Annotated in this window: 50 protein-coding genes (2 of these 50 running past the window's edge); 25 read left to right on the top strand and 25 right to left on the bottom strand. The window is 54.5% G+C overall.

What is annotated here, in order from left to right:
- The 7 genes from cysW to WB237_RS00730 all read right to left on the bottom strand — a co-directional run.
- Positions 1-525 carry the 5' portion of a sulfate/thiosulfate ABC transporter permease CysW gene (gene cysW / locus WB237_RS00760; RefSeq protein WP_028016163.1) on the bottom strand. 351 nt of this gene lie to the left of the window's left edge, so the window shows 525 of its 876 coding nt (coding positions 1-525); the start codon lies at positions 523-525; its stop codon lies beyond the left edge, outside the window.
- Positions 525-1,358 carry a sulfate/thiosulfate ABC transporter permease CysT gene (gene cysT / locus WB237_RS00755; protein WP_336209456.1) on the bottom strand — a complete coding sequence of 278 codons (834 nt, stop codon included), beginning with the start codon at positions 1,356-1,358 and terminating at the stop codon, positions 525-527. Before cysT ends, cysW begins: the two co-directional genes overlap by 1 nt.
- Complete coding sequence (locus WB237_RS00750) at positions 1,358-2,371, bottom strand: sulfate ABC transporter substrate-binding protein (protein WP_028016161.1); 1,014 nt, start codon at positions 2,369-2,371, stop codon at positions 1,358-1,360. Before WB237_RS00750 ends, cysT begins: the two co-directional genes overlap by 1 nt.
- 155 nt (positions 2,372-2,526) lie before the next feature.
- Positions 2,527-3,426: a Dyp-type peroxidase gene (locus WB237_RS00745; RefSeq protein WP_336209454.1), complete on the bottom strand. Its 900-nt coding sequence runs from the start codon at positions 3,424-3,426 to the stop codon at positions 2,527-2,529.
- Positions 3,427-3,518: 92 nt separating this feature from the next.
- On the bottom strand, positions 3,519-4,094 hold the full coding sequence (locus WB237_RS00740; protein ID WP_336209452.1) for an RpoE-regulated lipoprotein: 576 nt from the start codon (positions 4,092-4,094) through the stop codon (positions 3,519-3,521).
- 63 nt (positions 4,095-4,157) lie between these two features.
- Positions 4,158-4,607, bottom strand: coding sequence for a DUF2919 domain-containing protein (locus tag WB237_RS00735; RefSeq protein WP_336209450.1), 450 nt, complete (start codon positions 4,605-4,607; stop codon positions 4,158-4,160).
- Positions 4,594-5,019 (bottom strand): GNAT family acetyltransferase, encoded by a 426-nt coding sequence (locus WB237_RS00730; RefSeq protein WP_023308738.1) that lies wholly within the window; start codon positions 5,017-5,019, stop codon positions 4,594-4,596. Before WB237_RS00730 ends, WB237_RS00735 begins: the two co-directional genes overlap by 14 nt.
- A 212-nt stretch (positions 5,020-5,231) precedes the next feature.
- Between WB237_RS00730 and amiA the strand changes: the two genes are divergently transcribed.
- Positions 5,232-6,107, top strand: a complete 876-nt coding sequence (gene amiA, locus WB237_RS00725) for an N-acetylmuramoyl-L-alanine amidase AmiA (protein ID WP_336209447.1) — start codon at positions 5,232-5,234, stop codon at positions 6,105-6,107.
- Positions 6,107-7,006, top strand: a complete 900-nt coding sequence (gene hemF, locus WB237_RS00720) for an oxygen-dependent coproporphyrinogen oxidase (protein WP_336209445.1) — start codon at positions 6,107-6,109, stop codon at positions 7,004-7,006. Before amiA ends, hemF begins: the two co-directional genes overlap by 1 nt.
- Before the next feature lie 47 nt (positions 7,007-7,053).
- Here the strand turns inward: hemF and maeB are convergent, their stop codons facing one another.
- Complete coding sequence (maeB, locus tag WB237_RS00715) at positions 7,054-9,333, bottom strand: NADP-dependent oxaloacetate-decarboxylating malate dehydrogenase (protein ID WP_336209442.1); 2,280 nt, start codon at positions 9,331-9,333, stop codon at positions 7,054-7,056.
- A 289-nt stretch (positions 9,334-9,622) separates the two neighbouring features.
- On the opposite strand from maeB, the gene tal reads away from it, so the two are divergent.
- Together tal and tkt are read left to right on the top strand one after the other, a co-directional pair.
- Positions 9,623-10,573: a transaldolase gene (gene tal / locus WB237_RS00710; protein WP_336209440.1), complete on the top strand. Its 951-nt coding sequence runs from the start codon at positions 9,623-9,625 to the stop codon at positions 10,571-10,573.
- Positions 10,574-10,592: 19 nt separating this feature from the next.
- A complete protein-coding gene (tkt, locus tag WB237_RS00705) occupies positions 10,593-12,581 on the top strand; it encodes a transketolase (RefSeq protein ID WP_336209439.1) in 1,989 nt (662 codons plus the stop codon).
- Between the two features lie 90 nt (positions 12,582-12,671).
- Here the strand turns inward: tkt and WB237_RS00700 are convergent, their stop codons facing one another.
- Complete coding sequence (locus tag WB237_RS00700; RefSeq protein ID WP_336209437.1) at positions 12,672-13,004, bottom strand: tRNA-binding protein; 333 nt, start codon at positions 13,002-13,004, stop codon at positions 12,672-12,674.
- A gap of 137 nt (positions 13,005-13,141) precedes the next feature.
- On the opposite strand from WB237_RS00700, the gene ebgR reads away from it, so the two are divergent.
- The 6 genes from ebgR (at position 13,142) to ygjK (ending at position 22,749) form a co-directional block, all read left to right on the top strand.
- Positions 13,142-14,125: a transcriptional regulator EbgR gene (gene ebgR / locus WB237_RS00695; RefSeq protein WP_336209435.1), complete on the top strand. Its 984-nt coding sequence runs from the start codon at positions 13,142-13,144 to the stop codon at positions 14,123-14,125.
- A 146-nt stretch (positions 14,126-14,271) separates the two neighbouring features.
- Entirely contained in the window at positions 14,272-17,355 is a 3,084-nt protein-coding gene (ebgA, locus tag WB237_RS00690; RefSeq protein ID WP_336209433.1) for a beta-galactosidase subunit alpha, read from the top strand.
- Positions 17,352-17,801 carry a beta-galactosidase subunit beta gene (locus WB237_RS00685; protein ID WP_336209431.1) on the top strand — a complete coding sequence of 150 codons (450 nt, stop codon included), beginning with the start codon at positions 17,352-17,354 and terminating at the stop codon, positions 17,799-17,801. The genes ebgA and WB237_RS00685 overlap by 4 nt, the downstream gene beginning before the upstream one ends.
- Before the next feature lie 55 nt (positions 17,802-17,856).
- Complete coding sequence (locus tag WB237_RS00680) at positions 17,857-19,293, top strand: amino acid permease (protein ID WP_028016149.1); 1,437 nt, start codon at positions 17,857-17,859, stop codon at positions 19,291-19,293.
- A 38-nt stretch (positions 19,294-19,331) separates the two neighbouring features.
- Positions 19,332-20,390, top strand: a complete 1,059-nt coding sequence (gene ygjJ / locus WB237_RS00675) for a protein YgjJ (RefSeq protein ID WP_336209428.1) — start codon at positions 19,332-19,334, stop codon at positions 20,388-20,390.
- Between the two features lie 13 nt (positions 20,391-20,403).
- Positions 20,404-22,749, top strand: coding sequence for an alpha-glucosidase (gene ygjK, locus WB237_RS00670; protein ID WP_336209425.1), 2,346 nt, complete (start codon positions 20,404-20,406; stop codon positions 22,747-22,749).
- Here the strand turns inward: ygjK and WB237_RS00665 are convergent.
- From WB237_RS00665 to aegA, 3 genes are all read right to left on the bottom strand, one after another.
- A complete protein-coding gene (locus tag WB237_RS00665; protein WP_114977557.1) occupies positions 22,746-23,789 on the bottom strand; it encodes a DUF1176 domain-containing protein in 1,044 nt (347 codons plus the stop codon). The genes ygjK and WB237_RS00665 overlap by 4 nt on opposite strands.
- Positions 23,790-23,890: 101 nt before the next feature.
- Positions 23,891-24,484, bottom strand: coding sequence for a GDP-mannose pyrophosphatase NudK (nudK, locus tag WB237_RS00660; RefSeq protein ID WP_336209423.1), 594 nt, complete (start codon positions 24,482-24,484; stop codon positions 23,891-23,893).
- A 65-nt stretch (positions 24,485-24,549) separates the two neighbouring features.
- Complete coding sequence (gene aegA / locus WB237_RS00655) at positions 24,550-26,526, bottom strand: formate-dependent uric acid utilization protein AegA (protein ID WP_336209421.1); 1,977 nt, start codon at positions 26,524-26,526, stop codon at positions 24,550-24,552.
- Between the two features lie 152 nt (positions 26,527-26,678).
- Between aegA and narQ the strand changes: the two genes are divergently transcribed.
- Together narQ and acrD are read left to right on the top strand one after the other, a co-directional pair.
- A complete protein-coding gene (gene narQ, locus WB237_RS00650) occupies positions 26,679-28,373 on the top strand; it encodes a nitrate/nitrite two-component system sensor histidine kinase NarQ (protein WP_336209419.1) in 1,695 nt (564 codons plus the stop codon).
- Positions 28,374-28,515: 142 nt separating this feature from the next.
- Positions 28,516-31,629, top strand: a complete 3,114-nt coding sequence (gene acrD, locus WB237_RS00645) for a multidrug efflux RND transporter permease AcrD (RefSeq protein WP_336209418.1) — start codon at positions 28,516-28,518, stop codon at positions 31,627-31,629.
- A gap of 109 nt (positions 31,630-31,738) precedes the next feature.
- Here the strand turns inward: acrD and ypfM are convergent, their stop codons facing one another.
- On the bottom strand, positions 31,739-31,798 hold the full coding sequence (gene ypfM / locus WB237_RS00640) for a protein YpfM (RefSeq protein WP_015572204.1): 60 nt from the start codon (positions 31,796-31,798) through the stop codon (positions 31,739-31,741).
- Positions 31,799-32,185: 387 nt separating this feature from the next.
- Here ypfM and WB237_RS00635 point away from each other — a divergent pair, with 387 nt between their 5' ends.
- Genes WB237_RS00635 through WB237_RS00625 form a run of 3 tightly spaced genes read left to right on the top strand, consistent with a single transcriptional unit; the run spans position 32,186 to position 33,896 of the window.
- Complete coding sequence (locus WB237_RS00635) at positions 32,186-32,536, top strand: ArsC family reductase (protein ID WP_336209415.1); 351 nt, start codon at positions 32,186-32,188, stop codon at positions 32,534-32,536.
- Between the two features lie 10 nt (positions 32,537-32,546).
- Complete coding sequence (gene dapE, locus WB237_RS00630; RefSeq protein ID WP_336209414.1) at positions 32,547-33,674, top strand: succinyl-diaminopimelate desuccinylase; 1,128 nt, start codon at positions 32,547-32,549, stop codon at positions 33,672-33,674.
- A gap of 24 nt (positions 33,675-33,698) precedes the next feature.
- Complete coding sequence (locus tag WB237_RS00625; protein WP_014171111.1) at positions 33,699-33,896, top strand: YpfN family protein; 198 nt, start codon at positions 33,699-33,701, stop codon at positions 33,894-33,896.
- 38 nt (positions 33,897-33,934) lie between these two features.
- Here WB237_RS00625 and ypfH read toward each other — a convergent pair whose 3' ends face one another.
- The 6 genes from ypfH to dapA all read right to left on the bottom strand — a co-directional run bounded on the left by ypfH (position 33,935) and on the right by dapA (position 40,392).
- The gene (ypfH, locus tag WB237_RS00620) at positions 33,935-34,630 is read right to left on the bottom strand and encodes an esterase (protein ID WP_237993720.1); all 696 of its coding nucleotides are present in this window, start codon (positions 34,628-34,630) and stop codon (positions 33,935-33,937) included.
- A gap of 73 nt (positions 34,631-34,703) precedes the next feature.
- Positions 34,704-36,650: a tRNA(Met) cytidine acetyltransferase TmcA gene (locus WB237_RS00615; protein ID WP_336209410.1), complete on the bottom strand. Its 1,947-nt coding sequence runs from the start codon at positions 36,648-36,650 to the stop codon at positions 34,704-34,706.
- Positions 36,650-37,519, bottom strand: coding sequence for a KPN_02809 family neutral zinc metallopeptidase (ypfJ, locus tag WB237_RS00610; protein WP_114977810.1), 870 nt, complete (start codon positions 37,517-37,519; stop codon positions 36,650-36,652). Before ypfJ ends, WB237_RS00615 begins: the two co-directional genes overlap by 1 nt.
- 120 nt (positions 37,520-37,639) lie before the next feature.
- Positions 37,640-38,353 (bottom strand): phosphoribosylaminoimidazolesuccinocarboxamide synthase, encoded by a 714-nt coding sequence (gene purC / locus WB237_RS00605; RefSeq protein ID WP_008501631.1) that lies wholly within the window; start codon positions 38,351-38,353, stop codon positions 37,640-37,642.
- Positions 38,354-38,462: 109 nt separating this feature from the next.
- Positions 38,463-39,497 carry an outer membrane protein assembly factor BamC gene (bamC, locus tag WB237_RS00600; protein WP_028016136.1) on the bottom strand — a complete coding sequence of 345 codons (1,035 nt, stop codon included), beginning with the start codon at positions 39,495-39,497 and terminating at the stop codon, positions 38,463-38,465.
- 16 nt (positions 39,498-39,513) lie between these two features.
- Positions 39,514-40,392 carry a 4-hydroxy-tetrahydrodipicolinate synthase gene (gene dapA / locus WB237_RS00595; RefSeq protein WP_049007810.1) on the bottom strand — a complete coding sequence of 293 codons (879 nt, stop codon included), beginning with the start codon at positions 40,390-40,392 and terminating at the stop codon, positions 39,514-39,516.
- 145 nt (positions 40,393-40,537) lie between these two features.
- Here dapA and WB237_RS00590 point away from each other — a divergent pair, with 145 nt between their 5' ends.
- Both WB237_RS00590 and bcp read left to right on the top strand, forming a co-directional pair.
- A complete protein-coding gene (locus WB237_RS00590; RefSeq protein WP_028016134.1) occupies positions 40,538-41,107 on the top strand; it encodes a glycine cleavage system transcriptional repressor in 570 nt (189 codons plus the stop codon).
- A complete protein-coding gene (bcp, locus tag WB237_RS00585) occupies positions 41,107-41,577 on the top strand; it encodes a thioredoxin-dependent thiol peroxidase (RefSeq protein WP_014171119.1) in 471 nt (156 codons plus the stop codon). Before WB237_RS00590 ends, bcp begins: the two co-directional genes overlap by 1 nt.
- 137 nt (positions 41,578-41,714) lie before the next feature.
- Here the strand turns inward: bcp and WB237_RS00580 are convergent, their stop codons facing one another.
- A complete protein-coding gene (locus WB237_RS00580) occupies positions 41,715-42,779 on the bottom strand; it encodes an AI-2E family transporter (protein WP_114977550.1) in 1,065 nt (354 codons plus the stop codon).
- A gap of 222 nt (positions 42,780-43,001) precedes the next feature.
- On the opposite strand from WB237_RS00580, the gene bepA reads away from it, so the two are divergent.
- Positions 43,002-44,465: a beta-barrel assembly-enhancing protease gene (gene bepA, locus WB237_RS00575; protein WP_336209402.1), complete on the top strand. Its 1,464-nt coding sequence runs from the start codon at positions 43,002-43,004 to the stop codon at positions 44,463-44,465.
- Between the two features lie 18 nt (positions 44,466-44,483).
- On the top strand, positions 44,484-44,840 hold the full coding sequence (gene arsC, locus WB237_RS00570) for an arsenate reductase (glutaredoxin) (protein ID WP_129995225.1): 357 nt from the start codon (positions 44,484-44,486) through the stop codon (positions 44,838-44,840).
- Here the strand turns inward: arsC and WB237_RS00565 are convergent.
- Positions 44,837-45,661, bottom strand: a complete 825-nt coding sequence (locus tag WB237_RS00565; RefSeq protein WP_336209399.1) for an XRE family transcriptional regulator — start codon at positions 45,659-45,661, stop codon at positions 44,837-44,839. The genes arsC and WB237_RS00565 overlap by 4 nt on opposite strands.
- A 147-nt stretch (positions 45,662-45,808) precedes the next feature.
- Between WB237_RS00565 and celB the strand changes: the two genes are divergently transcribed.
- Genes celB through WB237_RS00550 form a run of 3 tightly spaced genes read left to right on the top strand, consistent with a single transcriptional unit; the run spans position 45,809 to position 49,509 of the window.
- Positions 45,809-47,128: a PTS cellobiose transporter subunit IIC gene (gene celB, locus WB237_RS00560; RefSeq protein WP_208594490.1), complete on the top strand. Its 1,320-nt coding sequence runs from the start codon at positions 45,809-45,811 to the stop codon at positions 47,126-47,128.
- Between the two features lie 3 nt (positions 47,129-47,131).
- Positions 47,132-48,088 carry a N(4)-(beta-N-acetylglucosaminyl)-L-asparaginase gene (locus WB237_RS00555; protein ID WP_028016128.1) on the top strand — a complete coding sequence of 319 codons (957 nt, stop codon included), beginning with the start codon at positions 47,132-47,134 and terminating at the stop codon, positions 48,086-48,088.
- A complete protein-coding gene (locus WB237_RS00550) occupies positions 48,088-49,509 on the top strand; it encodes a leucyl aminopeptidase family protein (RefSeq protein ID WP_336213430.1) in 1,422 nt (473 codons plus the stop codon). Before WB237_RS00555 ends, WB237_RS00550 begins: the two co-directional genes overlap by 1 nt.
- A gap of 19 nt (positions 49,510-49,528) precedes the next feature.
- Here the strand turns inward: WB237_RS00550 and WB237_RS00545 are convergent, their stop codons facing one another.
- The 4 genes from WB237_RS00545 to WB237_RS00530 form a co-directional block, all read right to left on the bottom strand.
- The gene (locus WB237_RS00545) at positions 49,529-50,230 is read right to left on the bottom strand and encodes a DnaA inactivator Hda (protein ID WP_218064865.1); all 702 of its coding nucleotides are present in this window, start codon (positions 50,228-50,230) and stop codon (positions 49,529-49,531) included.
- 95 nt (positions 50,231-50,325) lie between these two features.
- Positions 50,326-51,615: a uracil permease gene (gene uraA, locus WB237_RS00540; protein ID WP_049007806.1), complete on the bottom strand. Its 1,290-nt coding sequence runs from the start codon at positions 51,613-51,615 to the stop codon at positions 50,326-50,328.
- 83 nt (positions 51,616-51,698) lie between these two features.
- Positions 51,699-52,325, bottom strand: a complete 627-nt coding sequence (gene upp / locus WB237_RS00535) for a uracil phosphoribosyltransferase (RefSeq protein ID WP_088204565.1) — start codon at positions 52,323-52,325, stop codon at positions 51,699-51,701.
- Positions 52,326-52,542: 217 nt separating this feature from the next.
- Complete coding sequence (locus WB237_RS00530; protein ID WP_336209392.1) at positions 52,543-53,973, bottom strand: 6-phospho-beta-glucosidase; 1,431 nt, start codon at positions 53,971-53,973, stop codon at positions 52,543-52,545.
- A 266-nt stretch (positions 53,974-54,239) separates the two neighbouring features.
- Between WB237_RS00530 and purM the strand changes: the two genes are divergently transcribed.
- The 3 genes from purM to ppk1 all read left to right on the top strand — a co-directional run.
- Positions 54,240-55,277, top strand: a complete 1,038-nt coding sequence (gene purM / locus WB237_RS00525; RefSeq protein ID WP_237993693.1) for a phosphoribosylformylglycinamidine cyclo-ligase — start codon at positions 54,240-54,242, stop codon at positions 55,275-55,277.
- Positions 55,274-55,915, top strand: a complete 642-nt coding sequence (purN, locus tag WB237_RS00520; RefSeq protein ID WP_336209387.1) for a phosphoribosylglycinamide formyltransferase — start codon at positions 55,274-55,276, stop codon at positions 55,913-55,915. The genes purM and purN overlap by 4 nt, the downstream gene beginning before the upstream one ends.
- A gap of 204 nt (positions 55,916-56,119) precedes the next feature.
- Positions 56,120-57,671, top strand: partial view of a polyphosphate kinase 1 gene (gene ppk1 / locus WB237_RS00515; protein WP_336209385.1) — the 5' portion only. The gene runs 509 nt beyond the window's last position; 1,552 of the gene's 2,061 nt are visible here — the first part of the coding sequence; the start codon lies at positions 56,120-56,122; the stop codon falls past the right edge of the window.

Genomic DNA, 57,671 nt, shown 5'->3' with positions numbered 1-57,671 from the left:
GTTGCTCCCCTGGCTCAACATCACCGGCACCAGTTCACGCACCACAAACGGACAGGTCACGAAGATAGTGACCAGCACCATGCCCGGCCAGGCGAACATGATCTGCAGGTTATGCTCATCCAGCCAGCCGCCCAATGGGCCGTTGGAGCCGTAAAAGAGCAGGTACACCAGACCCGCCACCACCGGCGACACAGCGAAAGGAATGTCCAGCAGGGTCAGCAACAGCTGACGTCCCGGGAAGTTAAAGCGCGTCACCAGCCACGCCAGCAGGGTACCGAACACGAGGTTCACCGGCACGGTGATCAAGGCAATCAGCACGGTCAGCCAGATGGCATGCAGCATATCCGGGTTCGCCAGGTTTTCTAGCGCAGGCATCAGGCCCTTGCTGAACGCCTGAACGAAAATATAAATCGTCGGCACGACGAGAATGAGGGCGGAAACCAGCACCCCCGCCCCAATCAGAAACCATTTACCCCAGTTGATGCGGGGTGCATCGTATCGCTTCAATTGCGTAACTTCCGCCATCAGTGACCTACCACACGTCGACCAAAGCGACTTTGCAGAGTGTTAATCGAGTACAGCAGCAGCAGCGAGGCCGCCAGGATCACCGAGGCAATAGCGCTCGCCGCCGGATAATCAAACTCCTGCAAACGGATGAAAATCATCAGCGAGGTGACTTCTGTTTTCCAGGCGATGTTTCCGGCGATAAAAATCACCGCGCCGAACTCACCGAGGCTGCGGGTAAAGGACAGCGCGACACCCGCCATCAGCGCCGGAGACAGCTCCGGCAGAACCACCTTGCGGAAGCTCTGCCAGCGCGTGGCGCCCAGCGTTTCCGCCGCTTCTTCATATTCAGGGCCTAACTCTTCCAGTACCGGCTGCACGGTACGCACCACAAACGGGATGCTGGTAAAGGCCATCGCCACCGCGATACCGAGCCAGGTGTAGGTCACTTTGATGTCAAATTTCGCCAGCCACTCGCCGTACAGCCCGTTCACGGAGAAGAGCGACGCGAGGGTTAAGCCCGCCACCGCCGTCGGCAGCGCAAACGGTAAATCCATTAACGCGTCGAGCAACGTACGGCCCGGAAAACGGTAGCGGGTTAAGATCCACGCCATCAGCAGGCCAAACACGCCGTTAAAAATGGAGGCGACAAATGCCGACAGCAACGTCACTTTATAGGCCGCTACCACTTGCGGGTTGGTGACCACGTCCCAGTACTGCGCCCAGCTCATCTGAGCAAGCTGCATTACCAGCGCGCTGAGCGGTAACAGCAAAATCAGACAGACGAACAGCAGGCTGGTCCCGAGGCTTAAGGTAAAGCCAGGCAGCACACGTCTGGAGAAAACTGCAAACATTACTTACGCCCCGCCGCCAGCAATTTATCTAACTCACCGCCGCTGGCAAAATGCGTTTTCATCACATCAGGCCAGGAGCCGAAATGGTCCTCCACGCGGAACAATTCGGTCTGCGGGAATTTATCTTTCAGTTTGTTCATCACATCCGGGTTATTCACGCGGTAGTAATAATCGGTAATGACAGTCTGTGCCTGAGGGCTGTACAGGTAGTTGAGATAGGCTTTTGCCGCTTTCTCGGTACCATTCGCCTGCACGTTTTTATCCACCCACGCCACCGGGAACTCAGCCAGAATGTTGGTTTTCGGGATAACAACTTCAAAACCCTGCGCTTCATATTGCTTACGGATATTGTTCACTTCCGATTCAAAGCTGATCAGCACATCGCCGAGACCGCGTTCTGCGAAGGTCGTGGTCGCCCCGCGACCGCCGGTATCAAACACTTCGACGTTTTTCAGGAACTGGGTCATGAACTGCTCGGTTTTGGCTTTATCGTTACCGTCAGCCTTGTCCGCCGCGCCCCACGCAGCTAAATAGGTATAGCGAGCGTTACCGGAGGTTTTCGGGTTCGGGAAGATCAGCTTCACGTCAGAACGCACCAGGTCGCTCCAGTCGTGAATATTTTTCGGGTTGCCCTTGCGCACCAGGAAGCCCATGGTGGAGTAGAACGGCGAGCTGTTGTTCGGCAAACGGCTCTGCCAGTCCGCCGGGATCAGCTTGCCCTTGTCGTGCAGGATCTGCACGTCAGTGACCTGGTTGTAGGTCACCACATCCGCTTTCAGCCCCTGGAGGATCGCCAGCGCCTGCTTGGACGAACCGGCGTGAGACTGCTTGATGGTCAGCTTATCGCCATTGTTTTCTTTCGCCCACTGCTGTTCAAACGGTGGATTAAGGGCGGCAAACAGCTCGCGTGAGACATCGTATGAGCTGTTAAGCAACTCAGTCGCCTGCGCCTGTGCTACCAGCAGTAAACCTGCCAGCGCCAGAGTTCCTTTTTTCAGTACAGTAACGGCCATTGCGCACCCTTATAAATGTGATGACTATCTTATAGTCATAATATTTATAACGAGGACGAAAGGAGTAACGGTTTTATATACCGTTTGGTGATTTACAAGCAGAAAAGAGAATAAGGGTAAATCCCCTCTCCCTTGGGGGAGAGGGGGAAAGGGAATTACAGCGCCAGCAAACGCTCAACGGACGGCGCGAAGTAATAACCACCAGTCACCGGTTTGGTAAATCGCAGCATGGCGTCGCGCTTACCGTCGGTATCACCAAACATGCTCAGCAGTTGCTGTTCAATGTTGTACAGACGCGCACAGTACGCGCAGAAGTAAAGGCCGTGTGTGCCGCTTGCCGTGCCATACGGCAGGCTCTGGCGAACAATTTTCAGGCCTTTGCCATCTTCTTTGAGGTCAACGCGAGTCAGGTGAGAGGTCGCAGGACGCTCGTCGCCGTCAATCTCTTCGTTGGCTTCTTTGGTACGGCCGATCATCATCTCCTGGTCGTGTACGCTCATGCGGCTAAGCTGCTTGAGGTTGTGCTCCCAACGCTGGACGAACACATAGCTGCCACCCGCGTCCACGCCGTCTTTGATCACCGCGACTTCACGACGCGTCTCTTCACCTGCCGGGTTTTCGGTACCGTCGACAAAGCCACTCAGATCGCGTTCTTCCACCCAGCGGAAGCCGTGAACTTCTTCCTGCACCTCAATGCTGTCGCCAAACGCCGCGACCGCCGCCTGGGCAACCGAGAAATTCACATCGTGACGTAAAGAGAGAATGTGGATCAGCACGTCGTATTGTGTCGCTGGCGCAAGACCTTTACCGTAAGGGATAAAGTCCTTCAGCTCTTCAGCCCCTTCGCCACCGCTCAACTGACGCCAGACGTTGTTGCCAAAGGCGACAACGGCACCGAGGTGAGCATCCGGGAATTTGGCCTGGAAGGTAGTCAGTTTATCGACGAATACTTTACTGGCCGCACGCAGGGCATCCACGTCCCCTTTAACATTGGCTTCAATCCAAATCGCCGCGCGGCAGTGTTCTGGCAAAATGCCACTCTGAACCTGAGACATCGCTCCTCCTGAAATAAAGATGCCACGTCAGCGTGGCATTGATGGCAGCTATTATACCCTGAATTCAGCGAGGCGGTTTGTTCCGGCGCAAATTACTGCTTCCAGAGTATTTTGCTCACTTTCCAGCTCTTCAGCGTGTCGTCAGACGGCATCAATCCTTCCGGACCGCTCCAGGTTCCAGTGAAGACGTAACTGATGTGCTGGCTACCCTCAGCTTTACATTCCACAGCCACGCCATCGTCAGATGAGGCGTTTGCACAGTTGCCGAAGGCCTTTTTATAGAGATCGCTAAACGGTGTACCGACCTTCACCCCACTTGCCGTGGGAATAGCGTCATCCAGCACCGCAATGCGGTTCACCGTGCCTTTATCACCGTTAATTACCAGCGCCAGCTTGTCGCCCTTCAGCGCTTCGTAATAGCGAACAATATTGCCATTCTCCGTTTTCATGCCGCTGCGCAGGCGGTAATCGCTGCTGAGCGCATCCTGAATAGCATTCTGATCCAGCGCCGTTGCGGCGGTAATTTTTCCTACGCCCTGCTCGGTCACTTCCGTTGATGAGCCAAACCAGTTCCACGGATACGCAGCGGACCAGTTAATGGATGAGAGCGTTGAACACCCGGTTAACGCCAGCGGGAGAGCGCATAAAAGTAAACGCTGCGATTTCATTGAAACGTCCTTACTTGTTAAATCAACGCTTGTTGGAGTGCGACATCGGCAAAAAGTGCCGTATTAATCATCCTGATGCGTAAAACAGGCGCGAAGACGCGGGTTGGTCAGCAGCCACAGCAGCGCCACAATATCGGCAACTACCAGCGCAACGCCGATACCCGTAAGCGGTTCACCGTACCACCAGAGTACCGGTTGCCAGCAGAGCAGCACGATCTGGGCAAAGATCAATAGCCAGCGAAGCGCGCGCCACAAACGAGGGAGCGTATGCCGTCGTCCGCTGCACAAAAAAGCCACCACAGCAGGAACACCCGGCAATAAGCCAAGCCAGAACGCATCGTGATCGGGGTAAAACAGGTTTAGCAGCGTGTCGCCCTGCCCGCGCGACGCGCCGGCCATCACAAACAGCACCCAGGTGCGGGCCTGGAGCAGCAGAATGCACCAGAATAAAAAGGGCAGCCTGACGCGACCCTGCGCGTCATAATCTGCCGGATGGATCTCAGTACTCTTCATCTTCGATCAGACGTTTTCCTAAACTCAACACGTCAGAATGCTCATAGCCCAGACGCTCATACATGCCCAGTACGACGTCGTTATCTTCCCGCACCATGATCTGAATTTTCGGGCAACCGCGGGCAATGAGCTTTTTCTCAAGACGATTAAGCAATGCATTGGCAATGCCACGACCACGATATTCCGGGTGAACGCCCAGATAATAGGCCGACCCGCGATGACCGTCGTAACCGCCCATTACCGTCCCCACCACCTCGCCGTTCACTTCCGCGACCAGAAACAGACTGACATCGTGATTCACCTTCCGCTCGATATCCATTTCCGGATCGTTCCACGGACGCAGCAGATCGCAGCGCTCCCAAAGGGTGATCACCTCTTCGAAATCTTCCTGGCGAAAAACGCGTATCTCCATGGTATTAACCGCCTTTTCGGGTTTAAAAACAGTGATTATGGCGTGAACCTCTCGTTTAGCCAATAACCGGGGAAAATCTCACCAAAATTTGGCATAATGTCACTTTGTCACGTATTGAAATGAAAAGTAAAACAATTGCCAATAAGGACTGTCGTAACGCTAATCACGATACGATATAACACCAGGACTCCAATTTTTACAATTCAGGCCGCATGAGCACATTCAAACCATTAAAAGCACTCACATCGCGTCGTCAGGTTCTCAAAGCGGGGCTGGCGGCCTTAACGTTAACGGGCATCGCAAAGCAGGCTCAGGCAAAAGACGAGAACACGCTCAAAACCAGTAACGGACACAGTAAACCGAAGACCAAAAAGCCGGGCGCAAAACGTCTGGTGATGCTTGACCCGGGCCATGGCGGGATTGATACCGGCGCCATCGGCAAAAACGGTTCGAAAGAAAAACACGTCGTGCTCGCGATTGCAAAAAATGTGCGCGCGATTTTACGCAGTAACGGCATTGACGCCCGCCTGACGCGTACCGGTGACACCTTCATTCCGCTGTACGACCGCGTGGAGATCGCCCATCAGCACGGTGCGGATCTGTTTATGTCGATTCACGCCGACGGTTTTACCAACCCGTCAGCGGCAGGTGCCTCGGTGTTTGCGCTTTCTAACCGTGGCGCCAGTAGCGCCATGGCGAAATATCTCTCCGATCGCGAAAACCGGGCAGATGAGGTTGCCGGAAAGAAAGCCACCGATAAAGACCACCTGCTACAGCAGGTGCTGTTCGACCTGGTACAGACCGATACGATCAAAAACAGCCTGACGCTCGGCTCGCATATTCTGAAGAAGATTAAGCCGGTGCATCGTCTGCACAGTAAAGGCACCGAGCAGGCGGCGTTCGTGGTGCTGAAATCACCGTCCATCCCGTCCGTGCTGGTGGAAACCTCCTTCATTACCAACCCGGAAGAAGAGCGACTCCTCGGTACCACGGCGTTTCGTCAGAAGATCGCCAACGCCATCGCCTCCGGAATTATCAGTTACTTCAACTGGTTCGATAACCAAAAAGCGCACTCCAGGAAACGTTGATGAAACCCGATGCTCAACTGGTCAAAACCTTCCTGCTACAGCTGCAGGATGAGATTTGCCAGAAACTGGCCGCCGCAGACGGCGGTGAATTTCAGGAAGATAACTGGCAGCGCGAGGCCGGTGGCGGTGGGCGCAGTCGGGTGCTGCGTAACGGCGGCATCTTTGAACAGGCGGGCGTCAATTTCTCCCACGTTCACGGCGACGCGATGCCCGCGTCTGCGACCGCGCACCGTCCTGAACTGGCAGGCCGCAGTTTTGAAGCGATGGGCGTCTCGCTGGTGGTGCATCCACACAATCCGTTTGTGCCCACCAGCCACGCCAATGTGCGCTTTTTCATTGCGGAAAAACCAGGGGCCGATCCGGTCTGGTGGTTTGGCGGCGGTTTTGACCTCACGCCCTACTACGGCTTCGAAGAGGATGCCGTGCACTGGCACACCACCGCGCGGGACCTTTGTCTGCCGTTTGGTGAAGACGTCTACCCGAAATTCAAAAAGTGGTGCGACGACTACTTTTACCTGAAGCACCGCGACGAGCAGCGCGGCATCGGCGGGCTGTTCTTTGACGATCTCAACACCCCTGATTTTGATACCGCATTCAGCTTTATGCGAGCGGTGGGCGAAGGGTATACCGACGCCTATCTGCCGATTGTCGAGTGTCGTAAAAATACCGACTACGGCGTGCGCGAGCGCGAGTTCCAGCTCTACCGCCGCGGGCGCTACGTGGAGTTCAACCTGGTGTGGGATCGCGGGACGCTGTTCGGCCTGCAGACCGGCGGGCGCACGGAGTCGATTCTGATGTCGATGCCGCCGCTGGTGCGCTGGGAGTACTGCTACGAACCAAAAGAAGGCAGCCCGGAGGCTGCCTTGCGTGAGTTTATTCAGGTTCGGGACTGGGTGTAGCCCTTATCCCCTCTCCCTTTGGGAGAGGGTTAGGGTGAGGGTAAAAATTACAGCGGCTGTGTCTGCGCCTCAACCACCGCCAGCGCCACCATATTCACGATACGACGCACAGAGGCAATCGGTGTTAACACATGCACCGGTTTCGCCACTCCCATCAGTACTGGCCCTACGGTCACCCCTTCAGAACTGGAGACGCGCAGCAGGTTATAGCTGATACGCGCCGCTTCCACGTTCGGCATAATCAGGATGTTCGCAGAACCTTTCAGCGGGCTGTCCGGCATCCGTTCGTTACGGATGCTCTCCACCAGCGCGGCATCGCCGTGCATTTCGCCGTCAATCATCAGCTCCGGTGCACGCTCGCGCACCAGTTCAAGCGTCTGACGCATTTTGCAGGCCGCCGCAGATTTGGACGAACCAAAGTTAGAGTGCGACAGCAGTGCCACCTTCGGCTCAATACCAAAGCGACGCACGGTCTCCGCCGCCATCACGGTGATTTCCGCCAGTTCATCTGGGGTTGGGTCATCGTTAACGTAAGTATCGGCAATAAAGGTGTTGCCGCTTGGCAGCAGCAGCGCGTTCATCGCCCCGGCGGTATGAACGCCATCGCGATAACCGAATATCTCCTGCACCACGCTGAAGTGTTCGTGGTAGTCACCAACGGTACCGCAGATCAACGCATCAGCTTCACCACGATGAACCATGATAGCGCCGATCACCGTCGTGTTACTGATGACGGCTTTCTGCGCCTGTTCCTGGGTGATCCCGCGACGTTTCATGATCGCGTAGTATTCGCTCCAGTACTCTTTGAAACGCGGATCGGATTCGTTGTTAACAATCTCGAAGTCCACACCCGGCTTAATCTGCAGACCCAGCTTCTGGATACGCATCTCGATAACGCTCGGACGACCAATCAGGATCGGCTTCGCCAGGCCTAAGGTGATCAGCTCCTGGGTGGCGTGCAGCACGCGAGCCTCTTCCCCTTCCGCCAGTACCACACGTTTCGCATCGGCACGCGCCTGAGAGAAGATCGGCTTCATGAACAGGTTGGTTTTGTAGACAAACTCGGTGAGTTTATCGACGTAGGCATCGAAATCCTGAATCGGGCGTGTCGCCACGCCAGAATCCATCGCCGCTTTAGCTACCGCTGGGGCAATTTTAACAATCAGACGCGGGTCGAACGGTTTTGGAATGATGTAATCCGGACCAAAACTCAGATCCTGATCGCCATAGGCTGACGCAACCACTTCGCTCTGCTCGGCGTGCGCCAGCTCCGCGATAGCGTGAACCGCGGCAAGCTTCATCTCTTCGTTAATCGCCGTCGCGCCGACATCCAGCGCCCCACGGAAGATGAACGGGAAGCAGAGCACGTTGTTGACCTGGTTCGGGTAGTCGGAACGACCGGTACAGATGATGGCGTCTTCACGCACCGCTTTTGCCAGCGGCGGCAGAATTTCCGGCTCCGGGTTAGCCAGGGCCAGAATCATTGGCGCACGCGCCATCTTCTTCACCATCTCCTGGGTCAGCACTTTCGGGCCTGAGCAGCCAAGGAAGATATCCGCGCCATCAATGACATCCTCCAGCGAGCGTTTACCGTCGTCTTCCACCGCATACGCCGCTTTGGTTTCCGCCATGTTTGGCTCGCGGCCTTTGTAGATAACGCCTTTGGAATCACAGACCACAATGTTGTGCTTCTGCATACCCAGCGCCACCAGCAGGTTCATACAGGCGATAGCCGCAGCTCCCGCACCGGAAACGACCATACGCACGTCAGAGAGATTTTTCTCCACCACGCGCAGGCCGTTCAGAATCGCGGCGGTACTGATAATCGCAGTGCCGTGCTGGTCATCATGGAACACGGGAATGTTCATACGCTCGCGCAGTTTCTGCTCGATATAGAAACATTCCGGCGCTTTGATGTCTTCCAGGTTGATACCGCCGAAGGTCGGCTCCAGCGCAGCCACCACGTTGATGAATTTATCGGGATCGAGTTCATCCACCTCGATATCAAATACGTCGATACCGGCGAATTTCTTGAACAGAACACCCTTCCCTTCCATCACTGGTTTACCCGCCAGCGCACCAATGTTGCCAAGACCTAATACCGCCGTGCCGTTAGAGATCACGGCAACAAGGTTGCCACGCGCGGTATATTTGTAGGCCGCCAGCGGATCTTTTTCGATTTCCAGACACGGTGCAGCAACGCCCGGCGAATAGGCCAGCGCCAGATCGCGCTGCGTTGCCAGTGGCTTCGTGGGGGAAACCTGGATTTTACCCGGAACAGGGAACTCGTGAAAATCGAGGGCACTCTGTTTTAACTGCTCATCCATCTTCTTTTTCCTTTCACGTATCGGTCAAAAGGGTGACGTAAGCGATCCTGTTGCACACCCTGGTGTGCCGCCTAGTATCGCCGCAGGCCGCCACATAAACTTTGAAGGCTGCCAAACTCTCACCATCACACATTAAAAATTGTTATCAATTTATAACAGCCATGTTACCCGTCTCAAAAGCAATGCCGCCCCCGTCTGCTATGCTTTTTTGTTAAGTCCATCATGATTTTTCCAGAAGTGTGAACTAACGCACTCATCTAACTCTTTTATTTTCAAGGAGTAATTATTTATGAATCAGTTAGACGGCATCAAACAATTCACCACCGTGGTCGCAGACAGCGGCGATATCGAGTCGATTCGCCACTATCAGCCGGAGGATGCGACCACCAACCCTTCGCTACTGCTTAAAGCCGCCGGGCTTGCGCATTTTAGTCATCTGATTGATGACGCCATTGCCTACGGTAAACAGCGCGGGAAAACCCAGGAGCAGCAGGTCACCGAAGCCAGCGACAAGCTGGCCGTTAATTTTGGTGCAGAAATTCTGAAAAGCATCCCCGGACGCGTCTCGACGGAAGTCGATGCCCGACTCTCTTTCGATAAAGAAAAGAGTATTCGCAAGGCCCGTCGTCTGGTTGATCTCTACCAGGAGCAAGGGATCGATAAATCTCGCATCCTGATCAAACTGGCATCGACGTGGGAAGGCATTCGTGCGGCAGAAGTGCTGGAAAAAGAGGGTATCCACTGCAACCTGACGCTGCTGTTCTCGTTTGCTCAGGCACGCGCCTGTGCCGAAGCGGGGGTGTTCCTCGTCTCGCCGTTTGTCGGACGCATCTACGACTGGTATCAGGCAAAACAGCCGATGGATCCGTACGTGGTCGACGAGGACCCGGGCGTCAAATCGGTCCGTAATATCTATGATTACTTTAAACAGCACCGCTACGACACTATCGTGATGGGGGCCAGCTTCCGCCGTACCGAGCAGATCCTCGCCCTGGCAGGCTGCGACCGCCTGACCATCTCCCCTAATCTGCTCAAAGAGCTGCAGGACAAAGAAGAGACGGTGATCCGCAAGCTGGTCCCGACATCCACCGTTCTGCCAAAACCGAAAGCCATGACCGAAGCCGAGTTCCGCTGGGCACATAATCAGGACGCCATGGCCGTGGAAAAACTGGCGGAAGGCATCCGCCTGTTCGCCGTCGATCAGCGCAAACTTGAAGACCTTCTCGCCGCCAAACTTTAACCTTGCCACGGAGTGAACTATGTCCCGTAAAGAGCTAGCCAATGCCATTCGCGCCCTCAGCATGGATGCCGTGCAGAAAGCCAATTCCGGCCACCCTGGCGCGCCTATGGGCATGGCTGATATTGCCGAAGTATTGTGGAACGACTTCCTGAAGCACAACCCCAACGACCCCACCTGGTACGATCGTGACCGCTTTATTCTCTCTAACGGTCACGCCTCAATGCTGCTCTACAGCCTGCTGCATCTTTCCGGTTACGACCTGCCGATTTCCGAGCTGAAAAACTTCCGCCAGCTGCACTCCAAAACGCCGGGTCACCCGGAGATTGGCTATACGCCAGGGGTGGAGACCACCACTGGACCGCTCGGTCAGGGGCTGGCGAATGCGGTCGGGCTGGCGATTGCCGAGCGTACGCTGGGCGCGCAGTTTAATCAGCCGGGGCATGACATCGTTGACCATTACACCTACGTGTTTATGGGTGACGGCTGCCTGATGGAGGGGATTTCCCACGAGGTCTGCTCCCTGGCGGGCACGCTGGGGCTCGGCAAGCTGATTGGCTTCTACGATCACAACGGCATCTCCATCGACGGGGAAACCGAAGGCTGGTTTACCGACGACACGGCGAAACGCTTCGAAGCCTACCACTGGCACGTGGTACATGAGATCGACGGGCACGATCCTGAGGCAGTAAAAAAAGCGATTCAGGAAGCGCAGAGCGTGAAGGACAAACCGTCGCTGATTATCTGCCGCACGGTTATCGGCTTTGGCTCGCCAAACAAAGCAGGTAAAGAGGAGGCGCACGGCGCGGCGCTGGGTGAAGAGGAAGTGGCGTTAACCCGACAAAAACTGGGCTGGAAATACCCGGCGTTTGAGATCCCAAAAGAGATCTACAAAGCATGGGATGCCCGAGAAACCGGTGAAAAGGCACAGCAGTCCTGGAACGAGAAGTTCTCCGCTTACAAAAAAGCGCACCCGGATCTGGCCGCCGAGTTTTCCCGCCGCATGAGCGGCGGTCTGCCGGAAGACTGGGACGATAAAACCCAGGCGCTGATTGAAAACCTGCAGGCTAATCCGGCGAAAATCGCCACCCGTAAGGCGTCTCAAAATACGCTCAATGCCATTGGGCCTATCCTGCCCGAACTGCTCGGTGGCTCAGCGGACCTGGCACCCAGTAACCTGACGATCTGGTCTGGCTCGAAATCACTGAAAGAGGACATCGCCGGGAACTACATTCACTACGGCGTGCGCGAATTCGGGATGACCGCCATTGCCAACGGTATCGCCCATCATGGCGGCTTCGTGCCCTACACCGCCACCTTCCTGATGTTTGTCGAGTATGCCCGTAACGCGGCGCGCATGGCGGCCCTCATGAAGGCGAGACAAATTATGGTCTATACCCATGACTCAATTGGTCTGGGAGAAGACGGACCAACGCACCAGGCGGTGGAACAACTGGCAAGCCTGCGCTTAACGCCAAACTTCAGCACCTGGCGTCCGTGTGATCAGGTAGAAGCGGCGGTCGGCTGGAAGCTGGCAGTGGAACGTCATACTGGCCCGACAGCGCTGATCCTGTCGCGCCAGAACCTGGCGCAAATTGAGCGAACTCCGGAGCAGGTGAAAAACATCGCCCGCGGCGGCTACATCCTGAAAGACAGCGGCGGTAAACCGGACGTGATCCTGATTGCGACCGGTTCAGAGGTGGAAATCACGGTGAAAGCCGCCGAGAAGCTAACCGCCGAAGGTCATGCGGTGCGCGTGGTTTCATTGCCATCAACGGATATCTTTGACGCCCAGGATGAAGCGTACCGGGAATCGGTTCTGCCATCAAACGTTGCGGCTCGCGTAGCGGTAGAGGCGGGTATTGCCGACTACTGGTACAAGTACGTAGGGCTGAAAGGGGCGATTGTCGGGATGCACGGATACGGTGAATCGGCGCCTGCCGATAAGCTGTTCCCGTATTTCGGCTTTACCGTTGAGAACGTGGTTGAGAAGGCGTTGAGTGTGATCTAGTGCGGCCTGCGTGCCCGGTGGCGCTACGCTTACCGGGCCTACATGGTCCGAAACATAGGCCGGGTAAGGCATAGCCGCCACCCGGCTTTTTCACACCACTCTTACCCCTGCCGCTATCGCCCGCTCCGGTGTTAGCAGCACACTTTCGCTGGCATCGTCAGTCTCCGCACAGAGCAACATGCATTCAGACGTCTCGCCGCGCATTTTGGCTTTTGCCAGATTACACAGCACCACCACCGCTTTCCCCATCAACTCCTCTTCCCGGTAATAGGGCACCAGACTGGTGACGGTTTGCAGCGTTCTGTCGCCCACATGAATCTGCGCGATATAGAGTTTGTCTGCGTTAGCGTGGCGTTTAACGTCCACGATCGTCCCCACGCGGATCTCCAGCTTTGCAAAGTCATCGTAAGTTATCGTGTCCATGCTCTCTCCTTAGTAAAATTTTACTAAATATTAGCACGATATTTGTGGGAGGCAACACGCAGGATATTTAGTAAAAACTGATGCATGTCCGAACGCATCCTTTACAATGGGTCATCACGTGGGGAATAAGGACAACTATGGCAACGCTCAAAGACATCGCGACGGAGGCTGGCGTCTCGCTGGCGACAGTATCCCGGGTTTTAAACGATGACCCAACGTTGAACGTAAAAGAAGAGACCAAACACCGCATTCTGGAGATTGCTGAAAAGCTGGAGTACAAGAGCACAACGTCCCGTAAAATGCAGTCTGCCGCAGTGGGTCAGCAGCATATCCTGGCACTCTATAGCTATCAGCCAGAGCTGGAGATTAACGACCCTTACTACCTTGCCATTCGCCACGGCATTGAGACACAGTGTGAAAAACTGGGTGTCGAACTGAGTAACTGTTACGCCAATACAACCCTGCCTGACATTAAAAAACTCACCGGGGTACTGATTGTCGGTAAACCTTCCACAGCCATTCGCCGCACTGCGATGGCGTTGACCGACAACGTCTGTTTTATTGATTTCCATGAGCCTGGCAGCGAATTCGACTCCGTCGATATCGACCTCTCCCGCATCAGCAAACAGATCATAGACTTCTTTATTCATCAGGATGTTAAACGCATCGGTTTTATCGGCGGAGAAGATGAACCCGGTAAAGCCGATATCCGTGAAGCGGCATTTGTAGAATATGGGCGCCTGAAAGGCGTTGTGTCAGAGCAGGATATCTGGCGCGGCGGATTTTCCAGCTCCTCAGGATATGAACTGGCGAAAAAAATGCTGGCTGAGAAGAGCTGGCCAGGTGCGCTGTTTGTGGCGTCAGACTCCATCGCCATCGGAGTATTACGTGCTATCCACGAAAAGGGGCTGGCGATCCCTGAGGATATCTCGCTCATTAGCGTGAACGATATCCCAACCGCCCGCTTCACCTTCCCACCGCTTTCCACCGTGCGCATTCATTCCGAAATGATGGGCAGTCAGGGCGTTAACCTGCTGCTGGAAAAATCCCGTGATGGCCGGGCACTCCCCCTGCAGGTCTTCGTGCCAAGCGTCCTGAAACTGCGCGGCACGACACGCTGATTTCCCCTCTTCAAACACACAGCCGGGCATGCCCGGCTTTTTTTATTTCGTGATCGAGTTAAAGCAAATCAGTTTTACTGATTTTATTTAGTAAAATTTTTACTAAAATCCTCAGCAATGATGTTTTACCCCTACAGGGAGATCACATGAATCGCTGGGAAAATATTCAACTCACGCATGAAAACCGGCTTCCGCCGCGTGCGTACTTCTTCTCTTATGACACTGTCGCCCAAGCTCTCACTTTTGCCCGCGAGGCCAGCAGCCATTTTCTGTCGCTAAGCGGCCAGTGGAACTTTCATTTTTTCCCGAACCCGCTGCTGGTACCGGAAAACTTTACCACACAGTACATGGCTGACTGGGGGCAGATTACCGTACCGGGCATGTGGCAGATGGAAGGTCACGGTCAACTGCAATACACCGATGAGGGTTTCCCCTTCCCGGTAGACGTGCCGTGGGTGCCCACCGATAACCCCACTGGGGCATATCAGCGCTGGTTCACTCTGTCAGACAACTGGCAGAGCAAACAGACAATCATCAAGTTTGACGGCGTTGAAACCTACTTCGAAGTCTACGTGAATGGCCGCTACATCGGTTTCAGTAAGGGAAGTCGACTGACTGCCGAATTTGATATCAGCAATGCGGTACATAGCGGACAAAACCTGCTGTGCGTGCGTGTGATGCAGTGGGCAGACTCCACCTACATTGAAGATCAGGACATGTGGTGGACCGCAGGGATTTTCCGCGACGTTTATTTGGTCGGTAAAACGCCGACACATGTCCGCGACGTCACGATCAAAACCACGTTTGACGAGTCATACAAGGATGCGACTCTTTTCTGTCAGCTGGAACTGGAAAACCTGGCCCCTCACGCCTCTACCGTGTCGCTGGAGTATGCCCTGTATGATGGCGAGGCCGAACTTCATCAGGGTACGACCGACAACCTGACCGTGTCCCGCAGCACTGAAACCGCCTTTAGCATTGAGGTCAAACAGCCTCAGCAGTGGTCATCAGAATCGCCCTGTCTCTATCATCTGGTGTTGACGCTAAAAGATGAGAACGGGCAAACGCTGGAGGTTATCCCACAGCGCGTTGGTTTCCGAGACATCAAAGTGCGCGACGGTCTGTTCTACGTTAACAACCACTACCTGAAACTCCACGGTGTAAACCGTCACGACAACGATCACCTGAAAGGCCGTGCGGTAGGCATGGATCGCGTTGAGCGCGATCTGATCCTGATGAAGCAGCACAATATCAACTCGGTTCGCACCGCCCACTACCCCAACGATCCGCGCTTCTATGAGTTGTGCGATATCTACGGCCTGTTCGTGATGGCGGAAACGGATGTGGAATCCCACGGTTTTGCCAACGTTGGCGACCTGAGTCGAATTACCGACGATCCGGCATGGGAGCACGTCTATGTTGAGCGCATTGAGCGCCACATTCACGCGCAAAAAAACCACCCGTCCATCATCATCTGGTCGCTCGGAAACGAATCCGGCTATGGCTGCAACATCCGCGCCATGGCACGTGCGGCAAAAGCGCTGGATGACACGCGACTGCTGCACTATGAAGAAGATCGCGATGCCGAGGTAGTGGATATCATCTCCACTATGTATACCCGCGTACCGCTGATGAATTTGTTCGGTGAGTACCCGCACGCCAAACCACGGATTATCTGTGAATATGCTCATGCGATGGGTAACGGTCCCGGCGGGTTAACCGAGTACCAGAACGTGTTCGACCGTCACGACTGCATTCAGGGCCACTATGTCTGGGAATGGTGCGATCACGGTATTCAGGCGGTTGATGCCAGCGGCAATACGTATTACGCCTATGGTGGAGATTTTGGTGACTACCCGAATAACTACAACTTCTGCCTCGACGGGCTGATTTACTCCGATCAAACCCCAGGCCCGGGGTTGCGTGAGTACAAGCAGGTAATTGCTCCGGTGAAACTACGCTGGCAGGACGGCAAACTCTGCGTAGAAAACCGCTTCTGGTTCACAAACCTGGATGATTACACCCTGCACGTAGAGGTACGGGCGGAAGGTGAAACCCTGCACAGCCAGCTACTGACGATGACAGGAGTAGCCCCCAACAGCGAAAGCAGCATAAGCCTGAATTTACCTGAACTGGATGAGCGGGAAGCGTTCCTGACTGTGCGCATCAGCAAAAATAGCCGTACGCGCTACAGCGAAGCCGGGCACAGTATCGCGGTGTACCAGTTCCCGTTAAAAGCACGCACAAACCACGCCACACCGCTTATCAACACCAACGCCACGCCACTTCATCTGGAAGAGGATCGCCTGAGCTGCACCGTGACCGGACACAACTTCCGCGCGAGCTTCTCTAAAGTGACGGGAAAACTCAGCACCTGGCAGGTAAACGGCGAAGAGAACATCACTCGTGAGCCGAAGATTAACTTCTTCAAGCCGATGATTGATAACCACAAGCAAGAGTATGAAGGGCTGTGGCAACCCAACCATCTGCAGATCATGCAGGAGCACCTGCGCGGTTTCGAGGTTGAGCAACGTGACGACGCGATCATTATCACAACCCGTACGCTGATTGCCCCGCCAGTGTTTGATTTTGGCATGCGCTGCACCTACCGCTGGCGCATCGCCGCCGATGGGCAAATCAACGTTGAACTGAGCGGTGAGCGCTACGGCGAGTATCCACACATCATTCCGTGCATCGGCTTTACGCTCGGCATCAACGGCGAATTTGACCAGGTAAGCTATTACGGACGCGGACCGGGGGAAAACTATCCGGACAGCCAACAGGCCAGTACCATCGATCTGTGGCACACCACGGTAGATGAGATGTTTGAAAACTATCCGTTCCCACAGAACAACGGCAACCGTCAGCAGGTACGTTGGGCCACGCTTGCCAACCGTCACGGCAGCGGCCTGCTGGTGGTACCTGAGCAACCCATTCATTTCAGCGCATGGCACTACACGGCAGAAAACATCCACGCTGCGCAGCACTGCAACGAACTGCGTTGCTGCGAGGACATCACCCTCAACCTTGACCATCAGGTACTGGGTTTAGGCTCTAACTCCTGGGGAAGCGAAGTGCTGGACTCCTGGCGCGTCTGGTTCAGACCGTTCCGCTACGGCTTCACGCTGCTCCCGCTTGAAGGTGGGAAAACTGCCGCGCAGGCGCTGGCGAACCATCAGTTTGGCACCGGTTTCTTCTCCATGAATTCGCACAGCGAGGCAAACCAATGATCATTATCGACAGTCTGGAACAGTTCCAGAAACTTTACCGTGCGGGGCGTAAATGGCAGCGCTGTTCAGAAGCGATTAACAACATCGACAACATCCAACCCGGTGTAGCCCACTCGATCGGTGATTCGCTGGCCTACCGCGTCTCCTGCGATGCCAGTACCGACGCGCTATTTGTCGGTCATCGGCGCTATTTCGAAGTGCATTACTACCTGCAGGGCACGCAGAAAATTGAATACGCCGCGAAAGCATCCCTGCAGGTTGTGGAGTGCTATCGCGATGAAACCGACCGCGAATACCTGAAAGGTGTGGGTCACACCGCTCAGGTCCACGAGGGGCAAGTTGTGATTTGTGAGAATCACGAGGCGTATCGCTTCATCAGCGATACGCCGGCAAAAAAAGTCGTCCTCTATGTCACCATCGAAGACGGTTATTTCCATAACAAATAAAAAGTGAGCGGTGCCAATGAAGCACCGCTATCCTCCCTGTACCCGGAGAAACGTTATGTCTGAAACCATCAAACGCAATACCATCGGCAAATTCGGCCTGCTGTCGCTGACATTTGCCGCCGTGTTTAGTTTTAACAACGTTATCAATAACAATATTGAGCTGGGACTCGCCTCCGCGCCCATGTTCTTTTTAGCCACCCTGTTCTACTTCATTCCGTTCTGCTTAATTATCGCTGAATTTGTCTCACTGAATAAAAACTCCGAAGCCGGGGTTTACGCCTGGGTGAAAAGTTCGCTGGGTGGACGCTGGGCATTTATTACCGCCTACACCTACTGGTTTGTGAATCTGTTCTTCTTCACCTCGCTATTACCGCGCGTCATCGCCTACGCTTCATATGCTTTTTTAGGCTATGAGTACATTCTTACGCCGTTTGCCACCACGGTACTGAGTATGGTGCTGTTCGCGTTCTCAACCTGGGTCTCCACCAACGGGGCGAAAATGCTGGGGCCGATCACCTCAGTGACCTCCACACTGATGCTGCTGCTCACTCTCTCCTATATCCTGCTGGCCGGCGCCGCGCTGGTGGGTGGCGTGCAGCCAGCCGACCCAATAACCGTTGACGCAATGATCCCGAACTTCAACTGGGCCTTCCTCGGCATCACCACCTGGATATTTATGGCTGCCGGTGGCGCGGAATCCGTTGCGGTCTATGTCAACGACGTTAAAGGTGGCTCTAAATCCTTCGTGAAGGTGATTATTCTGGCGGGGATTTTCATCGGCGTGCTGTACTCCATCTCCTCGGTGTTGATTAACGTCTTTATCAGCAGTAAAGAACTGAAATTTACCGGCGGTTCGGTTCAGGTGTTCCACGGCCTGGCGGTGTGGTTTGGCCTGCCGGAAGTCCTGATGAACCGCTTTGTCGGCCTGGTCTCCTTTACTGCGATGTTCGGTTCTCTGCTGATGTGGACGGCAACGCCGGTAAAAATCTTCTTCTCTGAGATCCCAACCGGAATTTTTGGCCCAAAAACCGTGGCGCTGAACGAAAATGGCGTACCGGCCCGTGCGGCGTGGATCCAGTATCTCATTGTGATCCCGTTGATGATTATTCCCACAATGGGTTCAAATACCGCTCAGGAGCTGATGAACACCGTCATCAATATGACCGCCGCCGCCTCCATGCTGCCGCCGCTGTTCATTATGCTGGCCTACCTGAACCTGCGTCGTAAGCTCGACCACCTGCCGCGCGATTTCAAAATGGGCTCACGCACCATGGGTATGGTGGTGGTGTCGATGTTAATTGTGATTTTTGCTATCGGCTTTGTGGCCTCAACCTTCCCCACCGGTGGCAATATTCTGACGATTATTTTCTATAACGTCGGAGGGATCGTTTTATTCCTCGGATTTGCCTGGTGGAAATACAGCAAATACGTCAAAGGATTATCAAAAGAACAACAACAAATTGAAGCCTCACCTGCCTCAAATATTCATTAACACCGAAGGCATGGATATTCTTTCTTTGGGATGAGTGCATGAAAATTAAAGAGAAAGCAATTGGGGCACTCGCTGCCCTCTCTTTCTGCTGCCCCGCATTTGCCGCAGAAGAAGCCCGACCCGCTGAACACGACGATACCAAAACACCGGAACTCACCACCTCTTCATTTCGCTTTTATGGTGAACTGGGTATCGGCGGATATATGGATCTGGAGGGTAAGAATAAACATAAATACAGTGACGGCACCTATATTGAGGGCGGTCTGGAGATGAAGCACGGGAACTGGTTCGGCCTGATTTATGGCGAAGGCTGGACCGTTCAGGCCGATAGTCAAGGTAACGCCTGGGTACCTGACCACAGTTGGGGTGGTTTCGAAGGGGGGCTTAACCGTGTTTACGGCGGCTACAAAACCGCTAACGGCACCGAAATTATGCTGAGCCTGCGCCAGGACTCTTCTCTGGATGACCTGCAGTGGTGGGGAGATTTCACCCCGGATCTGGGTTACGTGATACCCAACACCCGCGACATAATGTATGCCCTCAAGGTGCAGAATCTCTCCGGCGATCTGCGCTATAGCATCACCGCAACGCCTGCCGGGCATCATGATGAGAGCAAGGCCTGGCTGCATTTCGGCAAATACGATCGCTACGACGACAAGTATACCTATCCGGCGATGGTGAACGGCTATCTCCAGTATGACATCGCGAAAGATGTCACCTGGATGAACGGTCTGGAAATCACCGACGGTACCGGACAACTCTTTTTAACCGGGATGTTGTCGCCGAACCTGGCCGCACGCGCCTGGCACCACACGGGACGCGCCAGGGGTAAAGATGTACCAGGGACAGAAACGGGCTATATGGTCAGCGCCATGGTGGAAGCGCTAAAAGGCGTCTACCTTTCTACCGCCTACAACTATGCCAAACACCGTCCGGACAATGGCGGGGACGAAACGACGTCCTTTATGCAGTTCGGTATCTGGTACGAGTACGGCGGAGGACGCTTTGCCACCGCAGCCGATAGCCGCTTCTATATGAAAAATGCCTCAGGCGACCCAAGCGATCAGGTCTTCCTGATGCAATACTTCTACTGGTAAAAGGATCTTCCCCATGAAATTCTGTCTTACGCCGCTGGCCTGCGCGCTGGTATTGAGTTTTTCAGCCCACGCCACCACGGCAAATGACTTTAAAAACGTGATTAACCGCACCGGTGCGCCGCAGTATATGCACGATTTCGACGCTGACGACCACCAGCGTTTTAACCCCTTTTTCGATTTGGGTGCCTGGCATGGGCATCTGCTGCCTGACGGACCGCAAACCCAGGGAGGATTTCCAGGCGTAGCGCTGCTCACCGAAGAGTACATCAACTTTATGGCGACGAATTTTGATCGCCTGAGCGTGTACCAGAACGGTAAAAAAGTGGATTTCACCCTTGAGGCTTTCAGTCTTCCCGGCGCGTTGGTGCAAAAACTGAGCGCGAAAGATGTGCAAATCGAAATGACACTACGTTTCGCAACCGCGCGCACCTCACTACTGGAGACGCGGATTACCAGCAAAACACCACTGGATCTTGTATGGGATGGCGAACTGCTGGAAAAACTTGAGGCCAAAGAGGGCAAGCCGCTGTCGGATAAGACCATAGATGGCGCGTATCCAGATTATCAGCGCAAAATGGTTCCCACCCGTGACGGCCTGAAGGTGACGTTTGGTAAAGTGCGATCCACATGGGATCTCCTCACCTCCGGCAGTTCCGAATATCAGGTGCATAAATCAATCCCGGTCGATACCAGCGTCGACGGTCATCGCTTTATCAGTCGGGCACACATTTCCGGCAGCACCACGCTGTACACCACCTACTCCCATCTGTTGAATGCTGACGACATTGCGCACGAGCAGCCGAAAATTCGCGACATTCTGGCGCGGCCCACCTGGTTCATGAGCGCCTCGCAAACACGTTGGGAGGGATATTTACAAAAGGGGCTCACCAACCCGAATGCGACACCAGAGCAAACTCGTGTCGCGGTGAAGGCCATCGAGACGCTGAACGGTAACTGGCGTTCACCGGGTGGTGCGGTACGTTTTAACACGGTGACACCCTCCGTGACCGGACGCTGGTTCTCCGGCAACCAGACCTGGCCGTGGGACACCTGGAAACAGGCCTTTGCCATGTCGCATTTCAACCCGGATATCGCCAAAGAGAATATTCGCGCGGTGTTCTCCTGGCAGATTAAACCCGACGATCCGGTGCGCCCTCAGGATGCCGGATTTGTGCCGGATCTTATCGCCTGGAACCTGAGCCCGGAACGCGGCGGTGACGGAGGCAACTGGAACGAACGAAACACCAAACCGAGCCTGGCGGCATGGTCGGTGATGGAGGTATACAACACCACACATGACAAGGTCTGGCTGGCAGAGATGTACCCTAAACTGGTGGCCTACCATGACTGGTGGCTGCGTAACCGTGACCATAATGGTAACGGTGTGCCGGAGTACGGTGCGACGCGTGACAAAGCCCATAACACCGCCAGCGGTGACATGCTGTTTACGGTGAAAAAAGGCGATAAGGAGGAGCCGCTTTCCGGACTGAATAACTACGCCCGGGTAATCGAAAAAGGACATTACGACAGTCTGGAGATCCCGGCGCAGGTTGCCGCCTCATGGGAGTCCGGACGTGATGACGCCGCCGTGTTCGGATTTATAGATAAAACGCAGCTGGATAACTATGTCGCAAAAGGCGGAAAACGCAGCGACTGGATAGTAAAGTTTGCCGAAAACCGAAGTAAAGAAGGCGATCTGCTGGGTTACTCGTTACTCCAGGAGTCCGTCGACCAGGCGAGTTATATGTACAGCGATAATCACTATCTGGCACAAATGGCGAGCCTGCTGGGTAAAGAGCAGGATGCCAGCCACTACCGCCAGCTGGCGGATAAACTCGCGACCTATATCAATACCTGTATGTTCGATGCGAACAGCGGTTTTTACTATGACATTCGCATTGAGGATAAACCGCTTGAGAATGGCTGTGCGGGCAAACCTATCACCGAGCGCGGTAAAGGGCCGGAAGGCTGGTCTCCTCTGTTTAACGGTGCAGCAACCCAGGAACATGCTGATGCCGTGGTGAAGGTGATGCTGGATCCGAAAGAGTTCAACACGTATGTGCCGCTTGGGACTGCCGCACTAACCAACCCGGCATTTGGTCCGGATATCTACTGGCGTGGTCGCGTCTGGGTCGACCAGTTCTGGTTTGGACTCAAAGGGATGGAACGCTACGGCTATCGGGAACAGGCACGAACGCTGGCAGATAACTTCTTTAAACACGCGAAGGGGTTAACGTCTGATGGTCCAATTCAGGAAAACTACAACCCGCTGACCGGAGCCCAGCAAGGCGCCCCCAACTTCTCGTGGAGCGCGGCACATCTGTATATGTTGTATAACGACTTTTTCCGGAGAAACTAACGGGTGATCCACAACGTGGGCCAGGCGTCTGGTCTATTCCAGTTATCACAACTGGGCTCCTCGGCATAACGTACCAGGCGAAAACGCTGGCCGTCAAAACGCCAGCGTGTCTGGACACCACAATCACCCAAACCACGTCCCAGCGCGAGCGTTGTCAGCTCGCGCGTCTTCTCATCGAAGCTGGCATTCATCAATTCCATTTCGCTGTCGTCACTTGATGGCGTAAAGGGCAGACGGAGCCTGACGCTGCGGGCGGTGAACGGTTTTTTACGTGAGACCAGCCACGCCAGATCGACAGTGTTATAAGCTCCCGCCTCGCAGCTGACGATCAGCAGCGCTTTGTCATCGGTTAACGCGGTGACGCGCACTTCCCGGCGGTTAGGATCCAGCGAGCACTGGTTGCTGTTCATCCGTCCGGTACCATAGTCCAGCAGATCGTTCAGTTCAGCGTGGGAGAGCGGTGTCGGTGTCGGGTTGACGACCGTCACCTTTTTTAAAGCGGGAGCGGGTGGAACGCTTAACGGCGGATCATCACCTTTCTTGATCCACGCGGTTTCGCTCCCGACGCGCTTTTGCTGTGCATCAATGAACAGCAACGCGGCCTTAAGCCCGGTCAGTGAAATCACCTGCTTACCGCCGCGCAGGGTCAGGGACTTCCCTTCCTGAATGTTTTTCAGAAAAGCAGTAATGGTTGCGGCATCATCCGTTTTCAGATGCCAGGACGTGAGCTGCCAGTGCTGTTTGTCCAGCTTAAGGGGAACGTTATCCAGCAGCAGACGGGGAGCAATATCCGGCTCTTTAACCGACGGGGCGTCAAGACCGCCGAGATCGATACGCAGCGTTGCATCCGTTTTCGCCCCGGCGCTTCGGGTGAGCGTCATAACCAGACCACGGTGTTCACCCGTGTTGCGTGCCAGACAGAAATTCTGGTTATTGCAGGTCACCTGCCAGTCAGAAAATGCCTGCTGAGCAGGCGCTGCCCGCACCTGCGGCGCGAGAAGCACACAAAACAGGGAGAATAAAAAAACACTGTAGCGCATGAATGACACAATCCCGGAACGAAAACGCTTAACTGGGCAGTATCTTCGTGTTACCACCGGGGTTGCTCAATCGGATTTATCAGATATAGCCGAAAAATCATCTACATCCGTTCGAAAGCAGTGTCCATCAGCCCGGTTGTTTGTAAATACTGCAGTAATATCACAGCCTTGCCATCCCTGATTTCGCCTGAACGCATCATGTCCAGCGCACGGGAAAAGGGGAGCTCCAGCACTTCGATATCTTCATCTTCGACACCACCGCCCCGGTGAGTCCGCTGCGCATCGCTGTATTCCGCAATGAAGAAATGCACAATTTCCGTTACGCCGCCTGGGGACATAAACAGCTCGAAGACCTTTTTGACCTCTCCCACTTCAAAGCCGGTCTCTTCAACGGCCTCTTTGCGGATACACACTTCCGGCTCGTCATCATCAAGCAGGCCAGCACAGGTCTCAATCAAACGACCATCAGGGTTGCCATTAACCCAAGTGGCTACCCGGAACTGACGGATCAGCACCACGCTCTGCTTTTCACGGTTATAGAGCAAAATGGTTGCCCCGTTGCCGCGGTCATAGACCTCGCGTTTGTGGCGGATCACTTCACCGTTGTTACGTGTAAGATCATAGGTGATGTTACGCAGGACAAAGTAGTTTTCAGAGAGAATTTTGTCTTTGATAACGTCAATTTTCAGGGTCATACGGGCTCCACGGCACAATGAGTCGTCCTATACTACGCCGTGGCTCCCGCTTTGTCGCCCGCCGGTTAATGATGTTTCGACGCGCCAACCCCAAGCCAGTCGAGTATTCCTTGTGCCGCATGACGCCCTTCCGCCATCGCGGTTACCACCAGATCCGCCCCACGCACCGCATCGCCACCCGCGAAGATTTTCGGGTTGGTCGTCTGGTAACGATAGCGGCTCTCTACCGAGGCCACTATTCGCCCCCAGTCATCCGTTTCGACACCCTGCGCCTGCAGCCACGGCATCGCGTGTGGGTTAAAACCAAACGCCATGATCGCTGCATCAGCAGGCATCACAAACTCACTGCCCGCCACCGGAACAGGCCGACGCCGCCCCTGCGCGTCCGGTTCGCCGAGTTCGGTACGCAGCATCCGGATGCCATTGACCTTACCGTCTGGATCAAGCGTCAACTCAACTGGCTGGACGTTAAATTCAAATGCGGCGCCCTCTTCTTTGGCATTCTTCACCTCTTTCTTCGAGCCGGGCATATTGACCTCATCCCGACGATAGGCGCAGGTGACTTTCGCCGCACCGTGGCGTAACGCAGTGCGGACGCAGTCCATCGCCGTGTCTCCCCCACCAAGCACCACGACGTTTAACCCGTGAGTATCAATAAACGGTTCACTGTCCGTCGCCTCCAGCCCCATAACATGGCGCGTGTTGCCCACAAGGAAAGGCAACGCGTCATAGACACCTGGCGCGTCTTCATGCGGGATCCCCGCTTTCATGGAGCGATAGGTTCCCACGCCAATAAACAGCGCATCAAAGTCGTCCTGCAACTGAGACATCGACACATCCTGACCCACCTCGCAGTTCAGCTCGAAGCGGATCCCCATCGCGGTAAATATCTCTCTGCGTCGCACGAGCAGTGATTTGTCGAGTTTGAATGCCGGGATACCAAAGGTCAGCAAACCACCAATTTCCGGATGCCTGTCATAAACCGTCACGCTGACACCATTACGCACCAGCACATCAGCACAGGCCAGCCCGGCAGGCCCTGCCCCGATAATCGCAACCCGCTTGTCCACCGGAACAATACCGCTCATATCCGGTCTCCAGCCCATCGCCAGCGCCTGGTCAGAAATATAGCGCTCAATGTTTCCAATGGTGACTGATCCCGCGTCATCGCGCAGCGTGCAGGCTCCTTCACATAATCGGTCCTGCGGACAGACGCGCCCCGTAATTTCGGGTAAACAGTTGGTCTGATGAGAAAGCTCAACGGCACCCGCAATATCCCCCGCATTGACGCGCTCAATCCACTGCGGGATATGGTTGTGCAGCGGACAGGTCCACTCGCAGATGCTGTGCTCTCCGCACTTCAGGCATCGAGATGCCTCACGACTGGCCTGTGCAGCCCGGAATGGCAGGTAAATTTCGTTAAAATGGTTAACGCGTTCTGCGGCAGTAAGCTTGTCAGGTTCACCGCGTGGCGGGGTCGTTTGCATCCGCTGCAGTTTGGTTTGCGAAATAACCTCTCTGACAGCCTCCGCATGCCAGGGCTGCGCCTCCAGACTGGCAGTGCGCTGTCGGCGCGATTTGGCCAGATTATCCAGCACGGCAGACGTCGCCAGCGAAAGGACATCTGCCGGGCAATTTTCAATACAGGCCGGGCCTTGTGGGCGCGTCAGGCAGAGATCGCATTTATTCGCCGATGCCTTCACGCTGCCGTTTTCAAGCGGGGTGACGATAATGTCCATCGTGCCAAACGGGCAAGCCACCACGCAGGCTTTACAACCGATGCATTTTTGTTGATTCACCTGTACGCTGTCATCGCATTTGCTGATGGCGCCGTTTGGGCAGCTTTGCGCGCAGGGTGCAGCTTCACAATGATGGCAGGTAACGGGGCTTCTCTTCTCGCCAGATTTAAGGACCGTGATACGAGGATGAAAATGGCGCTCGCTCAGGACATGCTGCTCACCATTGTGTGCCATCACGCAGGCCACTTCGCAGGCCCGACACCCAATGCATTGCTGGCTGTTAGCCATAATAAAACGATTCATAACCACACCTGTTTTTGGTTCAATAACCTTATTCTTTGTATGAATATGGTATTTACGCATTACGGCGCGATCGGGCAATGTTCAAATGCCCAGGACGCCAAACTATTTCCAGTGAACCTGTGGCAGATCAATTTTATTCAGAGGGCCGTTCTGTGACCGTTAAACGACCTGTTTCCGAAAGCCTGGCCTGGGCTTTCTTTTCGATCATTGCGTTATCCGTTCTGACCAGCAGCGTCGCACTGCTGACGCTGGCCAGTAGCCAGCGAGATGCCGAAGCCATCAACATCGCAGGTTCACTGCGCATGCAGAGCTACCGGCTGGGCTATGAGATGCAGGGCAGCAGCCCGTCTCTGGCGGCGCATCGCGAAAACTGGCAGAAGACATTAAGCGCCCCGGCATTAGAAAAGTTGAACCGTTGGTATGTACCGGACAACGTCAAACAGCGCTATCAGCAACTGCATGTCGCCTGGCTGGAGATGGATAAGCGCATCGCGCGCGGCGACATCGCGTGGTATCAAAGCCACATTGAAGATTTTGTCGGCCGTATTGATGCCTTTGTGCTTGCCCTCCAGCACTACACCGAACATAAAATCCAGACGGTGACCCTGCTCTCTCTGGCTGGCGCGCTTGGGATCCTGCTACTGACGCTGTTTACTCTGCGACGCATCCGTCGTCAGGTGGTGCTACCGCTTAACAATCTTGTCGCGGCAAGCGAACGGATTGAGCGAGGGGAATTTGAGACCCCTGCCCCGGATACCGCACTGCCAAATGAACTGGGCCAACTCTCCCGCGCCTTCAACCATATGTCAGCCGAGTTACATACTCTCTATCGTTCGCTTGAAGCCTCGGTGGCGGAAAAGACGCGACATTTGCATGAAGCCCATCAGCAGCTCGAAATGCTGTTCAAATGCTCTCAGGCGTTGAACACCGGGCAGATTGACAGCCTGTGTTTCCGGCATATCCTGCAGATCGTCCATGACTATACGCAGATGAATTATCTGGAATTACGCACCAGCGATGACTGGCGGTTGTGTGAAGGAACAGAAACAAGCGGTATTCCACTGCAAAACCTGCCGGTGCTGATGCAGGATACGCTGTATGGTGAGTTGCGCTGGCAAAGTGAGACGGACAGCGTTCCTCTCCCGCTGATGAGAAGTGTGGCGACGATGCTCGGACGCGGGCTGTACTTTAACGAGGCGCAAAAACATTACCAGCAGCTGCTGCTGATGGAAGAGCGCGCAACCATCGCCCGCGAACTCCATGATTCGCTGGCACAGGTGCTGTCGTATCTGCGGATCCAGCTTACGCTGCTTAAACATGCGGTGCCGCAGGACAATGCCCCGGCACAGACCATCATCACCGACTTCTCCCGCGAGCTTAACAATGCCTGGCATCAACTGCGCGAACTGCTCACCACCTTCCGCCTGACGCTCAACCACGCGAATTTACCTGCGGCACTCCAGGAGTCTCTCGACGTTCTTCAGAGCCAGACACAGGCGAAGCTGCATCTTGACTGTCGCCTCTCCTCGCTGGCGCTGGACGCGCAAAAGCAGGTGCATCTGTTGCAGATCGTGCGCGAGGCCGTGTTGAACGCCATTAAGCACGCGCAGGCCAGCGAGATCACCGTAAGCTGCGTGACCTCCGTGGATGGCACGCACAGTGTCAGCATTCGTGACAACGGCATCGGGATTGGCGAAGCCAGCGAACCAGCGGGACACTACGGGTTGAATATTATGCGTGAACGCGCGCAACGGCTCGGAGGAATGCTGCACTTTTCGCAACCGCAAAACGGCGGCACGCTGGTCAGCGTGACGTTCCCGGTCCCCACGCCGTTAACAGGTAAATAACGGTAAAGGGGGAAGCACAGGAAAAAGCGCATGATAATTTACATTATCTCCTTTATTTCTCCACGTTTGGTCTTCGTCTTGCCGCTAAAGTGATGCAGGCAATAAACAATAATGACGTGCAGCAAAACGAGGTCACTTTTTCATGGCGAATTTTTTCATCGATCGCCCCATTTTTGCCTGGGTACTGGCCATTCTGTTATGTCTGACAGGTGTCCTGGCGATTACGTCTCTTCCTGTCGAGCAATATCCCGATCTGGCACCACCTAACGTACGCGTCACCGCCAACTATCCAGGAGCATCCGCACAGACGCTGGAAAATACCGTGACACAGGTTATAGAACAGAACATGACGGGTCTGGATAACCTGATGTACATGTCCTCGCAAAGCAGCGCGACAGGTCAGGCGACGGTCACGCTGAGCTTTACCGCCGGCACTGATCCCGATGAAGCCGTACAGCAGGTGCAAAATCAGCTGCAGTCGGCCATGCGTAAACTGCCTCAGGCAGTGCAAAACCAGGGTGTGACCGTGCGTAAAACCGGTGATACCAACATTTTGACTATCGCGTTTGTCTCCACTGATGGCTCCATGGATAAGCAGGATATTGCGGACTATGTTGCCAGTAATATTCAGGACCCCATCAGCCGAATTAACGGCGTAGGCGATATCGACGCTTACGGTTCACAATACTCAATGCGCATCTGGCTCGATCCCAACAAGCTCAACAGCTACCAGATGACCGCAACCGATGTAACGGATGCTATCAAAGCCCAAAACGCCCAGATTGCCGTGGGGCAGTTAGGAGGCACGCCTTCCGTAGATAAACAAGCCCTGAATGCCACCATTAATTCGCAGTCACTGCTTCAGACCCCGGAGCAGTTCCGCGACATTACCCTGCGTGTGAATCAGGATGGCTCGGAAGTGCGTCTTGGCGATGTCGCCACGGTGGAAATGGGTGCAGAAAAGTACGACTACCTGAGCCGCTTTAACGGCAATCAGGCCTCTGGCCTTGGGATTAAACTGGCCTCCGGAGCCAATGAAATGGCCACAGCTAAACTGGTTTTAGATCGGCTGGATGAGCTTTCACAGTATTTCCCGCACGGGCTGGAATATAAAGTCGCCTATGAAACCACCTCCTTCGTCAAAGCCTCAATTGAAGATGTGGTGAAGACCCTGCTGGAAGCGATCGCGCTGGTGTTCCTGGTCATGTACCTGTTCCTGCAAAACTTCCGCGCAACGCTGATCCCAACCATCGCCGTCCCTGTCGTCCTGCTGGGGACCTTTGCGGTGCTTTACGCGTTTGGCTACAGCATTAACACCCTGACGATGTTTGCAATGGTGCTGGCGATTGGCCTTCTGGTGGATGATGCCATTGTGGTGGTCGAAAACGTCGAGCGAATTATGAGCGAGGAAGGACTCTCCCCGCGTCAGGCCACGCGCAAATCCATGGGACAAATTCAGGGGGCGTTAGTCGGTATTGCGATGGTGCTGTCGGCGGTCTTTATCCCGATGGCCTTCTTTGGCGGCACAACCGGGGCGATCTACCGCCAGTTCTCGATAACCATCGTCTCGGCAATGGTGCTCTCCGTGCTGGTCGCATTGATCCTCACCCCCGCGCTCTGCGCCACAATCCTGAAGCCGCTGCACAAAGGGGAGCATCACGGCCAAAAAGGGTTCTTCGGCTGGTTTAACCGGATGTTCAACCGCAATGCCGCGCGATATGAATCTGCCGTCGGGCGAGTGCTTCACCGCAGCCTGCGCTGGATGATGATTTATGTGGTGTTGCTGGGCGGCATGGTCTGGCTGTTCCTCCATCTGCCGACCTCATTCCTGCCGATGGAAGACCGGGGTATGTTCACCACCTCGGTGCAGCTCCCGAGTGGCGCAACACAGCAGCAGACGCTAAAAGTGGTTCAGAAAGTGGAGCAGTATTTCTTCACGAAAGAGAAGGATAACGTTGTATCGGTCTTCTCCACCGTCGGTTCCGGCCCTGGCGGAAACGGGCAGAACGTCGCCCGTATGTTTGTCCGCCTGAAAGACTGGGACGAGCGTGACACGAAAACGGGAACCTCCTTTGCCATTATTGAGCGCGCGACGAAAGCCTTTGCACATATCAAAGAAGCACGCGTCTTTGCCAGCAGTCCACCTGCGATTAGCGGTCTGGGCAGCTCCGCCGGGTTTGATATGGAGTTGCAGGATCACGCCGGAGCGGGTCACACAGCGCTGATGGCGGCACGCGATAAGCTCTTAGCGCTGGCAGGCAACGATCCCGGCCTGACCCGCGTTCGCCATAACGGCCTCGACGACAGCCCGCAGCTCCAGGTGGATATCGACCAGCGTAAGGCGCAGGCGCTGGGCGTCTCAATCAACGACATCAACGACACCCTGCAAACGGCGTGGGGTTCAAGCTATGTGAATGACTTTATGGATCGCGGCCGCGTGAAAAAAGTGTATGTACAATCCGCCGCGCCGTTCCGCATGTTGCCGAATGACATTAACCGCTGGTTTGTCCGTAATAACACCGGCGGTATGGTGCCGTTCTCCGCTTTTGCCTCCTCACACTGGGAGAGCGGTTCACCACGTCTGGAGCGCTATAACGGCTATTCTGCAGTTGAAATCGTTGGGGAAGCTGCACCGGGCGTCAGCACAGGTACCGCCATGGATACCATGGAAAAACTGGTGCAACAGCTACCTGCAGGTTTTGGTCTGGAGTGGACAGCCATGTCATACCAGGAGCGACTCTCCGGGGCGCAGGCTCCCGCGCTTTATGCGCTTTCATTGCTGGTTGTTTTCCTCTGCCTTGCCGCACTGTATGAAAGCTGGTCGGTCCCGTTCTCGGTCATGCTGGTGGTTCCCCTTGGGGTCATCGGCGCGCTGCTGGCAACCTGGATGCGCGGCCTGGAGAACGATGTTTACTTCCAGGTGGGGTTACTCACCGTTATCGGTTTGTCAGCGAAAAACGCCATTCTGATTGTTGAGTTCGCTAACGAGATGAATGCTAAAGGCCACGAACTGATGGCTGCCACGCTGCACGCCTGTCGCCAGCGCTTACGCCCGATCCTGATGACGTCGCTGGCGTTTGTTTTCGGTGTACTTCCGATGGCAACCAGCACAGGCGCAGGCTCCAGCAGTCAGCATGCGGTAGGCACAGGCGTCATGGGGGGCATGATTTCGGCGACCATCCTGGCCATTTATTTTGTTCCCTTGTTCTTTGTGCTGGTACGTCGTCGTTTCCCGCTGAAAGAACGTCCCGAGTAACGTATTGACATAAAAAAGGCGGCTTTTGTTAGCCGCCTTTTTATTGTGTGATTCATTCACACTATGATTATTTTACTTATTTAAGTGCTCTTGCAATTCTTACTGAATGTCATTTACGAAGCATGCCTTCGATAAAATCTTTCCAGTTCCCCAGTTCACGTTCAATCATAACAACCTCTCTTATTATTATGCGCATTCTACGAAAACGTATCATCATTGTGAAGACAATTTAACCAATTGCTGTGATTATACCCCGCCACTGTCAGAGAATTATGATAAATATGAACGGAGAACCTTAAATTTTTTGTGACGGCAAGCAATATTTAGAAATAACCATACAAGCAGGTGAGTTCTATTTTACTTACTGAGTTTATTGGCAATTTAAACCTTATGGGCATCTATGCTTAAATGATGAAAGAATATTCAGCGTACAAGTGTGAGTTGAATTAAGATGATGAGTAAATTAAGACAATTCTTGAATGTGTTATATTCTGCTTAAGGATATATCTTCGAATTTATTGAACATTTTATCACCACAGGAACAAAAGGATTCACCATGGTTGTGATGTACGGCATTAAAAACTGTGACACCATCAAAAAAGCCCGCCGCTGGCTGGACGCGAACAACGTGGAGTATCGCTTCCATGATTACCGCGCCGATGGGCTTGATGCAGAATTTCTGCATAACGCCATCAAAGAACTGGGCTGGGAAGCCCTGCTGAATACACGCGGCACCACCTGGCGTAAACTGGATGAATCTCTCCGCGCTGGCATCGTTGATGGCGACAGCGCAGCAAAACTGATGCTCGAGATGCCAGCAATTATCAAACGCCCATTGCTCTGCGCGCCCGGGCAGCCTATGCTGCTGGGTTTCAGTGAAACCCTTTATTCCGACTTTTTTCGTTGAGGTGTAGTTTATGTCATGCCCGGTCATTGAGCTGACTCAGCAGCTTATTCGCCGTCCTTCCCTTAGCCCGGACGACGCAGGTTGTCAGGCATTAATGATTGAGCGCCTGCGTGCCATCGGTTTTACCGTCGAACACATGGATTTTGGCGATACCCAGAACTTCTGGGCGTGGCGTGGTCAGGGCGAAACGCTGGCCTTTGCCGGGCATACTGATGTCGTTCCCGCAGGTGACGCGGATCGCTGGATTAACCCGCCGTTTGAACCGACCATTCGCGATGGCATGCTATTTGGTCGCGGTGCGGCAGACATGAAAGGCTCCCTGGCGGCAATGGTCGTGGCAGCAGAGCGTTTTGTTGCCCAGCATCCAAACCATAAAAACCGTCTCGCATTTTTAATCACCTCAGATGAAGAAGCCAGTGCCCATAACGGTACCGTGAAGGTTGTTGAAGCATTGATGGCGCGAAACGAGCGTCTCGACTACTGTCTGGTCGGAGAGCCGTCCAGTACCGAAGTGGTGGGGGATGTCGTCAAAAATGGTCGCCGTGGCTCGCTGACCTGTAACCTGACCATTCACGGGGTTCAGGGTCATGTTGCATATCCGCATCTGGCCGATAACCCGGTCCATCGCGCTGCGCCAATGCTGAACGAACTGGTGGCGATCGAGTGGGACAAAGGCAACGAGTTCTTCCCGCCGACCAGTATGCAGATTGCGAACCTCAAAGCAGGAACCGGCAGCAACAACGTAATCCCGGGTGATTTCTTCGTCCAGTTTAACTTCCGCTTCAGCACTGAACTGACCGATGAGATGATCAAAGCGCGTGTCATCGCTCTGCTTGAGAAATATAACCTGCGCTACACCGTGGACTGGTGGCTTTCCGGTCAGCCGTTCCTGACGCAGCGTGGCAAACTGGTGGATGCGGTAGTGAACGCCATCGAGCACTATAATGAAATTAAGCCACAACTGCTGACGACGGGTGGCACCTCTGACGGACGCTTTATCGCCCGTATGGGCGCCCAGGTTGTCGAACTGGGACCAGTGAACGCGACCATTCATAAAATCAATGAGTGTGTGAATGCCGCAGATTTGCAACTGCTGGCCCGTATGTATCAACGCATTATGGAGCAACTCGTCGCCTGACGAACGCTCTGAGAGGAATAGCGAATGGATTGGCTTTCAAAATACTGGTGGATTCTGGTGTTAGTTTTTCTGGTCGGTGTGTTGCTTAACGTGATTAAAGATCTTAAGCGCGTTGACCATAAAAAATTTCTCGCTAACAAGCCGGATCTGCCACCACACCGTGATTTTAACGACAAGTGGGACGATGACGACGACTGGCCGAAGAAGGACCAGAAGAAGTAATCGGTCTGTTTCCCCTCTCCCGAGGAGAGGGGATAACCTCACATAAACTCTACAATATCATTGTCATCCGGCTTACCGCCGCTGAGCGCTTCATCAAAATAGTGCTTCGGTACGGTATAGCGCAGATGGTCGAGCGCAAACTGTATACTGCGATCGTCAATGGCATGCCCCAGATCGTCAACGATATCCAGCGTCACATCCCCACCTTCGCGAATCAGCGCTTCCTGAGCGGCAACCGCATGCGAGAGCTCAATCACCCGGTCTTCACCACCGTGGATCAAGTGGATCGTCGTCTGCGTGGTGGCGCTCGTCGGTAACGTCGCAAAACGGCCATTAAACGCAATCACGCGTGACACCAGACCCGGTTGCGCTTTTACGCTTTCCAGCGACATGATTGATCCCTGCGAGAAGCCAATCAACGCGGTAGCATCAGCCCCCACGCCGCTCTGCTGCTGCCAGTAGCGTACGATATCAATAAACGCTGGCATGACGGCGTCAATGCGAGCCTGGCGATTCTCTTCCGTCACGCCCTGCACAGAGAACCACTGCCGACCGTTCGGGCCACATGGCTCTATGCCACCGATGCTGATAATCAAGGCATCCGGGAAAACAGGTGCAAACCAGCTGCCAATCTGGCCCATGTTGACGGCATTATCACCAACACCATGAAACAGCAGCAGTAACTGTTTAGCCGGTTTATCAGGGCTTTGAACAACAAAATGGTCGTGTTTCATGGTGATCTCCTTAATAGATGACCTGGATTCTACGCCTCCCGGCGGGAATGACCATGCCACTTTACTGAAGAAGTCATTGAAAAAATTGCCATTGCAAAATAGCGTCTTTCAACTGCTGACAGCGCGCTTTATCCAGACTTTCAAGCGCTTGCGCTGTTTCACTGCGGAGCTTTGCCAGCAACGCTTTTCGCCCGAGGTCATCCGCTTTCCCTGCCATCTTATCGCGCAGTGCCGGGAGAGGCGTGTCCACACTCAGCAGCAGACGCGTTAGCGCAGCGACGGAGGTTGAAAATGCCCGGTGCGCAAAGGCAAACCCGGCCAGCTCCAGCCAGTCGTCATTATTAAGGGTAGCTTCCCAGCCATCGTCCACCGGGATCTTTTCACCGTTCCAGGCCGATAACACCCGCGCATCGCGCTGCAGACGCAGTTGCGCCTGCTCACACAACTGATGCCCCGCCTTGCTCAGCGGCAGCAACGCCATTGCGGTAAAACAGCCACTGCTGGCTTCACGATGGCTACCCATCCGCACCAGTACAAACCCGCATTGCTGCCAGAAATGCCAAAGCTCATCGGTATAGCCAAAACTCACCGACAGATAATCCTCACCGCTGGCGTTGCGAATCAGCGCCTGACCGATGCCCTCCCGCTGACGATAAGGGTGTACAGCAATACGAGTCACCCGTCTGCCTTTGAGCGTCGCCGCCAGTGGCGATCCGCCATGGGCTGCCAGAGACTGTGCCACCAGGTTCCCACGAGGACGCCGATACCCCGCCCAGACGGCGCGGCTAAGCTCGGGTGATAACCCGCCCTCATCCACCAGCCAGAGCGCCCCGGCGATATCTGAGTCTGTCCGGGCGACGGCAAAATGCTGCCCGGGCGCGTCCATCATGCGGCGTAAATCAAGCGGTGAGGTGCGATAATGAGCCGCACAGAGCAGCTCGTAAACGCCTGTCGCAAGTGCCGGTTGGCGTTCCCACGCCTCCGGTTCCAGAGAGGTCAAACGCACCTCGCCTTCCGGGCGGCGATCGAGAAGCGTATCGTCAAAAAGCAGTGCGCTGGCGACGACCCGCTCAAGCGGGCAGCCCGCAGCCCAGCGAATCGGTACAGATAAGCTGAAACGCTGCAATCCGGTAAACCGGGCACAAAATTTTAATAAGAACCCTCTCCCCGTCCCTTCGTAACCCTGAACCGTCGTGGTCAACAGCACGCGAGGAAACCGCAATACCAACTTTTCAAGTAGCGGGCCGGGGATCGCAGCGGCTTCATCGACAATTAACCAGTCAGCCTGCAATGAGGAGGCCAGAAGCACATCCGGGGCCATAAAATTGAAATGCTCTCCGGCAAAACGGGCGATAACATCCGTCGCCCCCTTCGCTGGGGCGGTGACCACTGCGCTGCCCGCAATGCGATTCAGCAACATTCCCGCCAGGGCTGACTTTCCGCGCCCGCGCGCGGCTGTGACGGCCACAATGCCAGGCGACATCCCCTCAAGCACATTGAGGATCTCAGCCTGCTCGCGTTGCGGTCCCCCGCTGGCAGGCAGCCAGTCGGGGGCATCGGGAAAAGGAGGAAGCGATAAAGGATGCCCCTGAAGCCAAACAATCGCATCGGGATCGGCGGCAACGGTCCGGCAAAAATGGCGGACAAAATGCGGAGTGGCTATCGCTTCGGCGCTGTCGCTCCAGCGCAGGGAATCGTGATCGGGATGTTCAGCCCAGTGCGCGAGCGGCGGAATCCTCAGTACCAGAAGACTTCCGGCACTCAGCGTTCCGCTCAGAGCCGCAAAAGCGGAGACATCAAACCCGGCGCTGGCGTCAAAGACAGCATGCCGGAACTCGCGTCCCAGCAGGCTACTGATGGCTTTTGATGGCTGTTCGTCCAGCCACACCCAGTCTCCAGGTAACGTCTCTCGCAGAGCCGCAGCCTGCGATAACGTCCATTGCTCATCACCGCTCAGCATCACCAGCCGACGTTGACCAGCACGCTCAAGCTCGCTGATCAGCTGTTCAAACGACGCCATTACATCGCTTTGCCGAAAGTATTACACTGCGCCGGATCGCCGCTGTCGAAACCGCGTTTAAACCAGCTGTAACGTTGTTGCGATGTACCGTGAGTGAAACTGTCCGGCACCACTCGCCCCTGGCTCTGTTGCTGGAGTCGGTCGTCGCCGATAGCCTCAGCGGCGTTTAGTGCCTCTTCAAGGTCACCGGACTCCAGAACTCCCTGCTGCTGCATGCTGTGGCCCCAGACGCCGGCAAAGCAGTCCGCCTGCAGCTCCATTTTTACCGAAAGGCGGTTAACTTCAGCCTGCGAAGCATTTTGCTGTAGCTGACGCACTTTTGGCTCAATCCCCAACAGCTTTTGCACGTGATGGCCAACTTCATGCGCAATCACGTAGCCCTGGGCAAAATCACCGTCAGCGCCAAGCTTGCGTTTCATGTCATCGTAGAAAGAGAGATCGATATAAACTGTGCCATCTGCCGGGCAGTAGAACGGCCCCATCACAGATTGACCGGTACCGCATCCGGTGCGGGTTGCACCGCGGTACATCACCAGCTTCGGTTGCTGATAGGAACGCCCCATCTTCTCGAACAACTGACCCCAGGTGTCTTCTGTTGTGGCGAGGATAACAGAGGTAAATTTGGCCGCTTCATCTTCATTTGGGCTGATGGAGCGCTGAGAATGTTGCTGCTGTTGCAACGGCTGACCGGTCATTAAACCGGTGAGATCGACCCCGTAATACCCCGCGACCAGCACCACAATCAGCAGAATGATCCCCCCCTTCCCGCTGGGTAACCGGAAGCCGGGCCCGCCCATGGAAGGACCGCCACCGCCATCACTGCGTCTGTCTTCTACATTGTCACTTTCACGACGCCCTTGCCAGCGCATAAACACCTCGAACTATTCCATTAATAATAGCTATGATCGTAGGCGGTTAACGGCAAGATTACCATAGGAAACAAAGGTAAGACGCCAAAGGATGCGAACATCCTTTGGCAACTGAGGGAGTTAGTCGAGCTTAACGCCTAAACGGTGAGCAACGGCTTCATACGCTTCGATCAGGCCACCCAGGCTCTGACGGAAACGGTCTTTGTCCATTTTATCCAGAGTTTCTTTATCCCACAGACGGCTGCCGTCTGGTGAGAACTCGTCGCCCAGCACGACTTCACCTTTGAACAGGCCAAACTCCAGCTTGAAGTCGACAAGGATCAGGCCCGCGTCATCAAACAGTTTTTTCAGCACGTCGTTGGCTTTGTAAGTCAGCTCTTTCATACGCGCCAGGTTCTCTTTATTCACCCAGCCGAAGGTTTCGCAGTAAGAATCATTGACCATCGGATCGTGCATGGCATCATTTTTCAGGAACAGGTCGAACAGCGGTGGATTCAGCTCGATACCTTCTTCAATGCCCAGACGCTTCACCAGGGAGCCCGCGGCACGGTTACGAATAACGCACTCAACCGGAACCATATCCAGCTTTTTCACCAGACACTCCGTATCGGACAGCAACGCTTCCATCTGAGTAGGGATACCCGCTTCGGCCAGCTTGGTCATAATGAAGTGGTTGAACTTGTTGTTCACCATGCCTTTACGATCGAACTGCTCAATGCGTGCGCCATCCCCTGCTGACGTATCATTGCGGAACTCGAGCACCAACAGATCCGGGTTTTCCGTGCTGTATACGGTCTTCGCTTTGCCACGATACAACTCAGCTTGCTTCTGCATCTTCATTACTCCTGGTGTGATGATTTGTGTTCAAAACTGGGGATATTATGCCACGCACACGTTTGCGTAGCACTAAAATAAAAAGGGCTGGATTAACCAGCCCTCATATTTATTTGCTGAATGCTGCCTGGAAGACAGCGACCAGCGCATCGTTCTGCGACTGGGTCAGCGTGTGACCTTTCGGATCGATAAACTGCAGACTACTGCGGTTATCGAGGTCGCCTACCTGAATCTTGTAGTCACCGGAGGCAAGCTGAGGATCTTTAGCGCCCAGTTCCTGCCATGCGCTGTCAGACAGCGGCTTATACGTTGCCGTAATGCTACCGGTTGAACGCGTGCTGTCGGTCACTTTCATGCCCACTTTTTCCAGCGTCGCTGGCAGGCGCTGCCAGGTCTGGTTAAACGGTGCACGAACGACCAGCATTGGCAGACCGGTATCATCCGCACCGCTCTGAACGTCGAACGTCACGCCGTTGCGGCTCTGCGCTGCGTTGGCGGCATCAGTCGCGGTCTTATCCAGACCCGCAGCAATCACGTTCAGCATTTCGGTACTGTAACGCTGCAGGGAGGATGCATCTGCAACCGGTTTGCCCGCCTGTTCCAGGTTCAACAGCTTAACGTTAACCGCCTGCTGATAACCTTGTGGTTTAACGGAGACTTGATAGCGACCACGGTACTGCTGATCTTCATCCAGACGGTTCCATTCGATCCAGTCGGTGGTTAACGTCTGGCTGGCGTCATCACGTTTATCAATGGTGTAGTTCTTCGACTGAATGACGCTCACCACCTGCGGCCACAGGGTGCTACCGCGCGCGCTCTCAACCATCAGAGACGCCGTATCACCCGTGAACTGAGTACGCGCCCCGTTTACCAGCGCCAGAGGCTGTGCTGGTGGACGAATATCAAGCGCTTTACCGACCAGGCCGCTGCCGTTGGTCACGGGGATATTATAATCGCCGTTCTGAATCGGCAGGATCATACCAGCCGGTGCGTGAAGTTCAGCAAGCGGGGTCGCATCCAGATAGGATTCATCACCGCTCACCTGGCGCTTGTAGCGCGAGTCTGAACTACAGGCAGCGAGCAGCATAACAAGCGAAACACTCGCAACCTTCGCCAGGCGCGACTTCTGTACTGAATAAGCCATCAAATCTCCCTAAACTTTACAGCAAACCGGCATGCTTCAGCGCTGCCTTAACGATTTCACGACCATGGTCGGTAATCGGTGTCATTGGCAGACGCAGCGTATCGGTTGCTACAAGTCCCAACTCCTTACATGCCCATTTCACAGGGATCGGATTGGGTTCGACAAATAATTTATTGTGCAACGGCATCAGACGCTGATTAATGACACGCGCTTCATCAAAGTGACCCGCTGCTGCCAGTTTGCACATTTCAGCCATATCGCGCGCCGCAACGTTTGCCGTTACGGAGATCACGCCATGACCACCGAGCTGCATAAAGTCCAGCGCGGTCGCATCATCACCACTCAACAGGATAAAGTCGTCTGAAACCAGCTCTTTGATCTGATGAACGCGGCTTAAGTTCCCTGTCGCCTCTTTAATACCGATAATATTTTTTACTTCCGCGAGACGACCGACGGTTTCCGGCAGCATATCGCAGCCAGTACGGGACGGCACATTATACAGAATTTGTGGCAAGTCAGTATGTTCAGCGATGGCTTTGAAGTGCTGGAACAAACCTTCCTGAGTAGGACGGTTGTAGTAAGGGGTTACCGTCAGACAGCCCACAATGCCGCTGTCATTAAAACGTTTGGTCAGGCTGATTGCTTCTGCGGTTGCATTAGCTCCTGTCCCCGCGATGACAGGAATACGTCCGTCAGCCAGCTCCAGGGTCAGCATGACCACATCGCCGTGCTCTTCGTGGCTCAGCGTTGCAGATTCACCGGTAGTCCCTACCGAAACGATCGCCGAGGTTCCATTGGCGACATGGTAATCAATCAGCTTCTTCATGCTTGACCGGCAGACATTACCTTTTTCATCCATCGGTGTTACAAGCGCGACAATACTTCCCGTGAACATGAGCCATCCTCTGTGCGAACAAGAGTCTCAATGGTACGTTTGGAACTGTAATAAAAGCAAGCGACCTGAGGCCCTCAGGCGGTTGTATGCATGTTTTTTTTATGCTTTCCTTAGGAAGACTTAACCATGCAAAGGAAGAACAGGTTTGACAACCTCATCACAACATTACCTGGTTATCACTGCGCTGGGTGCCGACAGGCCGGGTATCGTGAACACCATCACCCGTCACGTGAGCAGCTGCGGCTGTAATATCGAAGACAGCCGTCTGGCGATGCTGGGCGAAGAGTTCACGTTTATTATGCTGCTGTCCGGAACATGGAATGCGATTACGCTTATCGAATCTACCCTGCCACTGAAAGGTGCGGAGCTGGATTTGCTGATCGTGATGAAACGTACCACCGCGCGCCCGCGTCCGGCTATGCCGGCGACTGTCTGGGTGCAGGTTGAAGTCCCTGATTCCCCTCATCTGATTGAGCGTTTTACCGCACTGTTTGACAGCCATCAGATGAACATCGCTGAGCTCGTTTCCCGTACACAGCCGGGCGACGAGAGCGCTGTTCCCACGCTCTTTATTCAAATTACCGCACACAGCCCTGCCTCACAGGATGCGTCAAATATCGAGCAAGCGTTCAAAGCCCTCTGTACAGAATTAAACGCGCAAGGCAGTATAAGCGTCGTCAATTATTCGCAGCACGAACAGGATGGAGTTGAGTAATGAATCCACTGAAAGCCGGTGATATCGCACCGAAATTTAGCTTACCGGATCAAGACGGCGAGCAAGTAAATTTGACCGACTTCCAGGGACAGCGTGTTCTGGTCTATTTCTACCCGAAAGCCATGACCCCCGGCTGCACCGTACAGGCCTGCGGCTTACGCGACAACATGGACGAGTTGAAAAAAGTCGGCGTGGAAGTGCTGGGTATCAGCACCGATAAACCAGAAAAACTGTCACGATTTGCCGAGAAAGAGCTGCTGAACTTCACGCTGCTTTCTGACGAAGACCATCAGGTGTGCGAACAGTTCGGCGTCTGGGGCGAGAAGACATTTATGGGTAAAACCTACGACGGCATTCACCGCATCAGCTTCCTGATTGACGCTGACGGTAAAGTTGAACATGTGTTTGATGACTTCAAAACCAGCAATCACCACGATGTGGTATTGAACTGGCTGAAACAAAGTGCCTGAACGTGAGTGTCGGGTGGCGGCTTCGCCTTACCCGACCTACAAGATAAATGCAAAACGGCAACCTGGTTGCCGTTTTTAGTGTTTACGCCCTCTCCCGTGGGAGAGGGTCGGGATGAGGGCATCAGGCCGCACAAAAACTACTTGTCTTCTATCGCCGGTACATCCGGCCAGGCGTGAACCACGGCTTTAATCAGTGTTGCCAGCGGAATGGCAAAGAACACGCCCCAGAATCCCCACAACCCACCGAAAATTACCACGGATAAGATAATCACCAGCGGATGCAGGTTCACCGCCTCTGAGAACAGTACCGGCACCAGCAGATTACCATCCAGCCCTTGAATAATCAGATACACCGCGAAGCAGCTCCAGAACTCAGTCCCGAGACCAAACTGGAACAGCGCGACGCCCACAACCGGAATGGTCACCACAAACGCGCCGATATACGGAATAAGGACTGAGAGGCCAACCAGCACCGCCAGCAGCAGCGAGTAGTTCAGACCGAAGATCAGGAAGCCTATCCACGTCGCAACACCGACCACAATCATCTCCAGCACTTTGCCGCGAATGTAGTTGGTGATCTGCTGGTTCATCTCTTGCCAGACCTGTCCTGCCAGCCCGCGATTACGCGGCAAAATGCGCCTGACGGCGTTCAGCATCTGCTCTTTATCTTTGACCAGGAAGAACACCATTAACGGGACGAGCACGAGATAAACCGCCAGCGTCAGCAGCCCGACCAGGGAGGCCAGCGAGTATTTCACCACCGAATCGCCCATGGTCATGATGCGGGCGCGCATATTTTCGGCCATCGCATCAATAATCCCTGCATCCATCAGGGCTGGATAGCGACGCGGCAGCGTGGCGGCAAAATCAGAAAGTTTATTCAACATCCCCGGCATATCGCGGATCAGGTTAATTCCCTGCTGCCAGGCAACCGGCATGACAACAAACGCCATCAGCAGCAGAATGCCGACAAACAACACCAGTACGATGCTGGTCGCCCAGCGACGGGAACAGCCAATATGTTCCAGCCGCACCGTTGGCCACTCCAGCAGATACGCCAGCACAATCGCCACCAGCAGGGGCGCGAGAAGACCGCTGAAGAAGAACAGAATGCCAAATCCGGCGACCAGAATAACCAGCAAAGCAATGGCTTCCGGGTCGCTGAACCGACGCCGATACCACTGCATTAACATTTCGAGCATACAACCCTTCCCTGAATCGAATGGCAGGAGTGAGAATGTGAATTGTATCTAACTGTCACAAAAAAGACTTTCGCTTTTTGTCTCACTGTCACGATTCGCAAAAGCCTGATGAATGGGATTTTCTTCATGCTGCAACACGGCTACACTCGCAAGGCGAGCTGCGATGAACGATATGCCGGTTCATCGGTCAAATTAGCACAACCAACATACAGGACAGTGGTTATGTTCAGGCAGTTGAAAAAAACACTGGTTGCGACACTGATAACCGCACTGACGGTCGGTCAGGTGTTGCCCGCTTTTGCTGACTCGTCCGATTCATTGCCGGACATGGGCACCACAGCAGGAAGCACGCTCTCCATTGGGCAAGAGATGCAAATGGGTGATTACTATGTTCGCCAGTTGCGCGGTAGCGCCCCGCTCATCAATGACCCGTTACTTGTTCAGTACATCAACGGTCTGGGGATGCGTCTGGTTGCGCATGCCGACTCGGTAAAAACGCCCTTCCACTTCTATTTAATCAATAATGACGAAATCAACGCCTTCGCCTTCTTTGGCGGCAACGTGGTGCTGCATTCGGCATTATTCCGTTACTCCGATAACGAAAGCCAACTGGCTTCCGTTATGGCGCACGAAATTTCGCACGTCACCCAACGCCACCTGGCGCGCGCGATGGAAGACCAGAAACGTAACGCACCGCTGACCTGGGTTGGGGCGCTGGGCTCAATTCTGCTGGCGATGGCCAGCCCGCAGGCCGGGATGGCGGCATTAACCGGTACTCTGGCGGGAACGCGGCAGGGGATGATCAGCTTTACACAACAAAACGAACAGGAAGCGGACCGCATCGGGATTCAGGTGCTGCAACGTTCTGGCTTTGACCCTCAGGCCATGCCGAGCTTCCTGGAAAAACTGCTCGATCAGGCACGTTACTCTTCCCGTCCACCAGAAATTCTGCTCACCCACCCCTTACCGGAAAGCCGCCTGTCGGATGCGCGTAACCGTGCCAACCAGATGCGCCCGGTCGTGGTCCAGTCTTCGCAGGATTTCTACATGGCGAAAGTGAGAACACTGGGGATGTACAATTCCGGGCGCAACCAGCTCACCAGCGATCTGCTGGATGCCCTGGCGAAAGGCAACGTGCGTGAAAAAAACGCCGCCCAGTATGGTCAGGCGTTACAGGCGATGGAAGCCAGCAAATACGACGAGGCGCGTAAAGCGCTGCAACCCCTTCTGGCCGCCGACCCGAATAACCCGTGGTATCTCGATCTATCGACGGATATTGATCTGGGGCAGAAGAAAACCACCGATGCCATTAATCGCCTGAAAGGGGCGAAGGACGTCCGTACTAACCCGGTGCTGCAGCTTAACCTGGCGAACGCTTACTTACAGGGTGGTCAACCTGCTGAAGCGGCGACCATTCTGAACCGCTATACCTTTAATAATAAAGACGATCAAAACGGCTGGGATCTGCTCGCTCAGGCGGAAGCCCAACTGGGCAACCGCGATCAGGAGCTGGCGGCGCGTGCCGAAGGCTTTGCCCTGGTGGGGCGCCTCGACCAGGCTATTTCCGCACTCAGCAGCGCCAGCGCGCAGGTCAAACTCGGCAGCCTCCAGCAGGCCCGTTACGACGCGCGTATCGATCAGCTTCGCGGCCTGCAACAGCGCTTCAAGCCGTACGAGAAGATGTAATAAAGGAGAATTCACGTCATGACTGACGCCGTAAAAATTTACCACAACCCGCGCTGCTCCAAGAGCCGCGATACCCTGAGCCTGCTTAAGTCTAACGGTATTGACCCGGAAGTGGTGCTCTATCTCGAGACACCACCGGACGCGCAGACGATCCGCCAGCTGTTGCACATGCTGGGCATGGGCAGTGCAAGAGAGCTGATGCGCCAGAAAGAGGACCTCTATAAGTCGCTCAATCTGGATGACACCCGTCTCACTGAGGCTGAGCTTGTGCAGGCTATGGTTGAAAATCCTAAGTTGATTGAGCGCCCGATAGTCGTGGCAAACGGCCACGCACGCATTGGACGCCCACCGGAAGACGTACTCGAGATCCTCTAATCCCCCCGCCGCAGCGCGTTCAAAAACGCCTGCGGCGTGCTGTCTCCCAGTTTTTTCTGCGCTTTACCCTGGTTGTAAAATTCGCACAGCTGAATGAGCAACTCTCCGGCAGGTACACTTTTCGCGCGCGGGATAATGTCCTGTAAAGGTGCTGCAACCTGTACGGCGCTGTGTTTTTGCGCATGCACTTTTACGGCGATATCTTGCCCCGGCAGCGTTATGTCAAAACCAAAAGTCTCAATAGATTGTATAAGCGCGGGACACGCTTCAAGTAACGCCTGAACCCAGCGGGTCAGGAGCTGAGGTGATACGCCCGCGTAAAGCCGGGCAAAACACCAGCCGCTCACCGGCTCACGTGCCCACAGCAGGTGTTGCTCCCCACCATCGTCCATATGCAGCGACAAAGGCAGATGATGTAACTCCAGCTGATGCGGCACGATGCCTGCTTTCAGCGCCTTTTTACCCTGCAACGGTGCCCCCTTCTGTGTTGCCGAAGCGGGCTTCAGATAACGGTTCAGGGTCGCTCTGGAAACGGGGATCCCCAGAACGTCATTCACCAGTAACAACAACTCATCCAGCGGTGCGCCCAGTATGTCACGCAGCGTATTGACCAGAGCCACCTGTTCTTGTCTCATCGCTTTGTGTATCACTTTTGGCGTCGTATGGTTATCTGAAACCTGTTCGCGATTGCGCCAGCGCCTGACGGTGGTCACCGAGATCCCAAGCTCAACCGCAAGCTCTCTGTCGCTTTTATCAGACTGCTGGAGGTAGCGACGAATACGTGGCGTAGTCGTGGCATTGGCGTGCAGTTTAATTTCCATCGCAAAGCTCCATGAAACTAATCTCATAAGACTTATATAACATCAACGAATGCTTTGTGACCGATTTCACCTTTCGTTCGCCACGCTTCACTGATAATCCACACACATAACATAAACAACACCACTCAATCTTGTACGGAGTTCACAATGAACAATGTTCTGGGATTTCTTGAAGCAAAACTGATGCCGCTGGCGGCCAAAACGGCTCAGCAGCGTCATCTGGGTGCGATTCGCGGTGCCTACGTTTCATTCATGCCATTTATCATCGTCGGCTCTATTCTGCTGGTGATCTCGTCGTTCCCGAATCAAACCTACCAGCAGTTTATGTCTCAGGCCTTTGGTGAAAGCTGGAGTGCCATTATCGAGATCCCGTTTAATGCGGTGTTCTCGACCATGTCGCTGTTCATCAGCTTCCTGGTGGCGTTTCGCCTGGCCGAGCACTACGGCGAAGATCGCATCTCCTGCGGTATTCTGGCGCTGGTCGCTTTCCTGATCCTGACGCCCTTTATCAAAGTGGCTGAAAACGGCGGCATCACCGTGATACCCGTTGAGTGGATTGGCAGTAAAGGGCTGTTTGTGGCGATGATTGGTTCGCTGCTGTGGACGGAGCTGTTCTGCTGGCTGAAGCGCAAAAACCTGGTCATCAAAATGCCAGATGGCGTACCGCCAGCGGTGCAGGAGTCGTTCGCGGCGCTGATCCCGGCGCTACTGGTGATGATTCTGGTGCTGATTATTCGCATCGTCTTTGAAAATACCCATTACAACACCATTCACCAGTTCATTTATGAAGTCGTTGCCACTCCGGTGCGCCACTACGGCACCTCTTACTTTGGCGCACTGATGACCGTCTTCAGCATCACTATTCTGTGGTCAGTGGGCATTAACTCAGGCTCAATGATCAACGGCATTATTCGCCCGCTGTGGATGGAGAACCAGACCGACAACATCGCCGCTATCCAGGCTGGTACAACCCCGCCACACATCATCACTGAACAGTTTTTTGACATGATCTGGATGGGTGGCGCAGGAGCAACGCTGTCGCTGGTGATAGCGATGCTGATTTTCGCCCGCAGTAAAAATATGCGCGAAGTGGCCCGGCTTGGCGCAGGAGCCTCGGTGTTCAATATCAACGAGCCTATACTGTTTGGTCTGCCGGTGATCATGAACCCCATTATGCTCATTCCCTTCAACCTGGTGCCGCTGGTGCTGGTCACCGTGCAGTATGCAGCAATGAAAATTGGCGCCGTCGCCGTCACTACCGGGGTGTTTATCCCCTGGACGCTGCCTCCCGTCATCAGCGGTTTTATCGTCACCGGGCATCTCAGCGGTAGCGTCATGCAGCTTATCAACCTGCTAATTGGTGCCATGTTGTATTTGCCTTTCATGCGTATCGTGGACAAACAGTACCGCGCGGCGGAAATTGCCACCGTTACGCAATCCGACACCACCCTTGCAAAACAGGAGTAAAGCATGTGGGGAATTATCGCAACCTGGCGAATGGCGCTTGAAGGAGTAACAGAGTCTGCGTCGGCGCTGGCTGCGGGGAAACCGGTCGCTGCGGCGGTGGTGGATGCCGTAGCGACGGTCGAAGACTTTCCGCTTTATAAATCTGTCGGTTACGGCGGGTTGCCAACGGAGAACGGTGAAGTTGAGCTGGATGCTGCTTATATGGATGGCGACACGCTGGCCTTTGGCGCAGTCGGTAACCTGGTGGATATCGCCAACCCGGTACGCGTGGCCCACGCGCTGAGTCGCCAGCGCTATAACAGCCTTCTGGTTGGCCAGGGTGCTCGGGAATGGGCGCTAAGCCAGGGTTTTGCCAACAAAACCATGCTCACCGACCGTGCAATGCAGCATTACCGCAAACGCTGCCGGGAGACGCTGGATAAGGGCCTGAGTCCCTATGATGGCCACGATACCGTCGGCATTATCGGCCTCGATAAACAGGGTTCGATGAGCGTCGCAACCTCCACCAGCGGGCTGTTTATGAAAAAGCGGGGGCGGATTGGTGATTCACCAATAATTGGCTCCGGGTTTTACTGCGACAGTGAAACCGGTGCAGCCACCGCCACGGGCGTCGGTGAAGATCTGATGAAAGGCTGTACCAGCTATGAAATCGTTCGTCGTATGGCGCAGGGAATGTCGCCGCAGCAGGCTGCCGACTCGGTCGTCTTTGAGCTGGAGGACAGACTTATGTCGCGCTTCGGTCGTGTGGGCGATCTTTCCGTCGTTTGCATGAACAACAAGGGCGAATTTGGCGCTGCGACCAACATCAAAACGTTCTCGTTCGTGGTTGCTACCGCTCGCCAGCCACTTACCGTGTTTCGCACCGAGCGCCTTCATGAGAAGACACATTATCAGGCCGTGGATGAGGAATGGATGCAGGCTTACGCAGCGCGGATCCGCGCGCCGATTGAGGAACAATGATGATTACATATCAGCTTATTACTGCGCTTTCAGATGCGAAGCCGCAGAGCCATTTAATCGCCCGCACCACCTGCAACCTGCTGCCAGAGACAGCGCTTATCGCCGAGATGCGCGACCCTGATTGCGTCACGGACACCCGCTTTGGCTGCGCACCTTTTGCCCGAATCACCCTGCTACCGGATGCGCTCTGGCACGATAGTCTAACCGAAGAATTACTCACGGCGCTGCGCCCACTCCTGGCCTCACCCGCCAGTCCTGATGTGGTACTGGACGTCACGGATATCAACGACGTTGTGCTGGCGCAAGTACTGCGTTTTCTCTTTAATCATGCGCACAGGCTCAGCGACTTAAAGCTAAAGAAAACCCACGAATCAGCGGTACGTCTACAGCATATAACCGCTCTTTGTTTGCCGGAGCAGCAGGACAGACTCGAGGCTATTTTCCACCAGCAGCAGGCCATTGCCCATGGCATGGTGGCCGCACGGCGTCTGGCGGATATGCCATCCGATCGCTGCACGCCTGAGTATGTAGTGGAAGAGGCGCAAAAACGGTGTGCCGACTTCCCCGCCCTGCGATGTGAAGTACTCAATGAAACACAAATCATTGAACAAGGTCTGGGGCTGTTGCACGCCGTGGGCAAAGGGGCATCCTGTCCGCCACGCCTGCTGGCAATTCACTATGACGGAGTCACTGATGGCCCGGTGCGCTGCTACGTGGGTAAAGGCATTACGTTTGATACCGGTGGCTTGTGGCTGAAAGAAGGCGCGGGCATGTATACCATGAAGTATGACATGTGCGGGGCGGCAAACGTGCTGGGGCTGATGCTGACCGTCGCAGAGCTGGCGCTGCCCGTACGCATCATGGGCGTACTGGCGCTGGCGGAAAATGCCATCGGTCCCGATGCCATGCAACCTGGTACGGTAGCACGCGCCTGCAACGGCACTACGGTTGAAATCAACAACACCGATGCCGAAGGCCGACTGGTACTGGCAGATGCGATTGCCTGGGCCAGTAAGCAGCATCCGCAGGCGCGCTATATCATTGATATGGCGACACTCACTGGCGCAGTGGTCAAAGCGCTGGGGTATGAACTGAGCGGATTGATGACGCAGGATGAGCCACTGCGTCAGGCGCTTACCCGTGCGGGTAAGCAGAGCGGCGATGAAGTCTGGTCTCTACCGCTGGATGTCCGGCTGAAAAAGCAGACCGACAGCGCCATCGCCGATCTCTGCAATACACCAGGCAATAACGCGGCAATCAGCGCCTCCGCGGCATGGCTGCTACATCACTTTTGTCCACCAACGATCCCGTGGGCGCATCTGGATATCAGCGGTACGGCGCTGTGGCGTGAAAGCGGGCGAAGCGTGGCATCGGGCAGACCGATTCCGCTGCTCGTGGAGCACTTACTGGGCGATCGTTAACCGCCCCGGACGAGCAAACTTAAAGCTTGAGGATATCTTTCACAAACGGAATAGTCAGCTTGCGCTGGGCGGTAATGGAGGCGCGATCGAGCTGATCGAGCGTATCAAAAAGGGTACGCATTTCACGATCCAGCCGCTTGAGCAGAAAACGGCCCACGTCTTCCGGCAGCTCAAATCCACGCTGCTTTGCGCGCAGTTGTAACGCCTGGAGCTTGTCTTCATCCGACAGCGGCTGGAGCTTATAGATTTGCCCCCAGTCCAGACGGGAAGCCAGATCCGGCAGCCCCAGATTGAGCTGGCGTGGCGGACGATCGCCGGTGATCAGCAGCCGGGTTTTGCCCGACTCCAGAATGCGGTTGTAGAGGTTAAAAATCGCCATTTCCCACGGCTCATCCCCCGCCACGCATTCGATATTATCAATGCAGACCAGTGAGAGATGTTCCATTCCCTCCATCACTTCAGGCACAAACCAGGTACGTTTATCCAGTGGCACATAGCCTACCGCATCACCACGCGCAGAAAGCTCCGCACAGGCGGCATGCAGCAGGTGACTGCGCCCCGCGCCTTCGCGTGACCAGATATAGATGTATCCGCTGTGTTCCTGACGCAGCACGTTTTGCAGTGCAGCCAGTAAAGAGGGGTTATCACCCGGCCAGAAACTCGCGAAAGTTTCGTCGTCAGGGAGATAAAGTGGCAGAGAGAGCTGTGCCGGTCCGTTCAGAAGTACCTCAACCAGATCTTACATAAAATCGGAACGGAGTTTAACACGGAACCTGCAAGGAGAGAACCGGGCGGATCGCCCGCCCGGTTTTACGATCAATGTGACGCTTTTTCGCTTTCGTCGGCGTCCAGCACCACCTCTTCCGGGCGGATCACGGAAATCAGCTTGAAAATCAAGCTCAGGCCCACGCCAACGATGGTCGCCAGCGCCATGCCTTTCAGCTCGGCCGCACCGATGTGTACCTTGGCACCACTCACGCCGATGATCAGGATAACGGAAGTCAGGATCAGGTTCTGCGCTTTGCTGTAATCCACTTTGGATTCAATCAGCACACGAATACCAGACGCTCCGATTACCCCATAAAGCAGCAGAGAAACACCGCCCATCACCGGTACCGGGATGATCTGGATCGCCGCCGCCAGTTTGCCCACACAAGACAGCAGGATAGCAATGATGGCCGCACCGCCGATAACCCAGGTACTGTAGACACGGGTAATGGCCATCACACCAATGTTCTCACCGTAAGTGGTGTTTGGCGTAGAACCGAAGAAACCGGAGATAATGGTAGAGAAGCCGTTAGCAAACATAGAACGGTGCAGACCCGGGTCGCGGATCAGATCGCGTTTCACGATATTTGCCGTCACCACCAGGTGACCAACGTGCTCAGCAATCACCACCAGCGCCGCAGGCAGGATAGTGAAGATAGCAAACCATTCAAAGCGTGGTGTATAGAAGGTTGGCAGGGCAAACCAGTGCGCCTGGGCAATTGGCGTGGTATCGACAACACCCATCATAAAGGAGAGCGCATAACCCGCCAGCACCCCGATCAGGATCGGGATAATCGCCATGAAACCGCGGAACAGCACGGAGCCAAACACCGTTACGCCCAGCGTCACCAGAGAAATGATAATGGTTTTGGAATCCGGTGACTGACCGTCAGCAGGCAGTAAACCGGCCATATTCGCTGCCACACCGGCCAGTTCCAGACCGATAACGGCAACGATTGCGCCCATCGCCGCAGGCGGGAACATCACGTCCAGCCAGCCCGTACCGGCTTTCTTCACAATGAAGGACACCACGCAGAATAGCACGCCACACATGATAAAGCCGCCCAACGCAACTTCGTACCCCAGCGGTAGCAGCAACAGGACCGGAGAAATAAAGGCGAAACTCGATCCCAGATACGCCGGGATTTTGCCTTTACAGATAAAGAGGTACAACAGCGTCCCGATACCGTTGAACAGCAGTACGGTAGCCGGGTTAATGTGAAACAGGATTGGCACCAGCACGGTTGCGCCAAACATAGCGAACAGGTGCTGCAAACTAAGCGGGATAGTCTGTAAAAGCGGCGGTCTTTCACTCACCCCGATAGCACGGCGCGTCATAGTGTTTTCCTCTGAGTAGTATTGTTGGTGTTTTATTCAAAAAAAAGCCGACTATCAAAGTCGGCTTATTTATCGTTATTCGATTACTTAGTACCAAAAATCTTATCGCCGGCATCGCCAAGCCCTGGGATGATGTACCCGTGCTCATTCAGCCCCTGGTCGATAGATGCGGTATACAGTTCAACGTCCGGGTGTGCTTTTTCCAGCGCCGAGATACCTTCCGGTGCCGCAACCAGCACCAGCACTTTAATGCTGCTGCAGCCCGCTTTTTTCAGCAGGTCAATGGTGGCAATCATAGAACCGCCGGTTGCCAGCATTGGGTCAACCACCAGCGCCATACGCTCGTCGATGTTAGACACCAGCTTCTGGAAGTAAGGAACCGGCTCCAGCGTCTCTTCATTACGGTAGATACCGACGACGCTGATACGCGCACTTGGCACGTGCTCCAGCACACCTTCCATCATGCCAAGACCGGCACGCAGAATAGGCACAACGGTAATTTTCTTACCTTTGATCTGTTCAACCTGCACCGGGCCGTTCCAGCCTTCGATGGTCACTTTTTCCGTTTCCAGATCAGAGGTTGCTTCGTAGGTCAGCAGGCTGCCCACTTCAGAAGCCAGTTCGCGAAAACGCTTCGTGCTGATGTCATGCTCACGCATCAGGCCCAACTTGTGTTTAACGAGTGGGTGTTTCACTTCCACAATCTTCATTCTCTTTCTCCTCTGAGGTGGCATCCGCAAAAAAATCGCGGGATTATACCGCTTTTTTCGGATTAGGCCATACCCATCTTGCTTGACAGCGATCAAGCAAAGATAAAAAAACCGGAGGTATATCTCCGGCTTGAGTGCGAGGTTCTGCCCGGTGGCGCTACGCTTACGCGGGCCTACGGAAAGTGTAGGTCGGGTAAGCGTTAGCGCCACCCGACAATTACAGGTTATCGCCGTTGCTCGCAATCACCTGCTTATACCAGTCGAACGACTTTTTCCTACTGCGGTTCAGCGTGCCGTTCCCTTCGTTATCTTTATCGACAAAGATAAAGCCATAGCGTTTTTTCATTTCGCCCGTACCCGCAGAAACGAGGTCAATACAGCCCCACGGGGTATACCCCATCAGGTCAACGCCATCCTCAACCACCGCTTTTTTCATTTCACGGATGTGTGCGGCAAGGTAGTCAATACGGTACTGGTCGTTCACCGTACCGTCGCTCTCCTGCACGTCAATAGCACCAAAACCGTTCTCAACGATGAACAGCGGCAACTGGTAGTGATCCCAGAACCAGTTCAGGGAGTAACGCAGCCCAACCGGGTCAATCTGCCAGCCCCAGTCGGATTTCTGCACATATGGGTTGGAGACCAGGCTCTTGCTCTCATCGTAATCCAGTTGCGGGTTGTCCGCCGTCGCTTTGGTGGCGAAGGACATGTAATAGCTGAAACCGATGTAGTCCACACATCCCTGCTTCAGTGCGGCTTTATCTTCTTCAGTAATATCCAGAGCAAAGCCACGACGCTCAAAGTAGTTGAGCAGATGCTGCGGATACTTGCCGCGTACGTGAACGTCAGTGAACCAGTAGCGACGATGCATGGCGTTCATTGCCATCATCATGTCGTCTGGCGCGCAGGTCAGCGGATAAATCGGGCACATGGCAATCATGCAGCCGATTTGCAGCGACGGGTTAATCTCACGCCCTGCTTTTACCGCCAGTGCACTGGCCACCAGCTCATAGTGCGCGGCCTGGAACATCACCGGCTCACGGTCTTCGCCCGGCTCATACTTCAACCCAGAGTTGGTAAACGGCGCAAAGTCTTCGTGGAAGTTCGCCTGATTGTTGATCTCGTTAAAGGTCATCCAGTACTTCACTTTGTGTTGATAGCGCTGGAAAACCACTTTTGAGAAACGGACAAAGAAATCGATCAATTTACGGTTACGCCAGCCGCCGTATTCGGTGACCAGATGGAACGGCATCTCGAAGTGCGAGAGCGTGATGACCGGCTCGATGCCGTGCTTCAGGCACTCGTCGAACAGATCGTCATAGAATTTCAGGCCAGCCTCGTTAGGTTCCAGCTCATCCCCTTTCGGGAAGATCCGCGTCCAGGCTATCGAAGTGCGGAAGCATTTGAACCCCATCTCGGCAAAGAGTTTGATGTCTTCTTTATAACGATGGTAGAAGTCGATGGCTTCATGGTTAGGGTAATTTTTCCCCTGCAACACGCCGTTGGTGATTTCACGCGGCACGCCATGCGCGCCCGCGGTCATGACATCGGCAACGCTAACGCCTTTTCCACCCTCTTTCCAGCCCCCTTCCAGCTGATGCGCCGCAACCGCACCACCCCACAGAAAACCTTCTTTAAATCCTGACATTCTCTTTCCCTCATTCTGCGTTATTTTCTGCAAAAACAATTACAGAAACCGGTTTCATCTGAATGATGTGCAAAGGTGATTCCTGTTGCAAGGAGAAAACCGAAACCGGTTTCATTTTCGTGAACAGACTCAAGTTTGGACACATTGGCAGGCCACACAGAAAAAAAAATCGTCTCACCGAGAATAGGCTCGCAAACGTTTGCCTGGACTGTTAGAATTGCGCCGATTTTTCTTACTAGCTATGCAATCGCGTGGGGACTTGAGCCGTGACCAACAAAACTTCTCTCAGCTACAAAGATGCCGGTGTTGATATTGACGCAGGTAATGCGCTGGTTGACCGAATCAAAGGTGTGGTGAAAAAAACCCGCCGCCCGGAAGTGATGGGTGGTCTGGGTGGATTCGGCGCACTGTGCGCGCTGCCGCAAAAATATCGTGAACCTGTTCTGGTCTCGGGTACTGATGGTGTAGGTACAAAACTGCGCCTGGCGATGGATTTAAAACGTCATGACACGATCGGTATCGATCTGGTCGCGATGTGTGTGAATGACCTGGTCGTTCAGGGTGCTGAACCACTGTTCTTCCTCGATTATTACGCGACCGGCAAACTGGACGTGGATACTGCAGCCAGCGTGATTAACGGTATTGCCGAAGGGTGTCTGCAGTCAGGCTGCGCGCTGGTTGGCGGTGAAACCGCAGAAATGCCAGGCATGTATCACGGCGAAGATTATGACGTCGCTGGTTTCTGCGTCGGCGTGGTAGAAAAATCAGAAATTATCGACGGCAGCAAAGTGGCTGATGGTGATGTCCTGATCGCTCTGGCATCCAGCGGCCCGCACTCTAACGGCTACTCTCTGGTACGTAAAATCCTCGAAGTCAGCGGTTGCGACCCACAGACCACTGAACTGGATGGCAAACCGCTTGCCGATCACCTGCTGGCTCCAACCCGCATTTACGTGAAAAACGTGCTGGAACTGATCGAGAACGTCGACGTTCACGCCATTGCCCACCTGACCGGTGGCGGCTTCTGGGAAAACATCCCGCGCGTTCTGCCGGACAACACCCAGGCCGTGATCGACGAATCCTCCTGGCAGTGGCCGTCCGTGTTTAACTGGCTGCAAACCGCAGGCAACGTCAGCTCTCACGAAATGTACCGTACCTTTAACTGCGGCGTGGGCATGATTATCGCCCTGCCAGCAAGCGAAGCGGATAAAGCGGTTAAACTGCTGACAGAGAAAGGTGAAAACGCGTGGAAAATCGGTACTATTAAAGCTTCCGATTCCGAACAACGTGTGGTCATTGAATGAAAAACATCGTGGTGCTCATTTCCGGCAACGGAAGCAATTTGCAGGCAATAATTGACGCCTGCAAACAGAAGAAGATCAATGGCACCATTCGGGCAGTATTCAGCAACAAGGCCGACGCGTTCGGCCTTGAGCGTGCCCGGGAAGCGAGTATTCCCGCGCACGCGCTGGAAGCCAGCCAGTTCGCAGGGCGTGAAGCCTTTGACCGCGAGCTGGTTCAGGAAATTGATGCCTATGCGCCTGATGTCGTGGTGCTGGCGGGCTATATGCGTATCCTGAGCCCGGCTTTTGTTGAGCACTATGCCGGACGCCTGCTGAATATCCACCCTTCTTTGCTGCCGAAGTATCCTGGCTTGCACACCCATCGTCAGGTTCTGGAAAACGGCGATGAAGAGCATGGTACCTCCGTGCATTTCGTTACCGACGAACTGGATGGTGGCCCGGTGATCCTGCAGGCGAAAGTGCCGGTCTTTGACGGCGATAACGAAGAAGACGTGACCGAGCGCGTACAGACCCAGGAACACGCCATTTATCCGCTGGTGGTAAGCTGGTTTGTGGACGGGCGTCTGGAGATGCGCGATGGCGCTGCCTGGCTCGACGGCGTGAAGTTACCCCCGCAGGGTTATGCGGCCGAAGAGTAGTGTGTTATGTCGGGTGGCGCTACGCTTACCCGACCTACAAATTGCATTACCCGATATTCCCTTCTCCAACCCTCTAAAATTCCCAACAAAAAAAATAACTGTCATACTTTTCTGGCACTGTTGGACATATCGTGGAAATGCTCGCCATAATAAGGACGAGACGGATTTACCACGTCCTGTGATTGAACTGGAGTGTGAGCTGTAATGGGTCAGGAAAAGTTATATATCGAGAAAGAGCTAAGCTGGTTAGCATTCAACGAACGTGTACTCCAGGAAGCGGCTGACAAAAGTAACCCGCTGATCGAGCGCATGCGTTTTTTGGGTATTTACTCCAACAATCTGGATGAGTTCTACAAGGTTCGTTTTGCCGAGCTGAAACGGCGAATCATCATCAGCGAAGAACAGGGCTTAAACTCTCACTCGCGGCATCTGTTGGGCAAAATCCAGTCCCGCGTGTTGAAAGCCGATCAGGAATTTGACGGCCTGTATAACGAACTGCTGCTGGAAATGGCACGCAATCAAATCTTCCTGATTAACGAACGACAGCTTTCCGTTAACCAACAAAACTGGCTGCGCCATTACTTCAAACAGTATCTGCGTCAGCACATCACCCCGATTCTGATCAACCGTGAAACCGACCTGGTGCAGTTCCTGAAAGATGACTACACCTACCTGGCAGTGGAAATTATCCGCGGTGATTCGATCCGCTACGCGCTGCTTGAGATCCCGTCCGACAAGGTGCCACGGTTTGTGAACCTGCCGCCGGAAACCCCGCGCAGACGCAAACCGATGATCCTGCTGGATAACATCCTGCGCTACTGTCTGGACGACATCTTCAAAGGCTTCTTCGATTACGATGCGTTAAACGCCTATTCCATGAAGATGACCCGTGACGCCGAATATGACCTGGTGCACGAGATGGAAGCCAGCCTGATGGAGCTGATGTCGTCCAGCCTGAAACAGCGCCTGACGGCCGAGCCGGTGCGCTTTGTTTATCAGCGCGATATGCCGGACGCCATGGTGGAGATGCTGCGCGAGAAGCTGACCATCTCGCGCTATGACTCCATTGTGCCGGGTGGCCGTTACCACAACTTTAAAGACTTTATTGGCTTCCCGAACGTCGGCAAAGCCAATCTGGTGAACAAGCCGCTGCCGCGCCTGCGCCATCTGTGGTTCGACAAATTCCGCAACGGATTCGACGCGATTCGCGAACGTGACGTCCTGCTCTACTATCCGTATCACACGTTTGAACACGTGCTGGAACTGCTGCGCCAGGCCTCCTTCGACCCGAGCGTGCTGGCAATCAAAATCAACATCTACCGCGTGGCCAAAGATTCACGCATCATCGATGCAATGATCCATGCCGCGCACAACGGTAAGAAAGTGACCGTGGTCGTTGAGTTGCAGGCCCGTTTCGACGAAGAAGCCAACATTCACTGGGCTCGTCGTCTGACGGAAGCTGGCGTTCACGTTATTTTCTCTGCTCCAGGCCTGAAAATTCACGCCAAGCTGTTCCTGATCTCCCGTAAAGAGGGTGACGACGTGGTGCGTTATGCCCACATCGGTACCGGGAACTTCAACGAGAAAACCGCACGAATTTATACTGACTACTCGCTGCTGACCGCTGATGCCCGCATCACAAACGAGGTACGCAGAGTATTTAACTTTATTGAGAACCCATACCGCCCGGTGAATTTCGATTATCTGCTGGTCTCGCCGCAGAACTCGCGCCGTCTGCTGTACGATATGATCGATA

The sequence above is a fragment of the Enterobacter sp. P82 genome (assembly GCF_037053385.1).
Lineage (GTDB): Bacteria > Pseudomonadota > Gammaproteobacteria > Enterobacterales > Enterobacteriaceae > Enterobacter.
This window is presented reverse-complemented; position numbering and strand designations above follow the sequence as displayed.

What these genes read in the sequence shown, in the direction of transcription:
- cysT (WP_336209456.1), bottom strand. Translation starts at nt 1,358, where the DNA reads ATGTTTGCAGTTTTCTCCAGACGTGTGCTGCCTGGCTTTACCTTAAGC.
- WB237_RS00750 (WP_028016161.1), bottom strand. Translation starts at nt 2,371, where the DNA reads ATGGCCGTTACTGTACTGAAAAAAGGAACTCTGGCGCTGGCAGGTTTA.
- WB237_RS00745 (WP_336209454.1), bottom strand. Translation starts at nt 3,426, where the DNA reads ATGTCTCAGGTTCAGAGTGGCATTTTGCCAGAACACTGCCGCGCGGCG.
- WB237_RS00740 (WP_336209452.1), bottom strand. Translation starts at nt 4,094, where the DNA reads ATGAAATCGCAGCGTTTACTTTTATGCGCTCTCCCGCTGGCGTTAACC.
- WB237_RS00735 (WP_336209450.1), bottom strand. Translation starts at nt 4,607, where the DNA reads ATGAAGAGTACTGAGATCCATCCGGCAGATTATGACGCGCAGGGTCGC.
- WB237_RS00730 (WP_023308738.1), bottom strand. Translation starts at nt 5,019, where the DNA reads ATGGAGATACGCGTTTTTCGCCAGGAAGATTTCGAAGAGGTGATCACC.
- amiA (WP_336209447.1), top strand. Translation starts at nt 5,232, where the DNA reads ATGAGCACATTCAAACCATTAAAAGCACTCACATCGCGTCGTCAGGTT.
- hemF (WP_336209445.1), top strand. Translation starts at nt 6,107, where the DNA reads ATGAAACCCGATGCTCAACTGGTCAAAACCTTCCTGCTACAGCTGCAG.
- maeB (WP_336209442.1), bottom strand. Translation starts at nt 9,333, where the DNA reads ATGGATGAGCAGTTAAAACAGAGTGCCCTCGATTTTCACGAGTTCCCT.
- tal (WP_336209440.1), top strand. Translation starts at nt 9,623, where the DNA reads ATGAATCAGTTAGACGGCATCAAACAATTCACCACCGTGGTCGCAGAC.
- tkt (WP_336209439.1), top strand. Translation starts at nt 10,593, where the DNA reads ATGTCCCGTAAAGAGCTAGCCAATGCCATTCGCGCCCTCAGCATGGAT.
- WB237_RS00700 (WP_336209437.1), bottom strand. Translation starts at nt 13,004, where the DNA reads ATGGACACGATAACTTACGATGACTTTGCAAAGCTGGAGATCCGCGTG.
- ebgR (WP_336209435.1), top strand. Translation starts at nt 13,142, where the DNA reads ATGGCAACGCTCAAAGACATCGCGACGGAGGCTGGCGTCTCGCTGGCG.
- ebgA (WP_336209433.1), top strand. Translation starts at nt 14,272, where the DNA reads ATGAATCGCTGGGAAAATATTCAACTCACGCATGAAAACCGGCTTCCG.
- WB237_RS00685 (WP_336209431.1), top strand. Translation starts at nt 17,352, where the DNA reads ATGATCATTATCGACAGTCTGGAACAGTTCCAGAAACTTTACCGTGCG.
- WB237_RS00680 (WP_028016149.1), top strand. Translation starts at nt 17,857, where the DNA reads ATGTCTGAAACCATCAAACGCAATACCATCGGCAAATTCGGCCTGCTG.
- ygjJ (WP_336209428.1), top strand. Translation starts at nt 19,332, where the DNA reads ATGAAAATTAAAGAGAAAGCAATTGGGGCACTCGCTGCCCTCTCTTTC.
- ygjK (WP_336209425.1), top strand. Translation starts at nt 20,404, where the DNA reads ATGAAATTCTGTCTTACGCCGCTGGCCTGCGCGCTGGTATTGAGTTTT.
- WB237_RS00665 (WP_114977557.1), bottom strand. Translation starts at nt 23,789, where the DNA reads ATGCGCTACAGTGTTTTTTTATTCTCCCTGTTTTGTGTGCTTCTCGCG.
- nudK (WP_336209423.1), bottom strand. Translation starts at nt 24,484, where the DNA reads ATGACCCTGAAAATTGACGTTATCAAAGACAAAATTCTCTCTGAAAAC.
- aegA (WP_336209421.1), bottom strand. Translation starts at nt 26,526, where the DNA reads ATGAATCGTTTTATTATGGCTAACAGCCAGCAATGCATTGGGTGTCGG.
- acrD (WP_336209418.1), top strand. Translation starts at nt 28,516, where the DNA reads ATGGCGAATTTTTTCATCGATCGCCCCATTTTTGCCTGGGTACTGGCC.
- WB237_RS00635 (WP_336209415.1), top strand. Translation starts at nt 32,186, where the DNA reads ATGGTTGTGATGTACGGCATTAAAAACTGTGACACCATCAAAAAAGCC.
- dapE (WP_336209414.1), top strand. Translation starts at nt 32,547, where the DNA reads ATGTCATGCCCGGTCATTGAGCTGACTCAGCAGCTTATTCGCCGTCCT.
- WB237_RS00625 (WP_014171111.1), top strand. Translation starts at nt 33,699, where the DNA reads ATGGATTGGCTTTCAAAATACTGGTGGATTCTGGTGTTAGTTTTTCTG.
- ypfH (WP_237993720.1), bottom strand. Translation starts at nt 34,630, where the DNA reads ATGAAACACGACCATTTTGTTGTTCAAAGCCCTGATAAACCGGCTAAA.
- WB237_RS00615 (WP_336209410.1), bottom strand. Translation starts at nt 36,650, where the DNA reads ATGGCGTCGTTTGAACAGCTGATCAGCGAGCTTGAGCGTGCTGGTCAA.
- ypfJ (WP_114977810.1), bottom strand. Translation starts at nt 37,519, where the DNA reads ATGCGCTGGCAAGGGCGTCGTGAAAGTGACAATGTAGAAGACAGACGC.
- purC (WP_008501631.1), bottom strand. Translation starts at nt 38,353, where the DNA reads ATGCAGAAGCAAGCTGAGTTGTATCGTGGCAAAGCGAAGACCGTATAC.
- bamC (WP_028016136.1), bottom strand. Translation starts at nt 39,497, where the DNA reads ATGGCTTATTCAGTACAGAAGTCGCGCCTGGCGAAGGTTGCGAGTGTT.
- dapA (WP_049007810.1), bottom strand. Translation starts at nt 40,392, where the DNA reads ATGTTCACGGGAAGTATTGTCGCGCTTGTAACACCGATGGATGAAAAA.
- bcp (WP_014171119.1), top strand. Translation starts at nt 41,107, where the DNA reads ATGAATCCACTGAAAGCCGGTGATATCGCACCGAAATTTAGCTTACCG.
- WB237_RS00580 (WP_114977550.1), bottom strand. Translation starts at nt 42,779, where the DNA reads ATGCTCGAAATGTTAATGCAGTGGTATCGGCGTCGGTTCAGCGACCCG.
- bepA (WP_336209402.1), top strand. Translation starts at nt 43,002, where the DNA reads ATGTTCAGGCAGTTGAAAAAAACACTGGTTGCGACACTGATAACCGCA.
- arsC (WP_129995225.1), top strand. Translation starts at nt 44,484, where the DNA reads ATGACTGACGCCGTAAAAATTTACCACAACCCGCGCTGCTCCAAGAGC.
- WB237_RS00565 (WP_336209399.1), bottom strand. Translation starts at nt 45,661, where the DNA reads ATGGAAATTAAACTGCACGCCAATGCCACGACTACGCCACGTATTCGT.
- celB (WP_208594490.1), top strand. Translation starts at nt 45,809, where the DNA reads ATGAACAATGTTCTGGGATTTCTTGAAGCAAAACTGATGCCGCTGGCG.
- WB237_RS00555 (WP_028016128.1), top strand. Translation starts at nt 47,132, where the DNA reads ATGTGGGGAATTATCGCAACCTGGCGAATGGCGCTTGAAGGAGTAACA.
- WB237_RS00550 (WP_336213430.1), top strand. Translation starts at nt 48,088, where the DNA reads ATGATTACATATCAGCTTATTACTGCGCTTTCAGATGCGAAGCCGCAG.
- uraA (WP_049007806.1), bottom strand. Translation starts at nt 51,615, where the DNA reads ATGACGCGCCGTGCTATCGGGGTGAGTGAAAGACCGCCGCTTTTACAG.
- upp (WP_088204565.1), bottom strand. Translation starts at nt 52,325, where the DNA reads ATGAAGATTGTGGAAGTGAAACACCCACTCGTTAAACACAAGTTGGGC.
- WB237_RS00530 (WP_336209392.1), bottom strand. Translation starts at nt 53,973, where the DNA reads ATGTCAGGATTTAAAGAAGGTTTTCTGTGGGGTGGTGCGGTTGCGGCG.
- purN (WP_336209387.1), top strand. Translation starts at nt 55,274, where the DNA reads ATGAAAAACATCGTGGTGCTCATTTCCGGCAACGGAAGCAATTTGCAG.